Below are 45,772 nucleotides of genomic sequence, written 5' to 3'. Positions count from 1 at the left end.
AGGAGCAAGCTCCTCATCAAGTCCGCTCGACTTGCATGTATTAGGCACGCCGCCAGCGTTCGTCCTGAGCCAGGATCAAACTCTCCAATAAAGTGTTTGACTTGCTCATTTTGAAACTGACGAGAAATTTAATTCTCTATTTAATACTCACTCGTTGTTCAGTTTTCAAAGATCAACTTCGTTGATTTCGTCGCTAATTTGTTTCAGCAGCGACCTTTATAATATACCATGTTTGCCTCGTTTAAGTCAAGAACTTTTTTTCAAGTTTTTCGATCGTGTGATCGGCGACTTGTTTTATCAGCACCTTGTCTTTCAGGGGCGAGATCTAATTTATCACAGAATGAACTTAGCAGTCAACCACTTTTGCACAAAATTAAAATGGGAAATTATTGCACTCGGTTACACTCAAGCCCAGTACCGGATTTCGCGAGTCTCGCCCCATCTATCCCCCGTAAGAGACGTTGTTTGTTTAACCAGAGATCTGTAGACCAATTTCCTAATGACCATTGGCAGTTCTTCCTTAACATGAGCCATTTCAGGTAAAGCTATTAATTCCTGAATACTCCAGGCCTCTTTCCGGCTCCCTAAAGCTCTCAACAGCACGGAACAGCAATCCTCCATCCGGGACATGACAAAGAATTCGCAGGCGAGCAACACCAATTCAATTCGCTGTTCTAAAGTTTCCTTACTATCCGCAAGCTCGTCGAATAATTTATAAGCCACCGTATTTAACGAACGGAGCTGATCCCAAACACTGCTCTCCGGAACGATTCCTTGATCGATCAACTCAATGCGCGCATAATGCTTGAGCGTTTGCAGCACGGAGTAGTATGCGTCCATAAAGTCCTTTTCTTGGGCGTACTGCTTAGCCTCTACGTAAGTACGGAGGAACCCGGCAAACTCCTTCAGCTTCCGCCGCTCTCTCATACTGTCCCCGAAACCGGTCAGTTCGTTACGCAGTTTGGCCACCTCTCCACCCACATCCCAAATAACTTCTCCATGCAGGAAGCACTTTACGATTTCTCGGTTTTCACCGGCAACTACCCACTGTTTCAAATTTTCTTTTCCAATGTAACGCATTTGGTATTGAATGCTTCCGCTTATACAATGCTCTATCCTAAGGTCAGTAATGGCGGCTTCGTCGCAAATCACCAGCACAAGAAGCTCGAAGTCATGCAAAAGCGAACCGTTAAAAGAGTTTCCGGCATGACGGTAACCGACCGCTCCAATCGCCTGATGACTGCTCTTCTCTTTATTCGTAAATGAAAAAAAGGTTGGCTCCACGTTACCCTCCTGCCTTGGCGTATTTCTGCCAATTCGTTATAATATAGTTCTACGCTTCCATGAAGTTTCCTTCTTCCATTTTTCATAGAATAAATTTTAGAATTGAGGTATATCCGACATGTTCTTCAAATCCAGTAAAATCAATGAGTTTCGATTATGGGGCTTGCTGCTGACGATGGCAGGAATGGGTCTGATGGTACTCGGCACAGCGGGAATTGTCTTCTGGGGCCAATCCGGAAAAGTGGTAGCCGGAGTAGGACTGGTAATTGGACTCGTTGCGATGATGGCCAGTCTAGCGATCTATTTCTGGGCCGGCATGCTGTCGACCTCCGCCGTTCAGTTGGAGTGCCCCGAATGCCGCAAGCTGACAAAGATGCTGGGCAAAACGGACCGTTGCATGTTCTGCAAGACGATTTTGACGCTGGATCCAACGCATGCCACAATTACGGCCGAAGAAGTGGAAGAGCAGAATGCTGCAGCAAAAAGTTAAACCGAACCAAATCGTCCGGCGTTTCACGCCAAATAAAAAACGGAAGCACAAGTTCTCCTTGCGCTTCCGTTTTTTTGTTCATTTATTTAGAAATCTCCTTCAGTACTTCCCATGCCTGCTCGGAGGCAAATCCGCGCGTCCATGTGGCGACACCTGCTAAACCGAGACTCTGGGCCAGATCGACCCTGCGGGTCAGCGACTCAGCATCCTCCAGCCAAATCCGGTTCAGAGCGCCGTCCTCCTTATATTCCACGTAATTCTGGCCGGTTTCTTCCGAAAGCTTCGGACTGAGTTTCTTTTCTTTAATAATGTCCTGTGCTTTTTTCATGCCGATGGCCTTGGATTTAACTTCGACTTGTCCATCCTTCTCCGTTTCGGTCCACACCCGCGTGTATAACGGGATCCCAAGAATCAACTGGTCAGGGGATACATCATCCTCTTCCAAAATCCGGGTGACGGAAGACCGCACCCATGGCAGTGAAGCAACGGAACCTGAAACAGGGCTCGCAGCCCAGTGTTCGTCATAGGCCATCAAAATAATATAGTCGACGCTTTCACTAAGCGCCCTGCGGTCCAGGAAGGCCGACCACATTTCGCTGTTTGATTTCGGCGTTACGTCGATGGATACCACCAACCCGTATTCCATGGCAAGCGGTCTTAATTCCCTCATAAACTGGGTCAGATTCGGCCCGTCTTTTGTATGGACATTCTCATAATCGATATTGATGCCATCCAGATCATAGAGCTGAGCATAGTGAAGCATCTGCAAAATAGTAGTCATCCGATTTTCGAAGCTCGACAACGCCTCAGTGGTCAATTCGGGCTCGAAGCTGTTGCTGAACAATCCCCATACCTGCATCCCCTGCCCGTGCGCCCACTTAACGTAAGCAGGATCGGCCTTGCTTTTGACATTGCCTTTACCGTCTATCAAAGAAAACCAGGTCGGGCTGACCACGTTGACACCGGGGAGCTTTCCAATGGAGGAAGGCTTAGGCGCAACCTGATAAACTGCCTCCCAAGTCATATTAATCGCTTTGGAATGCCATTTCTCCTTCGCAGGCGATAGTACGGGCTCAAGCTCCGGAACAACTCTGTTCTCTCCCGCAACCGTATCCTTTTGTTTTACAAATCCCGTATATCCGTTATAAAGCTGGACATGATACCAATCGTCCACAGTATCCAAAATACGCAGCTTCGTTCCCGGCTTCATATCCTCCAGGATCGGAGAATGAATGCTGCCGTCTTCACGCAGTGGAACGGTAAAGTCTTTTTTTCGCGAAGATTCCCTTACGCTGGCATGTTCCAGACTTTCTCCCGGCTTCATAAGGATTACAGAGCCCGAACCCGCGTCTTCATGGATTTCCATACCATAAAGCTCTTCGAGCAGATGGGCCGGCAGATACAGGACTCCATCCTTTTCCTCCGGCGCAAACCGCAAACTCACCGGCTTATTGTTGATTTTCCCTGTCTTCTCATCCGTTTTTAGCAATACCAGTTTCTTCGGGGTCGTCAAAATCACCGTCTGACTGTCCTGCTCATAGCGAATGTTGGGGTCAACAACTGACTGTACTATCGGAAGCGGCAATTTTAGTCCGTCTCCCTGACCGATCGCCGTTCCGTCCAAAATCTCTCCCTTTATAAAAACAGGTTTATCATAAGTGCCCTTCCACTCGGGATCAATATGCTCGCGGTTCGGTAAATATTGCGAAGAAAACCAGTACGCTCCGGCAACAATAACAATCAGCGCGAGCCACCATTTGCCGCGGCCCTTGCGCCTGTGTCTAGCATGTACCTCTCTTCTACTCATCGACAGCCATACCTCTCTCCTTAAAAATAAAAACGTGAAGAATTCCCGAAGGAATCCCGCACGTTTCCCACAACCCGCAGGTCATTTAAAATTATTGATTACGGCAGGTTTCACAAACCCCGTGCAGCTCCAAACGGTGTCCATGGACCACAAAACCGGTCATTTCCTCCGCTTTACGCTCTACATCGGATAAGGAAGGATATGAGAAATCCTTGATCTTGCCGCACATCTCGCAAACGATATGATAATGATCCGATACATCGGCATCAAAACGGCTGGAATTATCGCCGTAAGTCAGCTCCCGGACCATATTCGCTTCAATCAGCATTTTGAGATTGTTATATACCGTAGCCACGCTCATATTTGGGAAACGGGGCTCCAAGGCCCGGTAAATTTCATCCGCGGTCGGGTGTCCCATCGACTCCAAGAGATACGTTAGAATGGCATGGCGCTGCGGCGTAATGCGTACACCGTTGTTTTTCAACTGATCAAGCGCATGCTGTACGCGAGTAGCCATTATGTCCACCGCCTTAAAAATACAGATTAGAATCCTTACAATTTTCATTGTACTTTTATCATATTTCTTTTGTCAACGAACGAACAACCTGTACAAGGCCGGATTATTTACAATTTGTATGAATTCAGCTTTTGGTCACAATTAGATTGCTGTTGCCGTCAACCTTGATCTGATATTCCCCGCTGCCCAGAACACCCTTAATCTCTTTATTTTCCACGATAAAAGGCAGATCGGTAACAATGTCGCCATAACCGCTGGAACCTTCAAGCTTATAATCTCCCATGTCGGGAAGCTCCAATTGCATCTCGCCCACCGCGCTGTATACGCTCCAATCCCCGCCGATTTGATCCGCGGAAATTTGAATTTTCCCGTTAAGCGATTCGGCTTGCAATGCGGCCGGCGCGCCGTCGACTTTAATATTACCGTTCTTGGTGCTCGTTTTGATGTCTCCTTGCGCATTAACCAGGGAAATATCGCCGACCATCGTGGATAGGGAAGCATTACCGCTGATTCCTTTGGCCTTCAGGTTGCCGCCTTGGGTATCCACATTGACGTCGCCAAAGATCCGGTATAATTCCGCATCCCCGTTTAAAGTCTTGGCGGATACGTCACCGACTACATCCCACATCCGCAGATTCCCGTTACCCGTCTGCAGCTTGATCTGTTTCAGCGCTTGCACGCCAGTCAGGGTAATTCCGCCGCTGGAAGTACTGATATCGATATCCAAGAACCGGTTTTCCGGCAACACAACGGTTAAATTGACACGAGGGTGTCGTTTGCCCGAGGCTCCATAGGTCCGATCTTTTACCGTAACGGCCAGCGCTTTGCCTACCGACGTATCAATGGAGGTCTCCTCGGCAACCGGCTCGGCCTCTTCCATCGGAATCTGGTCGACCCATACGGTAGCCCGTATAATCACGCCTTCGACCTCTGCACGTCTGACCTCGATATTACCGTTTACGCCGTCGATTTTAATCTGTTCGGTATCCAGATCGATCGGAACCTCCAGAGCGGGCTTCTCCACATGAAAACCTTCCTCGCTGCTGAAATCCGATCCGGCCGCCGCCAGATCCAGACTGACCCGATTCCACAAGTGTAAATATTGCTCCTGCTGGGTTACGGCAAAGACCGACAATCCGATGCATACCGACAGCAGCAACCCCCTTAGATCCACACGCATCCGCCGCTCAGGCCGCAATGTATGTCGTCGGTTCCAGATCAGCACAATAATATGCTCTACTCCGCCCGCCACCAGAATAATCGGCCACCACTTCGGCAACAGCCAAATCAGATCATGTCCCGAAACCCGGTCAATTAGCAGCAAGATCCCGATTGCGATAATCAATGCGGAAGCTGTAAAGCGTCCGGTCCGGATAATACGTCGACGGCTCTCCCGCCAGATCAGTATCGCTCCCGTCAGTATGAGAGCTCCCGATACGGTGTATCCAGCGGACCAATGTATAAATCCTTCGAGCCAAGGCGGCTTCTGGCGAAACAGGAAAATAACAGCCCCACCGCATATCAGCAGGATGCCGGCTAATACGCCTTTTCGTGCCCCGGTGCCCGTTTGGGTCCCGTTGGCGTCAAATGAGGGTTCCGCTTCTTCCCCGGACGCCGACCGTTTAATCTTCGCATTGATCACATCGGTAGATTGCAAGACATCATAAATGCTATAAAAATAGATTACAGGAATGAGCAGTCCTAATAATATCAAAAAAGGAACATTAATCCCGGATCGAACCGAAGAAAAATAAATTAGCGCAGAGGCATCCAGCAGGACGAAATAAATCAAAGCCGCGCCCTTCAAAAACATTTTCAGATAGAGATGGCCCAAGCCGGGGAAAACGGCTGCCAGCAGGCAAGCTATGAACTTACGCTTTCTCCTTCTTGGCCGGAAGCCTTTGGTCCGAGCTGCGAGCTGCAGGGCCCGTCTGCCCTGCAAATTCAGGGGTGTTTTCAGTTCCGCCATCTCCCTTCTCAGACTAGTAGAGTTTTTCACCATACTAGTAGATTTTTCAATAGTATAATAATACCCCATTATTGATTACTTCGTAATGGAATGAACTGGACTCCGGCTCCATCGTACAACGAATAAACAAAAACACACCTCATCTTAACCCTAAAGGTTAATCGAGGTGTGCCCGTTCTCTATGGCCGATGATAACGAAAAACCGTGAGGCCGGCGCCCGTGGATGAGGTGACACTCTCTCCGGGTAAGAAACCGAATTTCCGGTATAGGGAGACCGCCGGTACGTTAAGCGTTCCGGCGGTAACAACGAATGACCTGATATCGGGATGGTGATCGATCACATATTTCAGAAGCGAAGCCCCTATTCCCTGCCGCAAGTGATCCGGATGGATCATCAGCCGGCTAATCTCAAGGCAGGCCGGGGAGGCTGCCGGGGTTGTGACAATCGCCCCAAGCAGTTCCCCGTCCGCAGAAACCTCGCCGTAAAAATCCTCATCTACGCTGCTGCGCAGCGAATCGAATGTCTCAGGCAAAGGCGGGTATTCCTTCAAACCGATCGCAGCCGCCTCCAAACGGTAGGCTACATGCTGCAAACTCCACAACTGTTCCACCATATCATGGTTTTGTAGTGACAATCTTTCGATCATCCCTGTTTCCCCCTTGGGAAAACTTCTCCCATTTGTTTGAGATTAGTCCTTCAACACTTCAACCAACAGCTTGTTCGCAAGTCCCGGATTGGCTTTCCCTTTGCTCTGCTTCATAACCTGGCCGACCAGGAAGCCGATCGCCTTGTCTTTGCCTGCTTTATAATCCTGAACGGAGGCCGGGTTGTTCGCTACAACTTCCTTAACGATCGCCAAAATAGCACCCTCATCGCTAATTTGGACCAATCCCTGCTCCTCGACGATCTGCTGCGGAAGCTTCCCGCTTTGCAGCATTTCCTTGAAGACGGTCTTGGCAATCTTGGAACTGATTGTACCTTTTTCAATCAAGTTGATCATTTCGCCGAGGCCTTGTCCGGACAGCTTCACTTCCGCAAGCTCCAACCCGCTGCTGTTCAGATAACCGAGGAGGTCGCCCATAATCCAGTTGGATACGGCCTTCGCATCCTTGGTATAACCGAGGCTGCTTTCGAACAAATCAGCCAGCGGCTTGGAAGACGTAATTACGCCAGCATCATAGTCAGGAAGCCCATATTCCGAGGCGTACCGGGCTTTGCGCGCATCCGGCAATTCCGGAATAGACGCTCTGATCCGGTCCTTCCAATCTTGGTCGATATGGATCTTCACCAGATCGGGATCCGGGAAATAACGATAATCATGCGCTTCTTCTTTGCCGCGCATGGAGAACGTTTTGCCTTGGGCTTCGTCCCAACGGCGCGTTTCCTGAACGACCTGCCCGCCGTCGTCCAAAATCTCCGCCTGCCGGTATTGCTCATACTCCAATCCGCGCACTACGCCGCGGAAGGAGTTCATGTTCTTCAACTCGGCCCGGATACCGAATTCCTTCTGGCCCTGAGGACGAAGACTGATGTTAGCGTCACAGCGCATCGAGCCTTCTTCCATTTTCACGTCGGAAACATCGCAATACTGCATAATGGCCCGCAGCTTCTCAAGATAGGCCCGCGCCTCTTCCGGCGAAGAAAGATCCGGCTCGGACACGATTTCAACGAGAGGTGTTCCGACCCGATTGAAATCGACAAGGGAAGCATATCCGCCGTCGACATGTGTCAACTTGCCGGCGTCTTCCTCCAAATGCAAACGGGTAATTCCGATTCGCTTCGTCACGCCGTCGACTTCAATGTCGATATAGCCGTTCTCTCCGATGGGCTGATCAAACTGCGAGATTTGGTAAGCCTTCGGCGAATCGGGATAAAAGTAGTTTTTGCGGTCGAATTTGCTGACATCGCCGATTTCGCAATTCAGCGCCATGGCCGCCTTCATGGCGTAATCTACAGCCTGACGGTTAAGCACAGGCAGTACACCCGGATGTCCAAGACAAACCGGACAGGTATGACTGTTGGGAGGAGCGCCGAATTCCGTGGAACAGCCGCAGAAGATTTTCGTCTTCGTATGCAGCTCCACATGCACTTCCAACCCGATCACTGTTTCATATTTGGATGTTGACATGTTGACCCTCCTATATATGACTCATTACAACGCCGGGCGTTGTTTGTGATGGTCCGTTTGAGCTTCAAACGCATGAGCTACACGAAGCACGCTACTCTCGTCGAACGCCTTGCCGATGATTTGCAAGCCGACCGGAAGTCCGTCCGCGAATCCGCAAGGAACGCTGATAGCCGGAACCCCTGCCAGGCTGACCGGAATCGTCAGAATATCGTTGAGATACATCGTCAGCGGATCATCAACCTGCGATCCCAATTGGAAAGCGTTCGTCGGCGCTGTAGGTCCGATAATGACGTCATATTTTTCGAATGTCTGGTCAAAATCGCGCTTAATCAGCGTACGAACCTTCTGAGCTTTTAAATAATACGCGTCATAATAACCGGAGCTAAGCGCGTACGTTCCCAGCATGATCCGGCGCTTCACTTCCGGGCCAAAGCCTTGGCTCCGTGATTCAAGATACAGGTCCAGCAGGTTGCCCGCATGGTCCGAGCGCACGCCGTAACGAACGCCGTCAAAACGCGACAAGTTAGAGGAAGCTTCCGAAGAAGCAAGCAGATAATAAGCCGCGACCGCATATTCCGTATGCGGCAAGGACACTTCTTCCCAGACAGCCCCCATGCCCTCAAGCACCTTCAGAGCTTCCATTACGGAAGCCTTCACTTGCGGATCGACGCCTTCCAGGTATTCCTTCGGCACCGCGATCCGCAGGCCTTTGATGTCCCCTGTTAAAGCTGCCAAATAATCCGGCACATCGACATTCGCAGACGTAGAGTCCTTATGATCATGGCCAGCGATTGCCTGCAGCACATAGGCGGAATCTTCGACGTTTTTCGTAATCGGTCCGATCTGATCCAACGAGGAAGCAAAGGCTACCAGACCGTAACGGGATACCAGACCGTAAGTCGGCTTCAAGCCTACGACGCCGCAATAGGAGGCCGGCTGACGGATGGAACCGCCCGTGTCGGAGCCCAGCGTAAAGTAGGCTTCTCCCGCGGCAACTGCTGCGGCCGAACCTCCGCTGGATCCGCCGGGAACGCGGTTTAAATCCCAAGGATTGCGCACCGGATGGAAACTGGAGTTTTCATTGGAGCCCCCCATGGCGAATTCATCCATGTTCAGTTTGCCGATCGTCACGGCCTCCGCCTGCTTAAGCTTCGCTACCGCCGTCGCATCGTAAATGGGATCATAATTGCTTAAGAACTGGCTTGCGCACGTCGTCCGCAGCCCCTCGGTCACCATATTGTCCTTGATGCCCACCGGAAGGCCGAACAGCAAGCCGCGCGCCTCCCCTCCGGCCAGTTTATTGTCGAGTCTCGCCGCTTCCGCGCGAGCCCCTTCCTCATTCAGTGTCAAATAGGCGCCGACACGCTCATCCCGTTCCGAGATTTTGGCGAACGCCTCGCCGACTAAATCGGTGACAGACAACTCTTTCTTGCTGAGCCGATTATGTATTTCCTGCAATCGCAAATCAAACAGCGTCACAACCGCGTCCTCCTTTCAAATTGTGCAAAGTAATGATATTCCTCATTTATTCCAGTACAGCCGGCACTTTGAATTGTCCGTCCTCTTCATCCGGCGCATTCCGGAATACTTTCTCCTGCGGGAGACTCTCATGCACTACATCCTCGCGCATCACATTGCTGATATGCAGCACATGCGTCGTCGGCTCCACACCTTCCGTATCCAGCTCATTCAATTTCTCGGCATATTGTAAAATAGCGTTCAACTGCTCCGTGAACATTTCCCGCTCTTCGTCAGTCAAGTTCAACCGGGCCAGCTTGGCCACATGCTCGACGTCCTTCACCTGAATGCTCATTTTGCCCTTTCCTCCTTCGTTTCCCCTGAGGGACTTAACTTGTCCATTCTAACATGTCGATTCGGATGAATAAAATTATATTGTAGAATGGGATGGAGTTCAATCCATTAACGCGAAACAAGACGAAAGCTGCCGGATTCTACCTAGCCTCGCCCGTCTTGAAACAGCAAAAGGCCGCCGAATGAAATCGGCAGCCTTTTGCTTTGGGGTTAAGCTTAAGTTGTAGTATGTTCCGCATCATACTCGTCGGAGAGCTTCTTCAGCGAGTTGATTTTACCATGGGGGTGCTGCTCCTGCTTGCGGGCCTTCCAAGCTGCTTCTTTTCTGCGCTTTTGCTGGCTCATTTAAGGTAGCCTCCTCTGGAATTAACGTCATGTACTACAGTTATTAGATTGTTGATTATCGTAACGATTCATTCGCAGCAGCAAAAAAAAGAACCGGCATCGCCGGCTCTTTATATCCACGCTCGCAAGTTCACCTGCTTGATGAACTCCGCCTGAGACATTACTTCCTTTGTTGGTTCCTTCTGTTCGTCCGCATCATTCTCTTCGCCATTCAACACATGCAGAAACAGCTTTTCGTTGTGCGTTGCCAGAGCGTAATCGATGAGTGCCTCCTGAGTGGTCCGCTCCGCCTCATACTCCAGGAGCAATTCCTCGGATTCCACATCGCTCGAAGGGACGTAATAATTACGTCCTGTCTTTGGAGCACGGATCACGTAATCAAACGCATTATCCGGATTACGGTCGTAAGCAATAACGTACCCATATTCCCCAACAGGAAGATTCTGCTCAAAGGCATCTCCGACGATTACGACTCTTTCTCCCAATTGCAGCATCGTCTACCTCCCTGATTAATTCAATAAGTTATTTTACTATCCTACTAAAAAAATCAGAGATGGGCAACATCAGGTTGATAGAGTTATTCCACCTTTATCCGCTTTACATCTTCCCCCATGGATGACAGTAAAGTTTCCATCGTGGCCCCTGCCCTAAATTTCACGGTAAGCGTAAGGACGATCTCCTCTTCCTGGCGGTCCGCCTCAAAGACAAGCACGGAAACACGATGCTCTTCCAAACGTTTCAGAATGCGTTCGATGGCACCTTGCTCCCTTTCCAGTACGATGACGATCTGTTCGGTTTTAGGGGAGGTCAGCCAGCTGATTCGGCCATGCAAAACGATCTGCCCCAGAAAAATCAGCAGCGTAACCCCGATGCCTATAAAATACAACCCGGCTCCGATGGCCATCCCGATTCCCGCCGTTGCCCAGATGCCCGCGGCCGTGGTCAAGCCTTTGATCGTATGCTTTTGCATAAATATCATGCCCGCGCCCAGAAAACTGACTCCACTAACCACCCCGGCCGCGATTCTTGACGGATCCAGAGACAGGTTGTCCCAGCCGATCTGATCCTGAAAGCCGTATTTGGAAATGATGATCATCAACGCGGCGCCAACCGCAACGACATAGTGGGTTCTTACGCCCGCTTCCTTCATCCTGTTCTTTCGTTCCAAACCGATAATCACGCCGCATACGCCCGCAATGAGGATTCTCAATAACAGTTCATATTCCATTTCCAAGCCCCCGATCAATCAAGAATAGCGATATTACTATCTTAACAAAACCGGGGAAAGGAATGAAATCAAGCGTTCAATCCGAAACGCCCTGCCGACGTAGACTCCAGGAAGATGCAGAGATAAACAAAACAGATAACAGCAGCGTAACCGCAACCGGTACGACAGAGTTCTCCGTGGCCTGCGGCTCGGCCAGATGTCCGGCGGCTACCGTCAATAAATGCGCAGGACTCCAAGCCAGCCAAGTTGGAACGAGACCATGTGCCACCGACAGAAGCCCTATCACCAGCAGAGACACTACCGCAGCCGCACTGCCTCGAAGCAACGTGCTGCATAGAAGCGTGAGCGATACAGCGAATGAAAACCAGATCACGTACAGCCCGCCCGCCGCCAAAGCCTCCCGCCAAGGCACGGTCCCCTGTAACAGCGAAGTATAATACCAGGCCGATCCGTAGCTGAGAACAAATGAAATCACGACCAGACTGAAATACCCCGCCCATTTGGCGATAATAAACTGGGCTGATTTGACCGGACGAACCAAAACCAATGCCGCCGTTCCTCCGTAAAGTTCACCCGCCACCAAGTTCATCCCGGCTATGACGATCAACAATAACCCGATCAGGCTGTATTGACTGAGTACTTGAATCATCACTTCAGACGGTCCCGGAACAGGAAAACTGTCCACCAGTTCGGCGGGAATCTGTCCTGACATCTGAAGCAGCTCGGGCAGATAATAAGAGCTCAACGGTTGCGTCACTCCCAGTAGCACAAAGACGACCGGAATCCACAAGAGCTTGTAATTGCGCAGCATCTCCAACATTTCCTTGCGGTATATCAGTAAGGTTACCTTCATGAGCTGACCACCTTCATAAACATTTCTTCCAGGGAAGTCGCTCCGGCTTCGAAGCGAAGCAGCGGCATGACCTGATTTCCGGCTTCCTGGAGAATGACTTCCCGTGCGGTTCCCATATCCGAAACGGTAAGTAAAGCTGTGTCTCCCCGCAGCTCCAGCTCTTTGACAAAGCTCCTCTGCCGAAATGATTGCAGCCAGGCGAGCGCTCGTCCTTCCGGATCTCTCTCCACTTGAATTGTCAGCAATGGCTGCCGGTACTTGGATGACAGCTCGCTAATATTACCCTGCTCAACGATTTCCCCGTTTCTGAGCATAATAATCCGGTCGCAAACCTCCTCGGCGTCGTGAAGCACATGTGTCGATAACAGGATCGTCGTCTCTTGCCGCAGCTGCTGCAGCAAATCCATCACTTCACGCCGGCCCAACGGATCAAGGGCGGATACCGGTTCATCCAACAGCAACAGCCGGGGACGGTGCACCAAGGCCTGAGCCAAACCAAGCCTCTGCTTCATTCCCCCGGAATAGCCTGAAATACGCCGCCTTGCCGCGTCTTTAAGCCCTACCTTTTCCAGAATCATGTCCGCTTCAGCCGAGGCCTGCTTTCCGTTCATTCCACTCAGCCCCGCTGCATAAACCACATACTCTTTGCCCGTCATCCAGCCGTAAAAAGAAGGATGCTGCGGCAAATAACCGATTTGATTGCGCGAAGCGATCTCCGAAGTTCCCTTTCCGTCGATCGCTACACTCCCCGAAGTAGGGGACAGCAGCCCCGCTAGCATACGAAGCGTCGTCGTTTTGCCCGCTCCGTTCGGACCGAGCAATGCGGTACAGCCGCCTTCCTCCAGTTCAAATGAGATCCCCATCACTGCCGTGCGGGAACCGAATTTCTTGATTAATTGAGTAACACTTAGTCTGCTCATCCCCGTTCCCTCCGGCCTACAGCAAAGTAGACAATGCTTCCGATGATATTTCCAAAGAGAATGATGATAACCCAGACCCATTTAGGACCTCTCACCGACTCGGGTTCCGCTTTGGCCAAGGAGATTAAGCCGATCAACGCAAGAATCAACTGTAAAATAACGACGGGTAAAATGAGACCCCATTGAATTTGAATATCCATTCTTTTTCCTCATTTCTTATGCAAAGTGCGATTCAGATCCTCAAACCGGCGGCTTGCCGCCTTTTTTCGTTCTGCGGTACTCCGGTAACACCACGACGAGCAAATATACCAGCAAAGGAGTTGGGATATTGAACAAACCCCAGATCCCCCAAAACCATGCCGACACGCCTTTTCCACGCTTACGGGCGTTTCGGAACAACCACATCCCTTGCGCAAGCACCAGCATAGCCAACAAAATCCATATCCCCAAAGGCAGTTGTTCAGCTTTCATACCGTCTTCCCTTCCGCGAATAAACGGTTACCGCAATTACGCCGGCGGCCACGGCCAACCCCAGTCCTTGAATAATCGCATAGACATAGGGGTAACTGTATACAAACAAGCATCCGCCTATCACGGTCAGTGCAATCAGCAAGAAGAGAAGGTCTTCTCTTTTTCTCGCCCGCTTCTTTTCCATCCATACCCCTTGAATTCTTTGTTCCCATGCTGCGGGCGGAAGATCCATGCTCGGCGGAACCAACTTGTCCATCCGGCTCCATTCTCCGGATAACTCCTGAATAAGCCGCTCTTCGAACTCGTCGTCGATTTCGTTACTTTTCATGCCGTCCGGCCTCCTTCCTTAATTCGGTCAATCCGGTGGATACCCGGGATTTAGCGGTACCGGCAGGTATGCCTAATAGAGTCCCGATTTCATCATAGGTGTATCCGTAATAATGCTTGAGCAAGATAGCGATCCGTTGATCGGCCGGTAAACGGGACATGAGATCCAGCAGATCGGTCCAATCTTCTTGCTGATTCTCATAATTCCAGCGCAGTCTTCTGGCGCTCTCCTCCTGTTTCATCCAGCTGTTCTCCCGTTTTTTTCGACGGGTCTTGTCGATAAACAGGCGGGTAGCGATCGTAATCAGCCAAGAGGAGAATGAAGATGATCCATCGTAGCGTTCTATGTTTTCCATGCACCGTATCATCGTATCCTGAGCCAGGTCCTCCGCCATCTTCGGGTCCATCGATATTTTGACCAAATATTTAAATACAAAAGAATAATGCTCATGAATCAGCGATGCGAGGGCTGCGGAATCTCCTCTTTGAGCTTGTTGAATCAGCGCCCTTTCCCTTTCCTGTGACATTTCACACCCCTTTTGCTTCCGTTAAACATATGTAATACGACTGAGACTAGGAAATCGTTCAGAGCAAAATAAAAATAATAAAAAAAGACCGCCCTGATCGGCGATCTCCTTCATTCTATTGACCTCGACATAAAAAAGAACGCAAACCGGGATGATTCCGCAGCTTGCGTGCTTCGCAAAGGTTACAAATATTTAATGACTTGATTTTAGCAAAGTGAAGCGTTGTTGTCCAGCATTTTTGCACTTTTTGTGCAAAAATTTGTTGTAAAAGCACTTTATACGTCAGGATAGCGTCAGGATAGCGTCAGGACACGTAAGGATTGTTCGCTTTTTCGTAGCCGATGGTCGTTTTAGGGCCGTGGCCCGGATACACTTTCGTATCGTCCGGGAACCGGAAAAGCGTTCCTCTGATCGAATTATACAGGTCCACCTCACGGCCGCCGGGAAGATCGGTACGCCCGACGCCCATTTTGAACAAGCAATCGCCCGAGAACAGATCACTGCCGCACAGAAAACTCACGCCGCCCGGTGAATGACCCGGCGTATGATAAACCGTGAATTCATGGCCGATCAGGGAGAGCTTCTGTCCCTGAGCCAAGTCGAATTCGGCGGGATCCGTGACGACCGGTCCCGTTACGTCAGGCCACATTAGTGAGCCGTTCAATTTCGGCGTCGTCAGCCACTCGCTTTCCAACGGATGAAGATAGACGGGACAGCCCTTCAGCTTGCGGATTTCATCCACGCTTCCGATATGATCGAAGTGGGCATGGGTCAGCAAAATCGCTTCGATCTCCAGTCCCTCAATCTTACGAAGCAGCGGTCCCGGATTCGACCCCGGATCTATAATCACAGCACGGTTCTCATCTTCCCCCCGCAGCAGGTAAGCATTGGTCTGAAGCGGTCCAAGGGAGAAACTCTCTATCTTTAGCATGGCGTCCTACATTCCGGAGATCAGTGTGCGAAGTTCGGTAACTACCGATTTCTTTACCCCGGCTCCTTCCTCATATTTTTCAGCCATCCGTTTCCGGACGATTCCGATTTTTTCTTCGTAATCCGAGGCTTCACGATCCGGATTGTCTTGTTTGAATTCAACCATCAATGCCTGTACATGCGCAGGACGCGGACCCCATTGACCCAGCACATGCCCGCCCGTATCCGCGAAAATGATGATCGGAACGGAACGGCCGCCCATCGTCAAAAAGTGATCCATCAGATCCTGATGATCTTCCAGAATCAGCACTTCCGTCTTTAAACCCGATACTTCAAGCGCCCGAAAAACGACCGGCACGCTGCGCACGACATCGCCGCACCAATCGGCGGCCAGAATCAGAACGCGAATATCATCGCGGAAATTCAAGCTTTCGAAAAATTCGCGGTCCTCTTCACTTACCCAAGCAAAGTTCTCATATCCTTGCGAGAAAGCCTCCTTGTTCCGCTCCATCCCCTCCATAAATTGACGGGGAGTTATTCCTTTACCGAATTTGTAAGCTACATTTACGCTCATTTAGGCATCTCCTTTCTTTCTGGAAGAACCAAACCATTTCACCAGCACGTACACAATCAACAAGGCCAGGGCGACAAGAAGAATCGGCATAATATACGGGCCTGCCTTTTCATCGATATGCTCCCAGTTCTCGCCGAGCAGCATGCCCAAGTATACGAAAAGTATGGACCAGGGAATGACCGCTAACGTGGTCAACATCAGGAATTTACCCACCGGCATTTTGGCCATCCCTGCGGGTATAGAGATCGCATGTCTGGCAACCGGGATGAACCGGGCCGTAAAAATTACGCCGGGGCCGTATTTCAGGAACCATGCCTCGGAAACATCGATATGCTTTTTTTGAATCAAAATATATTTACCGAACCGCTCCAATATAGGCCGTCCGCCATATCTTCCGATCCAGTAAATAAACAGCTGGGCAATCACCCCGCCGACGACGCCGAAGAACACGGCGCCCACAAAATTGATATGTCCCCCATGAACGAGATATCCTCCGTAAGCAAGCACGATCTCACTCGGAATGACCTCGATCATAAGACCGAGCATAATGCCGAAATACCCCAATTGCTGAATCCACTCGAATAATGTTGCAACTACACTAGAAATCCACTCCACCGCGAAGTCCTCTCTCCCTAAACGTATTAAGCATATTAAGCACGTTCAAAAACCTCTATTCTCCAGTCTATTCTATCATAGCCGGGGACATGCATTCTACTTTGGATAGAGTGACTGGTGTCCCGCCTTGCGCCCTGAGCATATGTTGGGAGAAAGGAGGCAGTCACATGAATAACAAGCCCGGAAAGCACGCTTCTCCGCTCCCTACGCCGCGTAAAATCCGCCGCGGATGCAGCAAAGAGCTGTATCGGACAGTTAAGCGGCTCGGTGTGTACATCCCCGAGGAACGAATCCGAGAAGGAGAAGAGCTCTATTACAAAAAAGTGATCGGCAATCTTATGTGGATTGCTGAACACACCAGCAACCGAAAGGTGCTCGCCGACTGGTGGGATGAAGCTGTCAGCGCCGAGCTGGCCGATCTATGGCAGGTTGACCGCGAAACGCTCTCCCGCGCTTTCCGAAGCGCATTCGGCGGATAAAAGATAGCGGAAGTACTGAGGGTACAATCAGGGAACAGACGGCTGGGCCGCCCGGCAATGATCGGTTAGTCCATACCAAGCGGGTTGCCGATGAAGCGATGGCCGAATTCAAGCTTCGATGCCGGGCAGGTCTATACCGCTTCTAAATCAAACCTCTTAAAAGCGATCCGAAAGGCTCTCCGCTGGCTCTGGAAAATATGAACTTGGAACGCCCCCACGCGCCTCCAGCAATATCCCCAGGGAAATCGCCTCACGGGTTAGGCGGAAATCACGGTCATCGCGGCCCTCCCTAGCTCGTTCGGCCAGCAGGACATAGCTGCGGTAAGCCTTTATGCCTTCGGCTGCGGCCTGGCGGGACTGTTCCGTCCTGCCGTCCGCGTCCAGCCTGTCAACCAGCAGGCTGATTCCCCGCAGCGCAGCCGTCTGCACGGCACGGCTGTACCGGTCCATTTCCGCGGCCCGGCGGAGATGAGCCAGAGCCGCGGGGTCGCCCTGCTTCGCGAGGGCCAAACCGAGCGCAAGCTCCAAGCCGGGATGGCCTCGTTCATAGGCCATCCCGCGGCGAAGCACTTCGGCCGCCTCGGCCGGAGGCAAGACGGCAGCCAGGGCCAGGCGGGCTTGCGCCCGCGCAGGAGCCAAGGCGACAGCCCGCTCCAGCAGCCGGACCGCCTCGGCCGGACGGGTGGCTTCGGAGGCTGACGCAACCAGGCGCTGCATGCGCAGGCTTTCCGCTTGACGCAGTCCGCTGATGCCGCCGGCCAGCAGAACCAGCGCTAGGAAGGCCATCATCACCGCACGGAGGCTGGCCTTGGCGGCATGCGAACGGACAAGGTCGAGGGCGGGGACAAGCCCTGGACGATTGGATCGGAATAGCTTGGAATCACGCGAAGGCCGCTCCGGCGAACTGTTCGCCCTCCATGCCGCCAGCCATAAGATCAGCAGCCAAAAGAACCCGTAGCTCATATCAAAATCAATGGCGCTATGCAGCAAAAGCACGCATAGGGCCGGCAGCAGGTGCCGGTTCGACCGGTATACTGCGGCGGCGATGACGCCTAGCCAGCAGAGCATAACCGCAAGGCCGACTAGGCCCAGATCCAGCGCGAAATCGAGGTAGCCGCTGTGCACTTCGCTGCCCACGTAAGGGCGGCTCTGGATGCTGCGGAACATCGTCCGCCAGACATCCCCTCCTTGCCCGAACCAGGGGGCTTCGCGCAGCATCCGCAGGGCGTCGGCGTACAGCTCGCCGCGCGCGAACAGCGTGGCGGCGCGGGTGAGCCGCCACGGCAGGCCGCCGGCAGCCGCCAGCACGGCGCCGGCCGCAAGCGCCGCGGCGCCCAGCAGCGCTGCGGCCAAGTGGCGCCGGAGCCGCCGATGCCGTGGCACGGCGCGGCGGTGGCCCGCGCGCTGCCCGCGGGCGCGCCCCGGCGTCGCGGCGCGTGCCGCCAGCCCGGACAGCGCGATCGCGGCCGCCAGTACGGCGGCCAGCGACAGCAGTCCGGGCAGCGCCGGCGGCGCCAGCTGCGCGGCGGCGAGCTGGCCGGCGAGCAGCGCGCCCGCTCCGGCGGCTACGCCGGACTGCAGCGCATAGCGCAGCCGTTCACGGCCGCGCAGCAGCAGGCAGCCCGCCGCCCAACCGGCGGCTGCGGCGGCCAGCGCGCCGCGCGATTCCGACAGCAGCAGGCAAAGGGCGAAGACCGGCGCCAAGACGCCGGTCCAGTAACCCCGCCAGCCTGCTGCCCGTGTAAAGGCCGCGCCGGGCAAGCGGGCCAAGGCGGTCAGCCGCTCCAGCATCGCGGCAGCCATGACAGCACCGAACGTGTTCGGGTACTGTAATAGACCGCCCAGCCTGGCCCCCGCCGCCGCCAGTTCGCGATCTTCCGTGCGCAGGATCGCGCCAGGTAGCGGCAGCCCCCCGTAGACGGCGGCCAGCGCGGTAACGGCAAGTCCACCGGTAAGGAGCAGCCAGCCTCTCTCCATAAAACGCCCCCGCCCTGTTCGTGTACCGGAGCTTTTCAGCGCGATCCCAAAGCAACCATAAAACAGCCAGCATAGAACCGACATCATTGTCGCCTGATAAGACACCGGATCATTCAACAATCGGACAGAGTAAAGCAAAGCGATCACAAAAGGACCGGATACCAGCCCTAATTCCCAGATTAAATTCCTTTCCCTCGTTGGAAATGGTAATGGAGACGGCAAAGGCGACGATACTGGCAGCGACTCCTTGTATCCAAGCGTTCCGGAGATCCTATATCCTGTTGCTGCCCCTGCCGCTATTGCTCCTGCTATAAGCCAAAGTGAAACCAGTAGAAGTATGTGGATGGAATCAACAAAGAACATTCCGCCGGTAACGCAAACAACGATAGACGTAATCAAAATAGCCGCAGGCAGCGATATCGTTCCGAGCTTTGAAAAGATTACTCCCCGCATTTACTCCACTCCGTTCACAGCGCTTTTTTTAATTCTCATCCAGCCCGTTATTCGTTCTCCCCTGACGTGCAAATCCGCTAACGTTAAAACTTATTAATTCTATAACCAAAAAAGGCCAACACTCAAAGTGTTGACCTGATTCATTGGACGCAAACCGCAAACCGATCCCGGAAAAGACTTCTCATCTTCTCCCATCGTCTTGACCGGGATGAGACATATTCTTTTTTACAGCTGGCCCGTCCGGCCTGCTTCAGACGCTGCAGGAGTCGCAGTCGCTATCTCAGCTACTGGAAGCAAATCCTTGCAGGCTTTTTCCAAATAAGGCTCAGCTTTTAGAAAATCCCGGAATTCCGTATATTCGCGCCTTAACCGGTCCGTATCGGTAGTTTTGGCTTTTACCGCACGGATTAAAATATTTTTTGGAGTATGTTCCATGTCTATAAATTCAAGCAATTGTGTTTTGTAGCCCATAATATCGAGCAGCTTCGCCCGAATGGCATCCGTCGCCAACGCGGAAAAGCGCTCCTTAAGAATTCCGTGCGACAAAAGCGGATCCAGCACCGGGCTATTAATCTGTCCGAACAATTCGTGCTGGCAGCACGGTACGGACAAGATGACGGAAGCCCCCCAACGGACGGCCTTCTCCAACGCGGCATCGGTCGCCGTATCGCACGCGTGCAGCGTCACGACCATATCGACCTGGTTCAGTTCGTCATAATCCGCGATGTCCCCGACAAGGAACCGTAAATTTTGATAATTCAGGTCTTTCGCCAGCATTCCGCAGTGTTCGATAACATCCGCTTTCAGGTCGAGTCCGACCACTTTCAACTCTTTTCGCAGTTCTACTGACAAATAATGATACAGCGCGAACGTCAAATAGGACTTGCCGCAGCCGAAATCCACGATGGTAAGAGGCCGTCCCTCCGGCAAATGAGGGAGCACATCCTGAACCATCTCGAGAAATCGATTAATCTGCCTGAACTTGTCGTATTTTTTTGCCAGCACTTTGCCCTCGGAATTCATAATGCCCAGCTCGATCAAAAAAGGAACAGGCTTGCCCTCTTGCAGAATGTACTGCTTAGCCCGGTTATGCGTGAGGACGCCCGGTTTTTTGGTCGGCGATTTCGTTAAAATCGACACTTTATATTTCTTGCTGATCAGAACTTGATAATCCGCTTCGGCGGTGCATATCAACCCCTGTCGGAATGTCTCTTCGAACAGCTTCATCAACCCGTCTTCCAGCGAATCAGCCGGGATGTTCTCATGAACAACCTTGTTGCTGGAATGGTTGGCAAACTGGTAGTGCAGCGCCCCCTTCAGCAAGACCGGCTTAATGACGGTTTTAGTGTATCCGTCCTCTCCCGCTTTCCGGCGCTGGCTTAATGTAGCGGAGATCAGTCCGCCTTGTTCCGATATTTGGTGAATGAGATTACGTAATCCTTCCATAATTCTGTCCGCTCGCTTTCATGTCGAATATAAAAAGGCAGCGGCTTCTTTCCTGTTAGAAGCCTGCACGCCAAGTCCTTAGTGCATCTTAATTCTCTTCGTGAGCCGCCGCCATCCAGGACTGCAGCCCCTCCCGAACTTCTTGCTCGGGCAATCCGCCCTGTTCCAGTCTTTCCCGGTCAATTAACAGCAAGCGCTCATAAAAAGCGATACCTTCTTCTATAGTCGCGACTCCATCCTGAAACAAGCGGTAGAGAGCATTTTCCGCCTGATCATATCTTCCTTCGCTTTCTTCATAAGAGAGCAGCAACCGTTCCGTGTCCGGAGGAAGCCGGTAGCCTTGAAGCCGGGTCAGCAATTCGCGGACTTCCCCGTCCAAATTCCATAGGGTACGGTCTGTCCCATGTTGTCCCGCGGCTAAATATAAATGCAATGCCTTCATCAGGCGGAAAATGGATTCATCCGATTGTCCCGTTTGACTATAAATCTCTCCCTCTTCCTTCACCAGGCGGGCCAGGCTTTGCAATTTATCCGCCTCCACGGTCCCTCCGGTTCGCATCAGCTCCACTATATCCTTTGCTCCAAGGGATCCTATAAGACGCGAATTCAGCCGGAATTGCTTTTTATATAGCTCATCAAGCTCCCACAAAGCTTCGATCCATTTCTTCTGCTGCTTCAGATCAAATACTTTGCCGATGATTTCGGTCATTTCTTCGATCATGCGGACTAAGTAATCTTTTCTCAGCATCCGGCCCCACCCTTCCTTAAGAGGTAGTTCAAAAAGTCATCTTTTGATCACGTAGTGTATCCAGCGGTTTATTCGACGTCGAATCTTGCGTTCATCCTCGAAGTCCGGCACTCATGTAGGTTTTGCCTACACTCCGTTCCTCCTTCTTCGGGTTCTCGCAACCTTCTCGGTGCTGAAAAGCCGACTTTTTGAACTTTCAATTTATGAGGTTGTTCAAGAGGTTGTACTGTAATGGATCATCAGAATCAAATTGTAAGCCATTTTTATCTCAATTTCCAGCAAAGGCGGTTCCGCGGCAAGCCAACTCCACTTTGAATTCCTGCTATTAACATTAAGAAAAACGTCTAACGGCGTCCTTTTACCTATTTGGGATCAACCATAAGGGCTTACGGACATAAGAGGCCTTAACTAGCTGTTTTTTTCAGCCTAAGCATTCTAAAGGACACAGGAGACCTTATTCACGCGAATATGTCCATTCTCTTCGAATTTCCGCACGAATAAGGGCTCTGGTGTCCTTTAGGATAGTTAATCCCCGTTTTTGGGAGGTTTAACGGCTCTCATGTCCGCTAGGATAGGAAGCAACTTTACTTTACGCCAGAAATCGAAACGCGAGACTATGCCGCCATCGGCCAATACAGCCAATACAGCCAATACAGCCAATACAGCCAGTGCAGCCAGTGCAGCCAGTGCAGCCACTGTAGCTGTAGCCTGCGTAGTCTACTCAGTCGGCTAAGTCTGCTCAATCAGCTCAGACAGCTCAGTAAATGCAAAAAACCGGAGTTCTATGAACTCCGGTAGCTCTTTACTTGATGGGAAACTTAGGATGGTGCGGATTCGGAAATCCCGTGCAAAAAGTCGCTGATCACGGATGACAGTTGTTCAGGAGCTTCATACATGCTCATGTGACCGGCACCCTTGATAACGGCCTTGGTTACGGAATCCCCTTCGGTCGTGAACGCCCGCTGCAGCGGAATGACCGAATCATTCTCTCCAGCGACCAACAGCACCGGCAGGACGGTTGCCGACAGGACATCCCTGCGGTCAATCCGTTCGCGCATGGCCATCGCCGCTCCCGACGCTCCTTGCGGCGGCGTTTTGTAACCGATCTCCTTGACCCGGTTCACTTCGGAAGACAAGGTATCACGCAAATCCGGTGCGAACAAGCCAGGAACCAGCCCATCAACGAATGCGGTAATCCCCTCACTTGCGATGGTCGCAATCGCTTGAAGCCGTTTCTCTTTCGCTTCTTCACTATCCGGGTATGCGGTGGAATGGATCAGACCGAATCCATTTAGACGTTCACTGTATCGTTGAAGCAAAGATAATGCGACATAACCACCCATCGAATGACCAAGCAGGGTGTAGCGCTCGATACCGAGCGTTTCCAATAACCGGGCCACATCGTCAGCCATCTGCTCGATGGTGTAAGATCCCATAGGCGCATCCGATGAACCGTGCCCCCGGAGATCCGGTGCAATGATTCTGCAAGAGGAAGCCAGAAGAGGCATAACCCGCTCCCAGTATGCGGAACTTCCGCAGAAACCATGGAGCAGCACGACCGTTTCTCCTTGTCCCTGTTCTTCATAAGCCATTGTGAATCCGTCAATCGTAACTTTCTCCATAACGCTTCCCTCTTTCCTTCAATGATAAGATGGACTGATCCATTTTAATAGTACCTCTTATCTGTTCTGATTCTATTTATTTAAGCCAAATTACTGCCCTCTGAAACCTTGAACGATAGAATCCGCCAAAACGCCCGCCATCTCCATGACTTGATGAAGCGAAGTCATTTGCAGGGTCCAATACGGCTTGGGCCCGTTTACGTTTACGACCGCTGCCACGCTATAATGGCCTACCGCCGGTAAGACGGTGCCGACCGATTGGGCGGGAATGAGCGGAAGTCCGGATACCAGGTAATTTCCGACGGAGGAAGCGGACCCCAGACAAGCATCGATCGCCACGATGATATGTTCTTCCGGAATGACCGACATGCGCATTTCCAGATTAGCCGCGTCGCAAGGAAATTTCAGAGTTCCGATTACACTCGTAAATCCCTGCTCTTCGAGACGGGTGCCGACGAGCGGGCCGAGGGCGTCCCCGGTGGAGCGATCCGTGCCTATGCATAGAAAGGTAATTTCCTGGCCCGGATGCCTGGTCCTGATTCCGCGAAAAAAACCGGCAAGCTCGTTGCCGGCCACTTTTTTCCTTTTAAAACCTTCAACCGATAATACGCTGCTTTCATCCACCGACAACCGTCCCCCTCTCTGTTCCAAGGTACCCTGATTGTACCGCAAACCGCCCCGTCACCGCAAAACATAGTGTGCGTTCTCCGCCCCTAACATGGTACAATGTCCGGGACACGTAATGAGAAAGGATGAACACAATGGACTTAACGCAAAAGAACCAGCAAAACGTGGAATATATGATTGAAGCCATTAAAACGAAGCTGAAAATGGCGACCGGAGCCGCCATGAACGCTTCTGCCTTTCATGTAGACCAATATGACGATATTCTGGATATATACGAGCTTGTCACAAGCAAAGAACGTCTCAGCATCTCTGAAGTCGAAGCCCTGGCCCAAGAGCTTGGAAAGCTGCGCAATAAATAAGGAACGGAAGTCCGTCAAGGTAAATCGATAATCATGACCTCAGACGGCTCTTCTCCTGTTTTACGGAAGCTCAGGGCCTCTTCGCGCTGAATTCGGGCCGCATCGCCTGGCCCCAGGGTAAACCGCTGTTTTCCGCAACTCAACTCGACATGTCCTGAGATCACGAACAGATGCTGCCTGCGATTCCGGGTCGGAACGGAGATTTCCCTGTCGTCCTGTAGGACCGGGATATATACATCTACGTCCTGATGGATCTTTAAGGGGCCATTGCCTCCCCTCCCGGTCACGACCGGCTCCATGCTTCCCACCCGCGACTCACGGGGAATCAGCAGGTCCTCTCTGGTCGGAGGCAAGCTTCTGCGTTCGGGAAGGAACCACAATTGAAGGTAACGGACCGGCTCCAACTCCGAGGAGTTATACTCTTCATGACTAATACCGGTCCCCGCACTCAGCACCTGAAGGCTGCCCTCTTTTAAAATCCGGGCTTGGCCTGAATCATCGCCATGACCCAATTCACCCGATATTACATAGGTTAAAATCTCCAAATCATGGTGCGGATGGGCATTCATTTTCTTGCCGGGCGCCAATGTATGATCATTCAATACCAGCAGACAGCCGAAATGGGCATTGCCGGGATCGTCATAATCGGCAAAGGAAAAGCTGAACTCGCTTTGGACAGGACCTTGTTTCACTGTATGGCGCTCTTCCGATGTAACCACCTTAATCATCCTAATCCTCCTCGCTCTCTATAAAAACCTTCATGGATTTGCTATTTTTTACCCTCTTCCCAAATTCATTAATCAATTCAATACGACCCACTATTTGTTTCACGCCTAGCAGTATCGTTTAATTACGAAGTAAGAAAAGCAAGCTTCAAGGCAGCTTTTAATTGGTTTAACAATACAATTCTATATAAAAAGGAGCGATCGATCATGAATAAAGCAGAAACGGAATATCCAGTACAAAGCGGTGGAACGTTTACGAAAGGTTTAGTCATCGGAGCATTGCTCGGGGCAGCAGCAGCACTGTTATATGCACCTAAGCCGGGCCGGGAGTTGCGCAGCGATCTGTCGGATAAAATTGGCGTCGCTACGGACAAATCGAAAGAACTCGCCTCCGTTGCTTGCGAGAAGGGTTCTGAACTGGCTAAGAACGTTGTTTCCAAAACAACGGATTTGGCAAAAACCGTAAGTACCAGTGCCGGTAATATCATGTCCAGCGTCAAAGAAGCCTCTGCCGACGTGTCCGAAGACATCAAGGAAGAAGCTAAGGGCGTAGCCAAAGAAACCGAGGATACTTCCAAAGACTTGATGAAAGACGTGACAAATACCAAGGATGAAACGAAACGCGAATTCGGGTCCTCCCTGAATTCCTAATCTCCTGGGGCTGTCCCCTGAATCGCCAGCTCGGGCAGCTGGCGATTTCTATTTTCATCCCACAAAATCACGGCAGGGAGGTGGCCAAATGGCTCGCATGAATCCATATGATACCAAGGAGCATCCGTTTGAACTCAGGCATGAAGTGAAGCGTTTGAACGGCAGGCTGGACAACATTGCCGATATGCTGGAGAAAGCGGATTTCAAGGATATCCTGGAAAACTATACGAACCCGAAAAAACGGATACTCACCAATTTTATGGCCGGTCTTTCGCGCGGTTTGGGGCTCAGTGTGGGAACCTTCGTGATTCTCGGTTTGCTTGGCTGGGTGCTAAGCCTGTTCGTCGACCTTCCGATGGTAGGCGACTACATTAAGAATCTCCAGGACTACATTAAATCCAAACCGTAACGGGAGAATAAGGATAACCACTTACTAAGGAGTGATTCCTATGGCATCTAAAAAAGCGGAGGAAGAGCAGCAGGAGTATGTAGAGAAGCAAATTCGCGAAGCCCGGGAAGGCGAATATCCCGAGCATAAGAGTATTTCCGTCGCGGAGAACGGCTCCATGGTCAACGATATGGAGGATCTGAAGCAGCTCGGCGAGGATATGGAGGAAATGTCCACAAATAGCGAGGACCATGAGCAAGGGATCGTTGCGGATCCCGAGCAATAAACTCACAGTGGCACTTTTCAGTCAAAACAAGATAAAAAACCTGAGCGGCTCTTTTTCCTGCCGCCCAGGTTTTTTTGCTATCTATAGATTCGAATCTTCCTCTTCCACCTCAAGCAAATCGCCGGTCCACCCCTTTGCCTTGATCCAGACATAAAATCCGACCGTCGTAAACAGGGTCAGTCCGGAAATCAACAAGAAGCCGAAAATACCTTGCTTGACCCATGGGAGAAAGTTAAAGTTCATCCCCCAAATCGCTCCGATTACGGTTGCCGGAGTGAAGATCGCGGTCATGATCGTTAAAGTCTTCATGATATCATTGCCGCGAAAAGCGGAAACGGCGTCATCAATGGAAATCAGCGTGTCTATTTCCTTCTCATAATGCTTAACAAGCCCTCTCATGCGTTCCGCCCGGTATGAAAACCGCTTGAACGGCACACTGTCGTCCATTTTATCCAGATAAGCCTCACGGGCCGCCGTGATCAACTCCATAAACGGAATGAACAGGTTAGACCAGTAAAGCAGCTCGAAGCGGGCGCTCAATATCCGGTCCATGAGATGCTTGTGGTTGCGTTTCTTCATGGTTTCTTCCACGCGGCGCAGCTTCTGTTCGAAGCGGTCCATCCCGCTATGAAAGTAATGCAGGATCGTCCGGGTTAGTACGAACAGGCCGTCGATCGGCCGTGAACAGGAATACAGCATGGCTCGATGATCCTGCTGTTCCATCACCCGGCAGGTATTTGCATCCAGATTAATGGTGATCAACGCGTTCTCACCAACAAAGAAATGCATCATTTCGCAATCACTGGTTCCATCCTTGATTTCTTCCACTACCGAATAAAGCAGGGAGCCGAATATGATCGGCTCCCTGCCGTCCGGAAATCTTACGGACAAATAATTGGATTCTACCTTCGGAAGCATGTCCAGCCATTCCGCGGCAAAAGGATAGTCATTGTTTAACTGCCGGACTTCGGGGTCGTCCCAATTCTTTACCTCAAGATCAATCCAGGACCATCCCTGGTCGATTTCGTTTACCCGAATTTTTCTCCTGTCATCCATGAAAACGGGCTCCTTCGTCGTAATAAAAACGTTAAAAAGCCGAGTTTGAATTGGACATAATCTGCTTCAGCTTCTCCGTCGCCCTCTTTTGAATCCGGGATACGCTCATTTGGGATACGCCCAGCTTCTGGGCGATAGCCCGCTGGGATTGACCCTCTTGAAAAGCAAGCAACAGTACCTGTTGCTCCTGTTCTTTGAGCTGACTGAGCGCCTGCTGCAAATCCATCCGCTTCTCAACAGTGTCGTAATCATCCGCTTCCGAACTGATCAGCTCGCCCAGGGTTGCTGCGCTTTCTTCCTGGGATAGCGGCGAATCCAAGGAAACGTAATGGTAACATTCCCTGCCGGCAAGAACTTCAACCGTTTCCTCCACGGAAAGCTCCAAGAAATCGGCGATTTCCTTAACGTCCGGGGAACGTTCCAGCTTGACGGTCAATTCGTCGATCGCCTGCTGGACCAGAGCACCCTTTTCCTTGATTCTTCTCGGAACTTGTATATACCAGGACTTGTCCCGCAAAAAGTTCTTCATATGTCCGATCATGCTCTTCATCGCATAGGGCTCAAACGGAATCCCCATTTCGATATCGTATTGCTGAAGCAGCCGGATTAGAGCCATCTGTCCTACCTGATACAAATCTTCATACAGATCGGGACGGTTGCGGGCGATCTTTCCCGCCGCCATTTTTACCATGGGTTCATACTTTTGAATCAGGACCGTTGCAATATCATTGTCCTTAGTTTGTTGATATTCCCAGATCAAGCTGGTGGATTCATTCAAAGACTCGGGGGGAGTCAATTTATCCGTCATACTTTCTCCTCGCTCTTCATTAAGCGGCGAGTCATAACCACCTTGGTTCCTTTTCCAGCGTCATTCACGACGCTGACTTCATCCATAAGCGCCTGCATGAGATAGAATCCGAGTCCGCCAATTTGGGCTTCATTCAATTCTTTATTATGCAGTGCTTGCCGTTCTCCGGCCATGCCCCACGAATCAAAGCTCTCCCCTTCATCTCTGACCGTAATGGACAATGCATCGCCTACAATTTCAAAGGTGACTTCCATCATTCCATCGCTATCTTTGTATGCGTACAAGACGGAATTATTACACGCCTCGGAAATGGCGACTTTCATATCTTCAATTTCTTCGTAGGAGAAACCCATTTTAGAAGCTACACCATACAGATTCAATCTGACTATATCGACATACTCCGCAGTCGCCGGCAAACTGATTACAACTTTTTGCACTTCGTCTATCATTGTTACTCTTTCCTTTCCTATTGGGAATTCTCCTGTGTGACAAAAAACTTAGCAATTCCGGTCATATCGAACAGTTTCTGAATTTGTTCCGGCACTTCTCTTACCAGGAAACCCGCCTGCATTCCGTGTCGTGTCTTCAATATCGACAACAGAATTCCAATGCCGGTACTGTCAATGTACTTCAAATCCTTTAAATTAAGCACCAGGTCCTGCTTGTCGTTAAGGGCCAATGGCTCCATCACCTGGCGAAAATCAGGAGCAACGGACAAGTCCAACTCACCGCGCAAAAAAACTGTGCATGTGCCGTTCTCCACTTGCGACGTAGCTGTAAACTTCTCATTTTTATTTGTATTCATAGACACTCTCTCCTGAAATATGTTTTCTTTATAAATAACCCGTCATACCGGGTCCTGAATCAACGAATCGACGATTCCGCAATAAAACTATTGCTATATTTGGATAAAATTGTCTTTATCGTGCTTAATTTTAACGGTTTGCTTACGTAATCATCCATTCCCGCTTGCAGACATTTGCTCTTAATGCCGTCCATCACGTTAGCTGTCATCGCTATGATTTTCGGTTTTCTGCCCGGTTTCTGTAGCTCACGGATCCGCTTGGTCGCTTCCAGCCCATCCATCACCGGCATTTGCAAATCCATGAATATAAAATCGTAGCCATGCGAAAGAGCCAGATCTACCGCCTGAACTCCGTCTTCCGCAATCTCTGTTTCATACCCCAGTTTCCTTAGCATACTTACCATTAAGCGCTGATTTACAGGATGATCGTCGACAACCAGCACGCGCTCTCTGTGCTCGGGATCTCCAACAAACGAAATTTCCTGCGCCGTGCAGGCCATTTCCTCTGTGTCATCCTCATACATACTTACGCAAATCGTAAAGACAAAGGTCGCTCCTTCTTCTTCCAAAGGCTCTACTCTGATCGTGCCGCCCATCATATGGACAAGGGTCTGACAAATTGCCAGACCAAGCCCGGTTCCGCCGTATTTTCTCGTCATAGACGAATCCAACTGTGAAAAAGGCTTAAATAAGCGGTCGACTTTCTCAGGCGAAATCCCGATGCCCGTATCCTTCACCGTAAATTCAAGCATGAACTTGCCATCATCCATTTCTCTGCTGGATACCACAAGATAAATACCGCCCTGTTCAGTAAATTTCATCGCATTTGCGATCAAATTAATGAGCACCTGGCGCAGCCGCCCCATATCCCCGTAAAGCAGCGCAGGAATCCGTTCATCGACAAACGAAACGAACTCAAGGCCCTTACGGCTCGCATCCAACGAAAACAGACTGCTGACTTCCTGAATCGTAGCCCTTAGCTCAAACGGGCTTTCTTCCAGCTCCATTTTTCCGGACTCCATCTTCGTAAAATCCAGGATGTCGTTGATGATCGTGACAAGCGTATCGGCGCTGCCCCGGATAATCTCGGCATATTCCTTCTGCTCGTCTTGAAGCTCCGTCTCCATCAACAGATCGATCATCCCGATAACGCCGTTCATCGGGGTACGAATTTCATGGCTCATCATAGCCAAAAATTCCGTTTTCGCCTTCGCAGCAATTTCAGCGGCTTCTTTGGCCCTTACGAGTTCCTCGTTAGCCCGTTCGAGCTCCAGCGTCTTTTGCTGCAGCAGCATACTTTGGGTTTTAAGCCGTTGATTGGTCAAATACATGTCTACGAAGCCTTCGATTTTCGATCTTAGAATTTGCGGAATAAACGGTTTTACCATGTAGTCGATTGCACCGGCGGAGTACCCCGCGAACAAATGCTCCGCCTCCTTGCTGTTGGCAGAGATGAAAATAATCGGAATATCCTTGGTCTTATCCCGGGCTTTGATCAGTTTCGCGGTTTCGATTCCGTCAAGTCCGGGCATTTGGACATCAAGCACGATTACGGCAAAATCATCCTTCAATAAAAACCTCAAAGCTTCTTCGCCCGACGTCGCCTTAATTAAATGATATTGTTCACTTTCCAGTACCGCTTCCAGGGCCATCAGGTTCTCTGGGCGGTCATCTACCAGCAAGATATGAATCGGTTCTTGGGCCCCCATGGAATCCTCCCGCATCCTTCATTTGATCTTTCGGTAAATCTTCTCCACCTTGTCTAAAGGTTCGTAGCAATCATCATAATCCGTAAAATGAATGGACTCTTTCGCTCCCAGCACAAGTACCCCAAAATGGCTTAAACTATCGTGAAACAGCGAATGAACCCGGTTCCTCAGTGTTTCATCAAAATAAATCATGACATTTCGACAAAATATAACATTAAATTCATTGAACGATTGATCGGTCGCCAGATTATGCTCGGCAAAAATAATGTTTTTGCGTAAAAAAGGCTGAAAAATTACGGAATTGTACTTTGCCGTATAATACTCGGAGAACGAGCGCGTCCCGCCCGCCTCTTGATAGTTCTTCGTATAAAGTTTCATTTTTTGAATTCCGAAAATTCCCTCTTTGGCCACCTGCAGTGATTTCCCGTTCATGTCGGTTGCATAAATCCTCGATTTATCATATAGCCCTTCCTCATGCAACAGAATGGCCATCGAATAAACCTCTTCCCCTGTAGAACAGCCGGCATGCCATATACGGATATAAGGATATGTCCTTAGCAGCGGAATTACCTTCTCCCGGAATGTCCGAAATAAGTGAGGGTCCCGGAACATCTCCGTAACCGGAATGGACAGGCTGTATACAAGACGTTGGAAACAGGCCCGATCATGCAGCACCTTTTCCTGCAAGCCTGATATGGTCGAGAGATGCTCTGCATGCACCTGGTGCCATATCCGCCTCCGCAGCGAAGGCAGGGCATAATTGCGGAAATCATAGCCGTACAAACGGTGAACCCCTTCAAGAAGCAGCTCGATTTCAAGCAACTCCCGTTCACTTTCTACAGGCTGGCTATACGATTCCATATCCGAAAACTCAGTAAATTCACTGGGTGCCATAGATTCAACTCCGATTATAATACTGAAAATCACACTACTCATTTATTGTCTTGATCTGCTTCATCATGGAAAGATGATGACTTTTTGAACAACCTCTTACAGTTCTTTTACCCTTTCTGCCGGATTACGAATACAACCATACCCGCATTAATGACAGCAATTGATCAGTCTGGATCGGTTTCTTCACATAGTCGGAAGCTCCCGCATCTATACATTTCGACCGATCGTCCTTCATGGCCTTAGCGGTCAGGGCAATAATCGGCAATTTGGCGTATTCCGGCATTTGGCGAATCTGCCGCATGGCCTCATATCCGTCCATTTCCGGCATCATCATATCCATCAGAACCATATCGATGTCATCCTGTTCTTTCAGGAAGTCGATGGCCTCCCTGCCGTTCTCCGCATAAATTACATTCATCCGATAGCCTTCAAGTACGCTGGATAAGGCGAATACATTACGCACATCGTCATCCACTAGCAAAATTTTCTTTCCTTCAAACAGCTCTTCCTTGTTATGAAGCTTCTGCAGGATCTGCCGCTTGTCCTCAGGCAAGTCCGCTTCTACGCGATGAAGGAACAATGTCGTTTCATCAAGCAATCTTTCCGGAGATTTCACGTCTTTAATAATGATCGATTCGGTATATTTACGCAGGCGCAATTCCTCCTGCTTATCAAGGTCTTTACCCGTATAAATAATGATCGGCAGATCGTTCAGATCCTCGTCATCCCGGATCTGGTCGAGCAGATCGAAGCCGGTGATATCGCTCAGCATCAGATCCAGCACCATGCAATCATAATGTTTCTCCCGCAGTTCCTGTAGCGCTTCTCCGCCGGTAGAAACCGCCGTAATTCTTACATCGTCGTGGCCGATCAGCTCGATAATGGAATTCCGCTGGACATCATCGTCTTCCACAATCAGAAGATGCTTGAGGCTCTTCTCGGTAAACGACTCGATATGGGAAAAGGCACGCTCTAGATGCTCACGTGTAGAAGGCTTGCGCAAGTAGGCGATGGCTCCCATCATAAGTCCCTGCTTTGCCTCATCGACTACAGAAATGACATGCACCGGAATATGCCTTGTAGCGGCAGTGCTTTTAAGTTCGTTCAGGATTGACCAGCCGTCCATGACCGGCAGTTGAATATCCAGAATAATCGCATCCGGCTTGTACTCCATTGCCATCTGTAATCCCTTATCCCCCTGGATCGCGATCAGGGTTTTAAAGCCATGACTGCGCGACATGTCGAGCAAAATCTTCGCAAACTGGACGTCATCCTCAATGATGAGCATGACCTTGTCGCCGGCCTCGATCAATTCACGGTCGTCATCCATCGGATTTAACGTGGTTACCGGTTCCTCAACCTGACGGACATAGGATCCCTTGCTGCTGAAGTAAGGAGCAACCGTCGCATGGGTCACCGCGGCTTCCTGGTCGGCAATAAACAATCGGGATGGAGCATCCTCCGGCAGATAGAGCGTAAAGACACTGCCCTCGCCTTCCGCGGATTTCACGGTTATTATGCCGCCGAGCAATCCAGCCAATCCTTGGCTGATCGAAAGCCCGAGTCCGGTACCGCCGTATTTGCGGCTGGTCGTGCCGTCAACCTGTTGGAAAGCTTCAAAGATAAGGTCCATTTTGTCGGCTGGAATCCCGATCCCCGAATCCTTGACGGACATTTCCAAATATCCCTTTGCAGGATCCAGAGCTGGCGGCAGCTGGTCTACAGCGGCCGTTCTGATGTTTACCGCGATCTCTCCGCGACTCGTAAACTTGAATGCATTCGAGAGCAAATTCCGAAGGATCTGCTTCACCCGATGCCCGTCCGTCTGAATTTCCTTCGGCACGTTCTCATCCATTTCGATCCGTAAGTCGATTTTGTTACGCTGCGCTACAGGACCGAAGTTTTGGTCCACGAACCGTTTAATTTCATCAAGACGGACCGTTTCCTGGTTAATTTCCATTTTGCCCGCATCGACCTTGGACAGGTCCAGAATTTCATCGATCATTTTCAATAGATCGGCGCCGGACATATGAATCGTATGTGCATATTCGATCTGTTTCTCGGTCAGATTGCTTTCCTTATTTTCATACAACAGCTGTGAAAGAATAAGCAAACTGTTGAGCGGAGTCCGCAGTTCATGAGACATATTGGCTAAAAATTCAGATTTATATTTACTTGTTACAGCCAGTTGAGCCGCATGACGTTCCAGTTCGGTCTTTGTTTTTTCGATTTCGTTATTCTTCTCTTCAACCTCTTGGACTTGTTCTTCCAAAGCACGCGTCTTGGCGATCAATTCCGTATTGAAATGCTCCAGTTCCTCCTGCTGGCGTTGCAGCAGTTCTTCGGAGCGCTTCAGCGCTACGGTCTGTTTCTCCATACTTTCATTCGACCGGCGCAGCTCTTCTTGCTGCGTTTGAAGCTCTTCCGATTGAACCTGGAGCTCCTCGGTCAACGCCTGGGATTCGCGCAGCAATTCCTCTACGCGCAGACGACGATTGATATTATTCAGTATAATACCAAGGTTTAACGCCAGCCCGGACATCAAAGTCTCTTCAAGCGGCGTAAACGGATCAAACCCGGCATACTCAACTACGCCAAGCACTTCATCTTCAAACATGATCGGGTAAATAAGAATATGATTCGGCTTGGATTCCCCAAGAGCCGATCTTACCGATACATAGTCGCTTGGAGCTTTCTCCAACGAAATCGGCTTCTTATCGAGGGCTGCCTGTCCGACCAGCCCTTCGCCGACTCTAAAGGTGTCAGGAGACTTAAGATCGTGATTACTTGCGTAGGCGCCTGCCAAATAGAGCTTATCCGGGCTCTGATCTTCATTACGGAGGTAGAGAGCTCCATATTGCGCTCCGAGCAGTGGCGTGAACTCGCTGATAAACATCTGTGAAATCTGCTCCAGTGAGTTAATTCCATGCAGCAATTCCGTAATGCGCGCAAGGTTGGAATCGACCCAGGATTGATCCATCTGCAGCTGCATATACTTTTGCTCGGCCTCCTGCTTCTCCTGTAAATCTATGGAGATTTCCTGGAAGACCTGCGCCATCTCGCCTATTTCATCCTTCGAATGGATAGGTACTTCTTTAATCGCATTGAGTTCGTTCTTTCCAAAATAACTCATCATCCGATTGACTGTATTAAATCCTCTGGATATGCTCGGAAGTATCCAAAGCACGACACCTAGACCAACCAGCAAGCCTAACGTCATAATGACGATAGCCATTTGTATAGAACGCTCGTAGGCCTCTCCGGCACTGGCTACAGCCATATCGATCTGGGCATTATAGTAATCCCGCATATCATTTAAGGAATTTAGCAAGGTATCCTGAACATTTTGCCCGGTCTCCAACCGATATTGGTTCGCGGTCTGATAGTCCTTCCGGTTCATCAGTTCAAGCACTCGCTCTTTATAGCTCTCAAAATCCGCGATAACTTTATCGGTAGTGCTTATGACGCGTTGTTCTTCAGGGGTTGTCGCCTTGCTTTTGATCAATTCATAATATTTTAAGGCGGATTTGTTCATCTCGGTCAATTTAGACAGCTGCGAAGCTGTGTATTCATCGTCTTGCTTTTGCAGCATATTCGTCAAAGTTCGAGCTATATCGTTATATTCGCCGCGCATACCGGTTGCATTCTTTATAATGAAATATTTATTGGAAGATATGTTGTCCAGTTCGCTATTCATATATTTCAGCCGATCATAGCTTGTAAATGTCAATATCAGCAGAATAACGATCAGCGAACTGAAACCTATCACCAGTTTGCTTCTAATCTTCATTCCTTGCCTTCTCCTCCTTTTAATGAGATCCACACCAGGCATTTATCATCTTCGCGTTCCTGTGGGAGATCCCCATCAAACAACACTCGCTCTGTCTCTTCCTTATTAAAAATATGGCTTCCCCGCAGCTTTTGCTCCAGGTAATCCAATTGCTCGTCCTGAGTTCCTTCCACCGCTTCGGTAAGTCCGTCGGTATAAAGGACGAGATGTCCGTCGCCTTCATAATAAATCGTCTGGGTCGTAGCTTCGATTTTGTCGAACAGCCCGACCGGCGGGCATACGGCGTTCAACTTAACGACAGGGTTATCCTGCTGGTAAAATAGCGCTGGAGGATGTCCTGCATTGACGTAATCGATTTTCTTATATCTTGTGTCTACCACCAGGTAAATGGCCGTAAAATAGTATTGGACAAGCTGACTGTCGATGTACAGCAGATTGAATCTCCGGTTCAGTTCCTGAATAACCTTTTCCGGTTCTACATAGGTACTGACGGTGTCTTTCAGGACGGAGGCAATAAACATGCAGAATAAAGACGAGGAGATGCCATGGCCCATCATATCAAGCAATATAACCCCGTATCTGCCTTCGCCGAGCGGATACCAGGAATACAAATCGCCCGCGAGTTCAAATGAGGGCTTATAGAGTGCGTCGATTTCAAAAAGAGGATCCTGAATCGGTGAGCTTAAGACGGCATTCTGAATCATAGCAGCCAGCTTTAATTCTTCCTGGATTCTCTGATCCCGTTCCTTATGCCAGTCTTTCTCTTGCTTCAGCCGCAAAGCAAGCCTTATTCTTGCCATCAGTTCCACTTTATTGATCGGCTTTGTCACATAGTCGACAGCACCGGCATCGAGCGCTTCAGCCAGTTTTTTCGAATCCCCTACCGCGGTTACCATAATGATAGGAATATCTTTCAAATTTTCATATTGCTGCAACAGACGGCAGGCTTCAATTCCGTCCATCTCCGGCATCATCATATCCAGCAAAATCAGGTCAATATCGGAGACCCCGGTTTCCGTGAACAGCCCCGGAGTTTCAACCCCTAATCGCTCAAACATTTCATGAGCGGATGAAACAGCTGCTGTATCCCGATAATCCTCCTTTTTCAATATTTCCCGAATAATTATGATATTTGTTGGATTGTCGTCAACGATTAAAATTCTCATACAACTCTCCTTAATCATTTTAAATAATAACGGAATCTTTCCTTCCATTTAGGATAACATGTTTCGGGCTTTTATCGACACAAAATGACGATTTTCTTCCTGTTTAGTCAAGATTTGCATCCTCCTCCAAAAACATAGATAAGGAATGGGGCATTTCTCCCATTCCTTATCTATGTTTTTGATGTATCGGACCCTAATAGCCCAGCTTAAATAAATCAGTCGGTTCTTCTGGCGATGACCAGCACTTTTCCAAGATCCAATTCTTTTTCATAGAACGCCGCCTCGGTTTCCGTAAAACCAAGCGAAACGATTTTTGCCCGCAACTCATCACCCCGGGACCGGAATAAGTTGGCGATTGCCGCAAACATACCCTCTTCTTTAATCCCAATTTCATTAGCGTTGGCCGCTTCCGCAATTCTGTCGCTTCGATCCTGATCGTGTGCCAGTACGAAAATATCCTCGGCTGAATATCCGGTGGAGTGAAGCTCTTGGACGGTCTCAACAGCCTGTACACCGTTTTGGACTACTTTGGCATATGATTTGTTGTCGATCGTGCTCATGATACCACGCTCCTTGTTATTGATTTACGTAAGACGAAAGTCAAAATCTAGAGTATATTACCCTAGATGCATTTTTTTGAATCAGTTATTATTGATAATTCCCTGATATAGATTTACGAGGCCGCATCATCAAACAGGTCGACACCTGTCACCTTTCCCGACAAAGGATCTCTGTAGACCTTAAGCGCTGCATTTCCCCGGATATAAACATCCCCGTCTTCCGCCACAAAATCCGGTTCCCCGAAATAGTGACGGAGCCAAACCTCTTGCAACGGAATCGATATCCCGTTTAAAGACATTTTTTCCGGAGACGGACCGGTATGCACGTAATAAACAAGGCCTTCATATAGACCAATCGTCAGGCCGTCATAACGGAATTCCGTATAGCCGGTATAAGGATCCTTATCTGCTGAATCCGGCTCTCCCTTTTTAGACAGGACACTCTTGTAGTCGTCATACAGGGTAATTCCATCCATGGAGTCGAAGGAATCCATAGAGGTGATCTTTCCCCAAGTATCGTCCGCCGCTTGGGCCGGAAACGAGGGTTGCCAAAGAGCAAGGCGGGCTGTAGACGGCACCGGTAAATCGGCAGTCGCCTGCATTCCGCCGGCAAAGGGGGAAAGAAGTCCCAACAGCAGCAACAGTGCATTCAACATATTTCTCACCCTTCCTGAAGTTTGCATACCTCCGGCAATTCCCTTGCGTTTCCGTGCGGACCCTGCCGCAGCGCTGAATCATTTAGATTCTATGTACCGTTCTTAATTAAGAGCGGTACTTTTGCCAAATCCCGGCGGCGACGTCTACCCATTTCATCCATCCCGGAGGTTGAGTTGCGGGTTTGGGCGTTTCATATGGTAAAGCATAGGCCCGCATTTCTTCGGGCGTCTGCGCTACCGCAGGCTGGGTCTTTGCAGCTTCGGAGACCTTGGGATGCTTAGGCTTAGGCGGGCTTTTAATTCTGTCAATAAAAGCCGTGGAAACCTGCTTGGCGGCCAGAGTGACCTCATTCAGCACATCCCCGACATTTTTAACCGATTCGAGCACCGGATCGATTTGCTCCATTTTATGCTGCAAATCTCCCGTAATGTCGTTAGCTTGCCTAACCACATTTTTAACTTCATAACTTAGCTCATCGATAGTCTTCTGGACTTCCTGCAGGGTTTGGGTCGTTTTATCCAACGACTTTTCCGCTGCTTTAAGGGTTTTAATTAGAAATACAACTAGTACGGCAAATGCTACGGCTATAAGTGCAACGCTTATTTCCCAGATCATTCCGTTCCCTCTCTTTCTGTAAAGGATTCATCGTTCAATACTCCTTAGTTACCCTAAGCCATAAGGCCCGAAACAAGCGCCAGGAGCGCTCTCCCGAAGGAAATTATTGTTCTGTTTCAAGCCAAAATACCCGGGTTAATTAAGGCTACGAGCGAAGCGTTTCACTCAGGCTTCTGCCCTCCGCATAGGCAGATAGCCGGTCATGGAGAACGCTCGGTAAGTGCACCCTCAGTTACACTATACAATAATTTAATATGAAGGGAAGATGATTACCATGTTGAAATGGTCTATGATTTTTCTGGTTGTAGCTTTGATCGCCGGCATCTTCGGGTTCTTCAATATTGTGGCCGCAGCCGCCTCGATCGCCAAAGTTCTGTTCTTCATATTCCTGGTCCTATTCGTAATCTCGTTGTTTACAGGAAGAAGACGCTCATTGTAACCTGCTGATTCTCTTTCGAATCAAAAAAACAGCAAGCCTCCATTTACTTGGGGCTTGCTGTTTTTTTGATTCTTTTGAATTTTAGTTTGTGATGCTACAACAGATCCAAATATCTGGCGACTTCGATCCAATCCAGCTTAAAGCTGATTCGGAGCGCCTTCTCCTGGAAGTTCACCTCTTTAACCTTCACAACCTCGGGGAGATACTGGCCTAAATCAATGGAAATAGGCTCAAGTCCGAAATTTGCCGGAGGAAATGAGAATCGACGGATCGACAAAGTCTCCGGAACAAGCAGCAGCTTCCCTGAGGAATATTCCATTAGATACCCGGCCTCCACGCTCGCTTCAATCGCTCCCCAAGCAACATTTAAATCGGCCGTAAGCCGATTTCCGTTCAAACGAAACTCGGCCCCTGTAACATTTACCGGAAGCTCTTGTTCCGCAACATATTGATTCAGCTCTTTCTTCGCCAACTGATTAAGCTCAGATTCCGAAAGATTCAGCGCCGGTTGACGGGTCTCCGCCATAACAAGCAGCTTCTCCTTCCAGTCTATCGAGGAGTATCGTAAATCAAGGCTTTTTGCAGGACGGATATACAACACTAGGGCTACCAGCAAAACCACGATCAACAAAAGTACAAAGCCGACGAACAGCCTGCGTTTTCCCATCGGAAGCTCCCTCCTTTAACAGATATTTTTGAAGTTACTAAAAAAAATAAACTGGAAAATGATTCTTAGGTAGCTTGACTGTTTATTACATGTATACGAACACATTACAATCCGATTGAAGGAGGAAACACATTATGAAAAAGCTAGCAGCCCTTTCCGCATCCGTTATTCTTACCGCCGCTTTTGCTACGGCAGTATCCGCAGATCCTGTCGTTGAGCCCGTTGCCCCTGTAGTCGAGGAGCCTATCGTTGAGGCCGCAGATGTCATCATCGCACCGAATCCGGTAACGCTTAAGGAAATCACTTATTTCTATAATAACCCTAACGGCGTGGCGTTGAGCGCATTAGCGCCGCAGGATGTACATCCTACCGGCCAAACGGTCGATGACTGGGTAGAAATTTACACTTGGCTCGGCAAAGCTTGGATTTACATCCCAGGCTACGTTCCAACCTACTTCTAAATGTATAACAACATCGCTCCGCAGGCAAAGGGCTCTCCCTCATCCTGCGGAGCGATTTTTATTAGAAAGAACATATAGACTTATTTAAGCACGCTTCCCCCATAGAGGAAACGGTATTTCCACGAACCATCCAACTTATCGATTCGTACTCCGCCTGAGCTTGAAGAGTAGGTATGAAGCATTTGACCATTGCCAAGATAAATAGATACATGCGTAATTCGTTGGTTGTTCGGGTCAATGTTTTGATAAGAAGAGGCCTTTGAACCTCTATACTCCATGAAGAACACCAAATCGCCCGCCTTCAAACTCCCGGTATCATATACGGCCGTCCCGTTATCGCGAATCCATGTCCCTTGCTTGCGGGAATCGGCGGGAAGCACGATCCCGAGCGCATCGCGGTATGCCTGGCGAACGAAATCGGAGCAATCGAAAGTCGTTGTCGTGTTTCGATCGGACCCATATTCATACGGGGTGCCAAGATATTTTTTACCCGCCTTGATTACGAGATCCACCTTAGCCTGAAGAGATGAAGGCAGTTCCGGTTTCGGTGTCGGGGCAGGCGCTGGAGACGGTCCGGCCACCTTACCGCTGATTTCCAAGTATTTATCCGAAGTGCTGACATAACCCGTCTTGCCTTTCTCGGTAACTACTTTGTAAAAATAATCGTTGCTCCGCTCCAGAACCGTAACGTTAGTTCCTTTGCTGAGCATGCCAAGTATTTTCCCCGAGGTAGAGGGTTGATCCCTCAGATTAACGCCGAAAACGACAACCCCTGCGGTTCCTTGCCCCCCTCCGTTAGGAGTCGTGGCTGCTTGGCCAACGCTTATGTATTTCTCCGAAGCGCTGACATATCCTGTTGCTCCATCCTGACTTTTAACCTTATAAAAATAATCGCTGCTTCGCTCCAAAATCGTTACATCCGTACCTTTTTTCAGAAATCCGACCACGTTGCCGGAAAGCGAAGGCTTATCGCGTAAATTTACACCGTTTTCAATATGTCCTTTGAGTACGCTTTGAACCGACTGGGCTGCAGCCGATACCTGTCTTGGTATTGATGTATAAGAGCTAAGTAATACAGCACTCATCGCTAATACGGCAATGCTTCGTTTCATGTTGTGCCTCCTTGAAGATAATCTTGGTGTCTATAGGCTAATCTTGTGTCGTTCCCCCTTTCTTTGGGCTTCCTCCCATTATAGCCCATGTCGAAGTTTGTCTAAATCCGTCGATTCTCACAGTTATCAAGCTATCGTCCTACAATCTGCCTAGTACCTGAGCAACAAAAGAGGCCCTATTCCCTATTGGGAATGGGCCTCAAAACTCGTTTGCGCATACCGAAAAACCGCCAGAGCAAGTCTGCCGGTTTCCATCCAACTTATGGTTAGTCTTTTGAACTAGCTTACTACAATGACTACGAATTAACGGGTTCAGCCGATTTCGGCTCCACATGAACATGTACGTGCATTACATTTTGGGTCTTTCTCATTCGTTCTTCTACCCGATCACTGATATGATGGCTTTCAATGACGGATAATTGCGGATCAACCTCAATGACGACATCGACGAGCACATGGTTTCCATGCACGCGGGCCTTTAAATCTTTGATCCCTTCCACACCTTGAATTCTCGCAATCGTCCCCCGCAGGTCGCTGAGCTCTTTCTCATCGAATCCGTCGGTCAAGCTGTGAGTAGAATCCCGGAAAATTTCCCAAGCCGTCTTGCAGATCAGCAACCCTACCAAAACAGCGGCGACTCCGTCCAGCCAAGGGAGTCCGAACTGGGCCCCGACGATTCCGACCGCAGCACCCACGCTGACCATAGCATCCGACAAATTGTCTTTGGCGGCAGCCATCAATGCTTGGTTATTAATCTGCTTGGCCAATTTCCGGTTATACGCATAAACACCGCCCATGGCTACGGCAGAAATAAGCGCCACTCCGGCGGATAATATATCAGGCTCGGTATGCTGTCCTTCAATCAATGAGCGCACTGCGCTAATAATGACCTGAATACCGACCATAGCCATAATAAATGAAGCCACCAACGCAGCGATGGTCTCGGCCCGTAAATGGCCGTATGCGTGATCCGAATCCGGCGGTTTCTGTGAAATACGCAGTCCGATCAACACCGCTACCGAAGCTACAATGTCCGTAAGATTATTAAAACCGTCCGCCAATAACGCGCTTGAGGCGAAAAAGTAACCGCTGATCAATTTAAAGGCGGTCAGCACTAAATAGGCCGTAATGCTGACCCAGGCTCCCCGTTCTCCTTTGCGTATATCATCATAGATATCCAAGCATTTGCACCTCCAGCTCTCTCCCCAACATGAAGTTTTCAAAGTCGTTCCATCATAGTAGCAAACAGAATCCGTGTAAGTCCAGAGAAACAGTGTTGCACTAGGCAAAAGCAACCCCTGATCATTATTCCCGTTGTACGGATATTTAAAAACGTTTAAAATAGGAACAAGCCCCCTTCAATATGAGGAGATGATCATGATGACGGAAAATAACGAACCCCGTAAAATCGACCTGGCCGAAGCTATGCGCCAGAAGCTGCAGCAAAAAAAACAGCAACAACAAAATTCGGGCAAACCGGGAATGCAGGGTAACCAGCAGACCAAGGCGCTAAAAAGTCAAAACAACAAAAAACCGAATAACCAGCGCCGGCGGACCGGAGGCTCGTAGGCCCCGTCCCCGAACAAAAACAAGCCGCGGCTGTCTATCGACAGCTGCGGCTTGTTCGTTGTTGCTATGAAAAAAGCTATGCTTATACTTCTTCCGGATACATGGTCTTGCGCAGGTTTTGAATTTCTTCGCTCTCCAGGTATTCGTCGTAGGTCATAACGCGGTCAATGATGCCGTTCGGCGTAATCTCGATAATCCGGTTGGCAATCGTCTGGATAAACTGATGGTCATGAGACGTAAATAGAATCGTTCCGTCAAAATCGATCAGACCGTTGTTAAGCGCCGTAATGGATTCGAGATCCAGATGGTTCGTAGGCTCGTCGAAGATAAGTACGTTCGCGCCATTCAGCATCATTTTGGCCAGCATACAACGGACCTTCTCTCCCCCGGACAGCACGCTTGCTTTCTTGAGCGCCTCTTCCCCGGCAAACAGCATCCGTCCCAGGAAGCCGCGCAGGAAGGTTTCGTCCTGGTCTTTGGAATATTGGCGCAGCCAATCCACCAGATTGATGTCTACCCCGTCAAAATAGCTTGAGTTATCTTTAGGGAAATAAGCCTGGGAAGTCGTTACGCCCCAGCTGTACTCGCCCGCTTCGGCTTCAAGCTCGCCCATGATAACTTGGAACAACGTCGTCTTCGGCAAGGAATGAGGCCCTACAAATGCTATTTTATCGCCTTTGTTTACCACGAAGCTAAGATTATCCAGCACTTTCTCGCCGTCCAAGCTCTTGGTCACGCCATCGATCGTAAGCAGCTGCTTGCCCGCTTCGCGCTCCGCCTTAAAGTGCAAGAACGGATATTTTCGGTTGGAAGGACGAATGTCTTCCAGCGTAATTTTATCCAACTGCTTTTTCCGGGATGTCGCCTGTTTGGATTTGGAAGCATTCGCCGAGAAGCGCTGAATGAAGGCTTGCAGCTCCTTGATCTTCTCTTCCTTCTTCTTATTGGCGTCCCGCTGTAACGTCAGGGCCAATTGGCTGGATTCATACCAGAAGTCGTAGTTACCGACATACATCTGAATTTTGCCGAAGTCGATATCGGCAATATGCGTGCACACCTTGTTCAGGAAGTGACGGTCATGGGATACCACAATAACGGTACCTTCATAATCCATAAGGAAGTTCTCCAGCCACTGGATCGACTCGAGGTCCAAATGGTTCGTAGGCTCGTCAAGCAGCAAATTGTTCGGACGTCCGAACAGCGCTTGGGCAAGGAGTACACGAACCTTCTCGTTACCGCTGAGCTCCGCCATTTTCTTGTCGTGCAAATCACGCGGAATACCAAGACCGATCAGCAATGCCGCAGCGTCCGGCTCAGCGTCCCAGCCGTTCAATTCGGCAAATTCGCCTTCCAGTTCACCGGCACGCATACCGTCCTCTTCCGAGAAATCGGACTTCGCATACAGGGCGTCCTTCTCTTTCATAATAGAATAGAGACGCGAATGGCCCATAATGACTGTTTCCAGAACCGCGAATTCGTCGTATTCGTAATGGTTCTGTTTCAAGACAGCAAGACGTTCGCCAGGAGTCATGCTCACTTCGCCTTGGTTGGCTTCAATCTCGCCGGACAAAATTTTAAGGAAGGTCGACTTCCCCGCTCCGTTGGCACCGATAAGTCCGTAGCAGTTTCCCGGGGTAAACTTTATATTTACATCTTCGAAAAGTGCCCGTTTTCCGTAGCGGAGCGTTACACCATTTGTACTGATCATTTAAATAATCCCATCCTTTATGAGTTATCACGCTTCTGGCTCAATATTATAGCACATATCGTCCGGTAAGTTGAGTCATCCTAATAACTAGCACTTGAAAAAGCCACCTAAACTGAATTCTCCCCGTTCTCCAGTAATAACTTCGTATATGAACCAAACCTTTCCGGCACTACCCTGTTGCGTGGATGGATTAACGTGGGGAGGTAGTTGTGAGGTAGTGTGTGAGGCGCGCGAGTTACGTTTGGGATAGAACCTAAAAATTAACTGGATTTTCTACAGCTAATTTGCTCCGTACAGAGCATCAGGAACATTTAACTGTAAAACCTACAGCTAATTTCGCCGATACCGCTTAATTTGACTAAAAACTAGAGAATTAACTGTAGGTTTTGCAGCTAATCGGAGAAAAACGAGGTTTTTATATAAATTAACTGTAGGATTTACAGTTAATTCGGGGAGGCTGGCTGGCGCTTGGCGCGATGAAAAGCAGCCAACACCATGGAGAATGGCGAAAGTTACTAGGTTGGCGACACGTCGATTAGAAGTGGATATGGTGTGGAGCCGGCGAATGGGAAGCAATATAGCGGTCTTATATAGCAGTCTTATATAACGATCTTACTTGGGCGGGCTAATGTCCCCGGCTAACAAGGAGCGAAGAAGTACATTGGCAAGTTGGATGGATAGATATGGTGAGGTCTTGTTTGAGGTAGTTATGAGGTGTGTGACGTAGTGTGGTGACGTAGTGTGTGGCGTAGTGTGTGACGTAGTGTGTGACGTAGTGTGTGACGTAGTGTGTGACGTAGTGTGTGACGTAGTTTGTGACGTAGTTTGTGGCGTAGTGTGGTGACGTAGTTTGTGACGTAGTTTGTGACGTAGTGTGGTGACGTAGTGTGTGGCGTAGTGTGTGGCGTAGTGTGTGACGTAGTGTGTGACGTAGTGTGTGACGTAGTGTGTGGCGTGTGTGACGTTGTGTGTAAAGCGTGCGAGTTACATTTGGGATAGCACCAAAAATTAACTGGATTTTCTACAGCTAATTTGCTCCATACAGACCATCAGAATCATTTAACTGCAAAAATGCTCTTCTGTCAATAAAGTGGACACTCTTAAGCCGCAACTTGGTAGTACAGCTGTTCAAAGCGCACCGGTGACATGTAACCAATTGTGCTATTTGAGCGCTTGCGGTTGTAAAAGAACTCAATG

At 49.8% G+C, this 45,772-nt stretch carries 52 protein-coding genes, 1 rRNA gene and 1 pseudogene; 10 read left to right on the top strand and 44 right to left on the bottom strand.

The window, feature by feature from the left end; genetic code table 11:
• Positions 1-91, bottom strand: a 16S ribosomal RNA gene (locus KB559_RS24670); the annotation flags it as partial.
• Between the two features lie 314 nt (positions 92-405).
• Positions 406-1,284 carry a nucleotidyltransferase-like protein gene (locus KB559_RS24665; protein WP_211026127.1) on the bottom strand — a complete coding sequence of 293 codons (879 nt, stop codon included), beginning with the start codon at positions 1,282-1,284 and terminating at the stop codon, positions 406-408.
• 118 nt (positions 1,285-1,402) lie between these two features.
• On the opposite strand from KB559_RS24665, the gene KB559_RS24660 reads away from it, so the two are divergent.
• Positions 1,403-1,774 carry a YgzB family protein gene (locus KB559_RS24660; protein ID WP_211026125.1) on the top strand — a complete coding sequence of 124 codons (372 nt, stop codon included), beginning with the start codon at positions 1,403-1,405 and terminating at the stop codon, positions 1,772-1,774.
• A gap of 82 nt (positions 1,775-1,856) precedes the next feature.
• On the opposite strand, the gene KB559_RS24655 is transcribed toward KB559_RS24660, so the two are convergent.
• From KB559_RS24655 to uptA, 19 genes are all read right to left on the bottom strand, one after another.
• Entirely contained in the window at positions 1,857-3,581 is a 1,725-nt protein-coding gene (locus tag KB559_RS24655) for a glycosyl hydrolase family 18 protein (protein WP_211026123.1), read from the bottom strand.
• A 91-nt stretch (positions 3,582-3,672) separates the two neighbouring features.
• Entirely contained in the window at positions 3,673-4,098 is a 426-nt protein-coding gene (locus tag KB559_RS24650) for a Fur family transcriptional regulator (RefSeq protein WP_211026121.1), read from the bottom strand.
• A 124-nt stretch (positions 4,099-4,222) separates the two neighbouring features.
• The gene (locus tag KB559_RS24645) at positions 4,223-6,067 is read right to left on the bottom strand and encodes a DUF4097 family beta strand repeat-containing protein (protein ID WP_211026119.1); all 1,845 of its coding nucleotides are present in this window, start codon (positions 6,065-6,067) and stop codon (positions 4,223-4,225) included.
• A 179-nt stretch (positions 6,068-6,246) separates the two neighbouring features.
• Entirely contained in the window at positions 6,247-6,714 is a 468-nt protein-coding gene (locus tag KB559_RS24640) for a GNAT family N-acetyltransferase (protein ID WP_211026117.1), read from the bottom strand.
• Positions 6,715-6,756: 42 nt separating this feature from the next.
• The gene (gene gatB / locus KB559_RS24635; protein WP_211026115.1) at positions 6,757-8,196 is read right to left on the bottom strand and encodes an Asp-tRNA(Asn)/Glu-tRNA(Gln) amidotransferase subunit GatB; all 1,440 of its coding nucleotides are present in this window, start codon (positions 8,194-8,196) and stop codon (positions 6,757-6,759) included.
• A 24-nt stretch (positions 8,197-8,220) separates the two neighbouring features.
• Positions 8,221-9,675 carry an Asp-tRNA(Asn)/Glu-tRNA(Gln) amidotransferase subunit GatA gene (gatA, locus tag KB559_RS24630; RefSeq protein ID WP_211026113.1) on the bottom strand — a complete coding sequence of 485 codons (1,455 nt, stop codon included), beginning with the start codon at positions 9,673-9,675 and terminating at the stop codon, positions 8,221-8,223.
• Positions 9,676-9,721: 46 nt separating this feature from the next.
• Positions 9,722-10,009 (bottom strand): Asp-tRNA(Asn)/Glu-tRNA(Gln) amidotransferase subunit GatC, encoded by a 288-nt coding sequence (gatC, locus tag KB559_RS24625; protein WP_211026111.1) that lies wholly within the window; start codon positions 10,007-10,009, stop codon positions 9,722-9,724.
• 215 nt (positions 10,010-10,224) lie between these two features.
• Positions 10,225-10,353: a DUF6254 family protein gene (locus tag KB559_RS25320; protein WP_244861613.1), complete on the bottom strand. Its 129-nt coding sequence runs from the start codon at positions 10,351-10,353 to the stop codon at positions 10,225-10,227.
• Positions 10,354-10,463: 110 nt separating this feature from the next.
• The gene (locus KB559_RS24620) at positions 10,464-10,847 is read right to left on the bottom strand and encodes an ATPase (RefSeq protein WP_211026109.1); all 384 of its coding nucleotides are present in this window, start codon (positions 10,845-10,847) and stop codon (positions 10,464-10,466) included.
• A gap of 83 nt (positions 10,848-10,930) precedes the next feature.
• The gene (locus tag KB559_RS24615) at positions 10,931-11,581 is read right to left on the bottom strand and encodes an MgtC/SapB family protein (protein WP_211026107.1); all 651 of its coding nucleotides are present in this window, start codon (positions 11,579-11,581) and stop codon (positions 10,931-10,933) included.
• Positions 11,582-11,657: 76 nt separating this feature from the next.
• Complete coding sequence (locus KB559_RS24610; protein WP_211026105.1) at positions 11,658-12,434, bottom strand: ABC transporter permease; 777 nt, start codon at positions 12,432-12,434, stop codon at positions 11,658-11,660.
• Entirely contained in the window at positions 12,431-13,354 is a 924-nt protein-coding gene (locus KB559_RS24605) for an ABC transporter ATP-binding protein (RefSeq protein WP_211026103.1), read from the bottom strand. Before KB559_RS24605 ends, KB559_RS24610 begins: the two co-directional genes overlap by 4 nt.
• Positions 13,351-13,554, bottom strand: coding sequence for a PLDc N-terminal domain-containing protein (locus tag KB559_RS24600; protein WP_247682072.1), 204 nt, complete (start codon positions 13,552-13,554; stop codon positions 13,351-13,353). Before KB559_RS24600 ends, KB559_RS24605 begins: the two co-directional genes overlap by 4 nt.
• Positions 13,555-13,594: 40 nt before the next feature.
• Positions 13,595-13,825 carry a hypothetical protein gene (locus KB559_RS24595; protein ID WP_211026101.1) on the bottom strand — a complete coding sequence of 77 codons (231 nt, stop codon included), beginning with the start codon at positions 13,823-13,825 and terminating at the stop codon, positions 13,595-13,597.
• Positions 13,815-14,153, bottom strand: a complete 339-nt coding sequence (locus KB559_RS24590; RefSeq protein ID WP_211026099.1) for a YxlC family protein — start codon at positions 14,151-14,153, stop codon at positions 13,815-13,817. The genes KB559_RS24595 and KB559_RS24590 overlap by 11 nt, the downstream gene beginning before the upstream one ends.
• The gene (sigY, locus tag KB559_RS24585; protein WP_211026096.1) at positions 14,143-14,679 is read right to left on the bottom strand and encodes an RNA polymerase sigma factor SigY; all 537 of its coding nucleotides are present in this window, start codon (positions 14,677-14,679) and stop codon (positions 14,143-14,145) included. Before sigY ends, KB559_RS24590 begins: the two co-directional genes overlap by 11 nt.
• A 304-nt stretch (positions 14,680-14,983) precedes the next feature.
• Positions 14,984-15,610 carry an MBL fold metallo-hydrolase gene (locus KB559_RS24580; protein WP_211026094.1) on the bottom strand — a complete coding sequence of 209 codons (627 nt, stop codon included), beginning with the start codon at positions 15,608-15,610 and terminating at the stop codon, positions 14,984-14,986.
• Positions 15,611-15,616: 6 nt separating this feature from the next.
• Entirely contained in the window at positions 15,617-16,183 is a 567-nt protein-coding gene (locus KB559_RS24575) for a thioredoxin family protein (protein ID WP_211026092.1), read from the bottom strand.
• Positions 16,184-16,798 carry an undecaprenyl phosphate transporter UptA gene (gene uptA / locus KB559_RS24570; protein ID WP_211026090.1) on the bottom strand — a complete coding sequence of 205 codons (615 nt, stop codon included), beginning with the start codon at positions 16,796-16,798 and terminating at the stop codon, positions 16,184-16,186.
• A 167-nt stretch (positions 16,799-16,965) separates the two neighbouring features.
• Here uptA and KB559_RS24565 point away from each other — a divergent pair, with 167 nt between their 5' ends.
• Positions 16,966-17,277, top strand: coding sequence for a dehydrogenase (locus KB559_RS24565; RefSeq protein ID WP_211026088.1), 312 nt, complete (start codon positions 16,966-16,968; stop codon positions 17,275-17,277).
• A 156-nt stretch (positions 17,278-17,433) separates the two neighbouring features.
• Here the strand turns inward: KB559_RS24565 and KB559_RS25315 are convergent, their stop codons facing one another.
• The 5 genes and pseudogenes from KB559_RS25315 to KB559_RS24545 all read right to left on the bottom strand — a co-directional run bounded on the left by KB559_RS25315 (position 17,434) and on the right by KB559_RS24545 (position 21,901).
• Complete coding sequence (locus KB559_RS25315; RefSeq protein ID WP_247682071.1) at positions 17,434-18,402, bottom strand: hypothetical protein; 969 nt, start codon at positions 18,400-18,402, stop codon at positions 17,434-17,436.
• A pseudogene (locus KB559_RS25620) lies at positions 18,403-18,981 on the bottom strand (O-antigen ligase family protein); the annotation flags it as partial.
• Positions 18,875-19,327 carry a hypothetical protein gene (locus KB559_RS24555; protein WP_211026084.1) on the bottom strand — a complete coding sequence of 151 codons (453 nt, stop codon included), beginning with the start codon at positions 19,325-19,327 and terminating at the stop codon, positions 18,875-18,877. The pseudogene KB559_RS25620 and the gene KB559_RS24555, both read right to left, overlap by 107 nt.
• A gap of 605 nt (positions 19,328-19,932) precedes the next feature.
• Complete coding sequence (locus tag KB559_RS24550) at positions 19,933-21,153, bottom strand: class I SAM-dependent methyltransferase (RefSeq protein ID WP_211026082.1); 1,221 nt, start codon at positions 21,151-21,153, stop codon at positions 19,933-19,935.
• A gap of 88 nt (positions 21,154-21,241) precedes the next feature.
• Positions 21,242-21,901 carry a DUF6483 family protein gene (locus tag KB559_RS24545; protein ID WP_211026080.1) on the bottom strand — a complete coding sequence of 220 codons (660 nt, stop codon included), beginning with the start codon at positions 21,899-21,901 and terminating at the stop codon, positions 21,242-21,244.
• A 559-nt stretch (positions 21,902-22,460) separates the two neighbouring features.
• Here KB559_RS24545 and KB559_RS24540 point away from each other — a divergent pair.
• Positions 22,461-22,634: a hypothetical protein gene (locus tag KB559_RS24540; RefSeq protein WP_211026077.1), complete on the top strand. Its 174-nt coding sequence runs from the start codon at positions 22,461-22,463 to the stop codon at positions 22,632-22,634.
• A gap of 85 nt (positions 22,635-22,719) precedes the next feature.
• On the opposite strand, the gene KB559_RS24535 is transcribed toward KB559_RS24540, so the two are convergent.
• Both KB559_RS24535 and yyaC read right to left on the bottom strand, forming a co-directional pair.
• A complete protein-coding gene (locus KB559_RS24535) occupies positions 22,720-23,523 on the bottom strand; it encodes an alpha/beta fold hydrolase (protein WP_211026075.1) in 804 nt (267 codons plus the stop codon).
• A gap of 90 nt (positions 23,524-23,613) precedes the next feature.
• Positions 23,614-24,153 carry a spore protease YyaC gene (gene yyaC, locus KB559_RS24530; RefSeq protein ID WP_481856481.1) on the bottom strand — a complete coding sequence of 180 codons (540 nt, stop codon included), beginning with the start codon at positions 24,151-24,153 and terminating at the stop codon, positions 23,614-23,616.
• 131 nt (positions 24,154-24,284) lie between these two features.
• Between yyaC and KB559_RS24525 the strand changes: the two genes are divergently transcribed.
• Positions 24,285-24,509, top strand: coding sequence for a DUF1128 domain-containing protein (locus KB559_RS24525; RefSeq protein WP_211026071.1), 225 nt, complete (start codon positions 24,285-24,287; stop codon positions 24,507-24,509).
• 14 nt (positions 24,510-24,523) lie between these two features.
• Here KB559_RS24525 and KB559_RS24520 read toward each other — a convergent pair whose 3' ends face one another.
• Positions 24,524-25,237: a pirin family protein gene (locus KB559_RS24520; RefSeq protein ID WP_211026069.1), complete on the bottom strand. Its 714-nt coding sequence runs from the start codon at positions 25,235-25,237 to the stop codon at positions 24,524-24,526.
• Positions 25,238-25,441: 204 nt separating this feature from the next.
• Between KB559_RS24520 and KB559_RS24515 the strand changes: the two genes are divergently transcribed.
• The 3 genes from KB559_RS24515 (at position 25,442) to KB559_RS24505 (ending at position 26,559) form a co-directional block, all read left to right on the top strand.
• On the top strand, positions 25,442-25,885 hold the full coding sequence (locus KB559_RS24515; RefSeq protein ID WP_211026066.1) for a YtxH domain-containing protein: 444 nt from the start codon (positions 25,442-25,444) through the stop codon (positions 25,883-25,885).
• 88 nt (positions 25,886-25,973) lie between these two features.
• Complete coding sequence (locus KB559_RS24510) at positions 25,974-26,294, top strand: DUF5665 domain-containing protein (protein WP_247682070.1); 321 nt, start codon at positions 25,974-25,976, stop codon at positions 26,292-26,294.
• A gap of 40 nt (positions 26,295-26,334) precedes the next feature.
• Positions 26,335-26,559, top strand: coding sequence for a hypothetical protein (locus KB559_RS24505; RefSeq protein WP_211026064.1), 225 nt, complete (start codon positions 26,335-26,337; stop codon positions 26,557-26,559).
• A gap of 81 nt (positions 26,560-26,640) precedes the next feature.
• Here the strand turns inward: KB559_RS24505 and KB559_RS24500 are convergent, their stop codons facing one another.
• The 11 genes from KB559_RS24500 to KB559_RS24450 all read right to left on the bottom strand — a co-directional run bounded on the left by KB559_RS24500 (position 26,641) and on the right by KB559_RS24450 (position 38,619).
• On the bottom strand, positions 26,641-27,615 hold the full coding sequence (locus KB559_RS24500) for a magnesium transporter CorA family protein (protein ID WP_211026062.1): 975 nt from the start codon (positions 27,613-27,615) through the stop codon (positions 26,641-26,643).
• A gap of 31 nt (positions 27,616-27,646) precedes the next feature.
• Positions 27,647-28,423, bottom strand: a complete 777-nt coding sequence (locus tag KB559_RS24495) for a sigma-70 family RNA polymerase sigma factor (protein WP_211026060.1) — start codon at positions 28,421-28,423, stop codon at positions 27,647-27,649.
• Positions 28,420-28,872 (bottom strand): anti-sigma B factor RsbW, encoded by a 453-nt coding sequence (gene rsbW, locus KB559_RS24490; RefSeq protein WP_211026058.1) that lies wholly within the window; start codon positions 28,870-28,872, stop codon positions 28,420-28,422. Before rsbW ends, KB559_RS24495 begins: the two co-directional genes overlap by 4 nt.
• A gap of 17 nt (positions 28,873-28,889) precedes the next feature.
• A complete protein-coding gene (locus KB559_RS24485) occupies positions 28,890-29,228 on the bottom strand; it encodes an STAS domain-containing protein (protein ID WP_211026056.1) in 339 nt (112 codons plus the stop codon).
• A gap of 59 nt (positions 29,229-29,287) precedes the next feature.
• On the bottom strand, positions 29,288-30,937 hold the full coding sequence (locus KB559_RS24480) for a response regulator (RefSeq protein WP_211026054.1): 1,650 nt from the start codon (positions 30,935-30,937) through the stop codon (positions 29,288-29,290).
• An 18-nt stretch (positions 30,938-30,955) separates the two neighbouring features.
• Complete coding sequence (locus tag KB559_RS24475) at positions 30,956-31,831, bottom strand: CheR family methyltransferase (protein ID WP_481856480.1); 876 nt, start codon at positions 31,829-31,831, stop codon at positions 30,956-30,958.
• Between the two features lie 124 nt (positions 31,832-31,955).
• Entirely contained in the window at positions 31,956-35,621 is a 3,666-nt protein-coding gene (locus KB559_RS24470) for a response regulator (protein ID WP_211026052.1), read from the bottom strand.
• Positions 35,618-36,787 (bottom strand): PP2C family protein-serine/threonine phosphatase, encoded by a 1,170-nt coding sequence (locus tag KB559_RS24465; protein ID WP_211026050.1) that lies wholly within the window; start codon positions 36,785-36,787, stop codon positions 35,618-35,620. Before KB559_RS24465 ends, KB559_RS24470 begins: the two co-directional genes overlap by 4 nt.
• 215 nt (positions 36,788-37,002) lie before the next feature.
• Positions 37,003-37,347, bottom strand: coding sequence for a YflT domain-containing protein (locus KB559_RS24460; protein ID WP_211026048.1), 345 nt, complete (start codon positions 37,345-37,347; stop codon positions 37,003-37,005).
• Positions 37,348-37,460: 113 nt separating this feature from the next.
• A complete protein-coding gene (locus KB559_RS24455) occupies positions 37,461-38,003 on the bottom strand; it encodes a hypothetical protein (RefSeq protein WP_211026046.1) in 543 nt (180 codons plus the stop codon).
• Positions 38,004-38,109: 106 nt separating this feature from the next.
• The gene (locus KB559_RS24450) at positions 38,110-38,619 is read right to left on the bottom strand and encodes a DUF948 domain-containing protein (RefSeq protein WP_211026044.1); all 510 of its coding nucleotides are present in this window, start codon (positions 38,617-38,619) and stop codon (positions 38,110-38,112) included.
• 274 nt (positions 38,620-38,893) lie between these two features.
• Here KB559_RS24450 and KB559_RS24445 point away from each other — a divergent pair, with 274 nt between their 5' ends.
• Positions 38,894-39,058 (top strand): DUF1328 domain-containing protein, encoded by a 165-nt coding sequence (locus KB559_RS24445; RefSeq protein ID WP_211026042.1) that lies wholly within the window; start codon positions 38,894-38,896, stop codon positions 39,056-39,058.
• 94 nt (positions 39,059-39,152) lie between these two features.
• On the opposite strand, the gene KB559_RS24440 is transcribed toward KB559_RS24445, so the two are convergent.
• Entirely contained in the window at positions 39,153-39,725 is a 573-nt protein-coding gene (locus KB559_RS24440; protein ID WP_211026040.1) for a hypothetical protein, read from the bottom strand.
• A 134-nt stretch (positions 39,726-39,859) separates the two neighbouring features.
• Here KB559_RS24440 and KB559_RS24435 point away from each other — a divergent pair, with 134 nt between their 5' ends.
• The gene (locus tag KB559_RS24435) at positions 39,860-40,186 is read left to right on the top strand and encodes a hypothetical protein (protein WP_211026038.1); all 327 of its coding nucleotides are present in this window, start codon (positions 39,860-39,862) and stop codon (positions 40,184-40,186) included.
• A gap of 80 nt (positions 40,187-40,266) precedes the next feature.
• On the opposite strand, the gene KB559_RS24430 is transcribed toward KB559_RS24435, so the two are convergent.
• Complete coding sequence (locus tag KB559_RS24430; RefSeq protein WP_211026036.1) at positions 40,267-41,298, bottom strand: C40 family peptidase; 1,032 nt, start codon at positions 41,296-41,298, stop codon at positions 40,267-40,269.
• 296 nt (positions 41,299-41,594) lie between these two features.
• Complete coding sequence (locus tag KB559_RS24425) at positions 41,595-42,479, bottom strand: cation diffusion facilitator family transporter (RefSeq protein WP_211026034.1); 885 nt, start codon at positions 42,477-42,479, stop codon at positions 41,595-41,597.
• Between the two features lie 199 nt (positions 42,480-42,678).
• Between KB559_RS24425 and KB559_RS24420 the strand changes: the two genes are divergently transcribed.
• Positions 42,679-42,867, top strand: a complete 189-nt coding sequence (locus KB559_RS24420) for a hypothetical protein (RefSeq protein WP_211026032.1) — start codon at positions 42,679-42,681, stop codon at positions 42,865-42,867.
• 82 nt (positions 42,868-42,949) lie between these two features.
• Here the strand turns inward: KB559_RS24420 and KB559_RS24415 are convergent, their stop codons facing one another.
• Positions 42,950-44,575, bottom strand: a complete 1,626-nt coding sequence (locus tag KB559_RS24415) for an ABC-F family ATP-binding cassette domain-containing protein (protein ID WP_211026030.1) — start codon at positions 44,573-44,575, stop codon at positions 42,950-42,952.
• Between the last annotated feature and the right edge of the window lie 1,197 nt (positions 44,576-45,772).

The organism is Paenibacillus sp. Marseille-P2973, from assembly GCF_018101095.1.
Classification (GTDB): domain Bacteria; phylum Bacillota; class Bacilli; order Paenibacillales; family Paenibacillaceae; genus Fontibacillus; species Fontibacillus vini.
This window is presented reverse-complemented; position numbering and strand designations above follow the sequence as displayed.

Excerpts from the sequence above, each read along its gene's own strand:
- KB559_RS24575 (WP_211026092.1), bottom strand. The coding sequence starts at position 16,183 with ATGAGCGTAAATGTAGCTTACAAATTCGGTAAAGGAATAACTCCCCGT.
- KB559_RS24450 (WP_211026044.1), bottom strand. The coding sequence starts at position 38,619 with ATGATCTGGGAAATAAGCGTTGCACTTATAGCCGTAGCATTTGCCGTA.
- KB559_RS24615 (WP_211026107.1), bottom strand. The coding sequence starts at position 11,581 with ATGGAATATGAACTGTTATTGAGAATCCTCATTGCGGGCGTATGCGGC.
- KB559_RS24535 (WP_211026075.1), bottom strand. The coding sequence starts at position 23,523 with ATGGAGAAAGTTACGATTGACGGATTCACAATGGCTTATGAAGAACAG.
- KB559_RS24610 (WP_211026105.1), bottom strand. The coding sequence starts at position 12,434 with ATGAAGGTAACCTTACTGATATACCGCAAGGAAATGTTGGAGATGCTG.
- KB559_RS24445 (WP_211026042.1), top strand. The coding sequence starts at position 38,894 with ATGTTGAAATGGTCTATGATTTTTCTGGTTGTAGCTTTGATCGCCGGC.
- KB559_RS24435 (WP_211026038.1), top strand. The coding sequence starts at position 39,860 with ATGAAAAAGCTAGCAGCCCTTTCCGCATCCGTTATTCTTACCGCCGCT.
- KB559_RS24650 (WP_211026121.1), bottom strand. The coding sequence starts at position 4,098 with ATGGCTACTCGCGTACAGCATGCGCTTGATCAGTTGAAAAACAACGGT.
- KB559_RS24580 (WP_211026094.1), bottom strand. The coding sequence starts at position 15,610 with ATGCTAAAGATAGAGAGTTTCTCCCTTGGACCGCTTCAGACCAATGCT.
- gatC (WP_211026111.1), bottom strand. The coding sequence starts at position 10,009 with ATGAGCATTCAGGTGAAGGACGTCGAGCATGTGGCCAAGCTGGCCCGG.
- KB559_RS24415 (WP_211026030.1), bottom strand. The coding sequence starts at position 44,575 with ATGATCAGTACAAATGGTGTAACGCTCCGCTACGGAAAACGGGCACTT.
- KB559_RS24640 (WP_211026117.1), bottom strand. The coding sequence starts at position 6,714 with ATGATCGAAAGATTGTCACTACAAAACCATGATATGGTGGAACAGTTG.
- KB559_RS24470 (WP_211026052.1), bottom strand. The coding sequence starts at position 35,621 with ATGAAGATTAGAAGCAAACTGGTGATAGGTTTCAGTTCGCTGATCGTT.
- KB559_RS24645 (WP_211026119.1), bottom strand. The coding sequence starts at position 6,067 with ATGGCGGAACTGAAAACACCCCTGAATTTGCAGGGCAGACGGGCCCTG.
- KB559_RS24480 (WP_211026054.1), bottom strand. The coding sequence starts at position 30,937 with ATGGGGGCCCAAGAACCGATTCATATCTTGCTGGTAGATGACCGCCCA.
- KB559_RS24455 (WP_211026046.1), bottom strand. The coding sequence starts at position 38,003 with ATGTTGAATGCACTGTTGCTGCTGTTGGGACTTCTTTCCCCCTTTGCC.
- KB559_RS24655 (WP_211026123.1), bottom strand. The coding sequence starts at position 3,581 with ATGAGTAGAAGAGAGGTACATGCTAGACACAGGCGCAAGGGCCGCGGC.
- KB559_RS24475 (WP_481856480.1), bottom strand. The coding sequence starts at position 31,831 with ATGGCACCCAGTGAATTTACTGAGTTTTCGGATATGGAATCGTATAGC.
- KB559_RS24485 (WP_211026056.1), bottom strand. The coding sequence starts at position 29,228 with ATGAATACAAATAAAAATGAGAAGTTTACAGCTACGTCGCAAGTGGAG.
- KB559_RS24440 (WP_211026040.1), bottom strand. The coding sequence starts at position 39,725 with ATGGGAAAACGCAGGCTGTTCGTCGGCTTTGTACTTTTGTTGATCGTG.
- KB559_RS24525 (WP_211026071.1), top strand. The coding sequence starts at position 24,285 with ATGGACTTAACGCAAAAGAACCAGCAAAACGTGGAATATATGATTGAA.
- KB559_RS24565 (WP_211026088.1), top strand. The coding sequence starts at position 16,966 with ATGAATAACAAGCCCGGAAAGCACGCTTCTCCGCTCCCTACGCCGCGT.
- KB559_RS24465 (WP_211026050.1), bottom strand. The coding sequence starts at position 36,787 with ATGAGAATTTTAATCGTTGACGACAATCCAACAAATATCATAATTATT.
- KB559_RS24430 (WP_211026036.1), bottom strand. The coding sequence starts at position 41,298 with ATGAAACGAAGCATTGCCGTATTAGCGATGAGTGCTGTATTACTTAGC.
- rsbW (WP_211026058.1), bottom strand. The coding sequence starts at position 28,872 with ATGATAGACGAAGTGCAAAAAGTTGTAATCAGTTTGCCGGCGACTGCG.
- KB559_RS24605 (WP_211026103.1), bottom strand. The coding sequence starts at position 13,354 with ATGAGCAGACTAAGTGTTACTCAATTAATCAAGAAATTCGGTTCCCGC.
- KB559_RS24515 (WP_211026066.1), top strand. The coding sequence starts at position 25,442 with ATGAATAAAGCAGAAACGGAATATCCAGTACAAAGCGGTGGAACGTTT.
- KB559_RS24550 (WP_211026082.1), bottom strand. The coding sequence starts at position 21,153 with ATGGAAGGATTACGTAATCTCATTCACCAAATATCGGAACAAGGCGGA.
- KB559_RS24510 (WP_247682070.1), top strand. The coding sequence starts at position 25,974 with ATGGCTCGCATGAATCCATATGATACCAAGGAGCATCCGTTTGAACTC.
- KB559_RS24460 (WP_211026048.1), bottom strand. The coding sequence starts at position 37,347 with ATGAGCACGATCGACAACAAATCATATGCCAAAGTAGTCCAAAACGGT.
- gatB (WP_211026115.1), bottom strand. The coding sequence starts at position 8,196 with ATGTCAACATCCAAATATGAAACAGTGATCGGGTTGGAAGTGCATGTG.
- sigY (WP_211026096.1), bottom strand. The coding sequence starts at position 14,679 with ATGTCACAGGAAAGGGAAAGGGCGCTGATTCAACAAGCTCAAAGAGGA.
- KB559_RS25320 (WP_244861613.1), bottom strand. The coding sequence starts at position 10,353 with ATGAGCCAGCAAAAGCGCAGAAAAGAAGCAGCTTGGAAGGCCCGCAAG.
- KB559_RS24420 (WP_211026032.1), top strand. The coding sequence starts at position 42,679 with ATGACGGAAAATAACGAACCCCGTAAAATCGACCTGGCCGAAGCTATG.
- KB559_RS24590 (WP_211026099.1), bottom strand. The coding sequence starts at position 14,153 with ATGAAAAGTAACGAAATCGACGACGAGTTCGAAGAGCGGCTTATTCAG.
- KB559_RS24620 (WP_211026109.1), bottom strand. The coding sequence starts at position 10,847 with ATGCTGCAATTGGGAGAAAGAGTCGTAATCGTCGGAGATGCCTTTGAG.
- KB559_RS24520 (WP_211026069.1), bottom strand. The coding sequence starts at position 25,237 with ATGATTAAGGTGGTTACATCGGAAGAGCGCCATACAGTGAAACAAGGT.
- KB559_RS24595 (WP_211026101.1), bottom strand. The coding sequence starts at position 13,825 with ATGAAAGCTGAACAACTGCCTTTGGGGATATGGATTTTGTTGGCTATG.
- KB559_RS24505 (WP_211026064.1), top strand. The coding sequence starts at position 26,335 with ATGGCATCTAAAAAAGCGGAGGAAGAGCAGCAGGAGTATGTAGAGAAG.
- KB559_RS24495 (WP_211026060.1), bottom strand. The coding sequence starts at position 28,423 with ATGACGGATAAATTGACTCCCCCCGAGTCTTTGAATGAATCCACCAGC.
- KB559_RS24600 (WP_247682072.1), bottom strand. The coding sequence starts at position 13,554 with ATGGATATTCAAATTCAATGGGGTCTCATTTTACCCGTCGTTATTTTA.
- KB559_RS24500 (WP_211026062.1), bottom strand. The coding sequence starts at position 27,615 with ATGGATGACAGGAGAAAAATTCGGGTAAACGAAATCGACCAGGGATGG.
- KB559_RS24540 (WP_211026077.1), top strand. The coding sequence starts at position 22,461 with ATGTCCGCTAGGATAGGAAGCAACTTTACTTTACGCCAGAAATCGAAA.
- KB559_RS24660 (WP_211026125.1), top strand. The coding sequence starts at position 1,403 with ATGTTCTTCAAATCCAGTAAAATCAATGAGTTTCGATTATGGGGCTTG.
- KB559_RS24555 (WP_211026084.1), bottom strand. The coding sequence starts at position 19,327 with ATGCTGGCTGTTTTATGGTTGCTTTGGGATCGCGCTGAAAAGCTCCGG.
- KB559_RS24545 (WP_211026080.1), bottom strand. The coding sequence starts at position 21,901 with ATGCTGAGAAAAGATTACTTAGTCCGCATGATCGAAGAAATGACCGAA.